Origin of the sequence: Mesorhizobium sp. ES1-1 (genome assembly GCF_020164785.1) — a bacterium.
Lineage (GTDB): Bacteria > Pseudomonadota > Alphaproteobacteria > Rhizobiales > Rhizobiaceae > Mesorhizobium.
The window spans coordinates 1-57,280 of the sequence record NZ_JAIUGX010000013.1 but is presented as its reverse complement, the minus strand read 5'-3'; the positions used below and the strand labels follow the sequence as shown (position 1 = coordinate 57,280).

55 protein-coding genes (1 of these 55 cut by a window edge) are annotated in these 57,280 nt (G+C 60.9%); 13 read left to right on the top strand and 42 right to left on the bottom strand.

Annotated elements, in window-relative coordinates; translation table 11 throughout:
* The 5 genes from LB513_RS21140 to LB513_RS21120 all read right to left on the bottom strand — a co-directional run.
* Positions 1-1,029: the 5' portion of an HlyD family type I secretion periplasmic adaptor subunit gene (locus tag LB513_RS21140; protein ID WP_224665467.1), read on the bottom strand. It extends 417 nt beyond the left edge of the window; 1,029 of the gene's 1,446 nt are visible here — the first part of the coding sequence; it begins with the start codon at positions 1,027-1,029; its stop codon lies beyond the left edge, outside the window.
* A 3-nt stretch (positions 1,030-1,032) separates the two neighbouring features.
* Complete coding sequence (locus tag LB513_RS21135; protein WP_224665466.1) at positions 1,033-3,219, bottom strand: type I secretion system permease/ATPase; 2,187 nt, start codon at positions 3,217-3,219, stop codon at positions 1,033-1,035.
* A gap of 564 nt (positions 3,220-3,783) precedes the next feature.
* Complete coding sequence (locus LB513_RS21130) at positions 3,784-4,890, bottom strand: mandelate racemase/muconate lactonizing enzyme family protein (protein WP_224665596.1); 1,107 nt, start codon at positions 4,888-4,890, stop codon at positions 3,784-3,786.
* The gene (locus tag LB513_RS21125) at positions 4,887-6,380 is read right to left on the bottom strand and encodes an aldehyde dehydrogenase family protein (RefSeq protein ID WP_224665465.1); all 1,494 of its coding nucleotides are present in this window, start codon (positions 6,378-6,380) and stop codon (positions 4,887-4,889) included. The genes LB513_RS21130 and LB513_RS21125 overlap by 4 nt, the downstream gene beginning before the upstream one ends.
* Positions 6,373-8,058 carry a GMC family oxidoreductase gene (locus tag LB513_RS21120; RefSeq protein ID WP_224665464.1) on the bottom strand — a complete coding sequence of 562 codons (1,686 nt, stop codon included), beginning with the start codon at positions 8,056-8,058 and terminating at the stop codon, positions 6,373-6,375. The genes LB513_RS21125 and LB513_RS21120 overlap by 8 nt, the downstream gene beginning before the upstream one ends.
* Before the next feature lie 162 nt (positions 8,059-8,220).
* Here LB513_RS21120 and LB513_RS21115 point away from each other — a divergent pair, with 162 nt between their 5' ends.
* Complete coding sequence (locus tag LB513_RS21115) at positions 8,221-9,162, top strand: LysR substrate-binding domain-containing protein (protein WP_224665463.1); 942 nt, start codon at positions 8,221-8,223, stop codon at positions 9,160-9,162.
* Between the two features lie 23 nt (positions 9,163-9,185).
* Here the strand turns inward: LB513_RS21115 and LB513_RS21110 are convergent, their stop codons facing one another.
* The 7 genes from LB513_RS21110 to LB513_RS21080 form a co-directional block, all read right to left on the bottom strand.
* Complete coding sequence (locus LB513_RS21110; RefSeq protein WP_224665462.1) at positions 9,186-10,175, bottom strand: ornithine cyclodeaminase family protein; 990 nt, start codon at positions 10,173-10,175, stop codon at positions 9,186-9,188.
* A gap of 73 nt (positions 10,176-10,248) precedes the next feature.
* Positions 10,249-11,367 carry an ABC transporter substrate-binding protein gene (locus tag LB513_RS21105; protein WP_224665461.1) on the bottom strand — a complete coding sequence of 373 codons (1,119 nt, stop codon included), beginning with the start codon at positions 11,365-11,367 and terminating at the stop codon, positions 10,249-10,251.
* Positions 11,368-12,058: 691 nt separating this feature from the next.
* Positions 12,059-12,934 carry a nucleotidyltransferase gene (locus LB513_RS21100; protein WP_224665460.1) on the bottom strand — a complete coding sequence of 292 codons (876 nt, stop codon included), beginning with the start codon at positions 12,932-12,934 and terminating at the stop codon, positions 12,059-12,061.
* A gap of 18 nt (positions 12,935-12,952) precedes the next feature.
* Positions 12,953-13,891, bottom strand: coding sequence for a patatin-like phospholipase family protein (locus LB513_RS21095; protein WP_224665459.1), 939 nt, complete (start codon positions 13,889-13,891; stop codon positions 12,953-12,955).
* Positions 13,891-15,294: a helicase HerA-like domain-containing protein gene (locus LB513_RS21090; RefSeq protein WP_224665458.1), complete on the bottom strand. Its 1,404-nt coding sequence runs from the start codon at positions 15,292-15,294 to the stop codon at positions 13,891-13,893. Before LB513_RS21090 ends, LB513_RS21095 begins: the two co-directional genes overlap by 1 nt.
* Before the next feature lie 512 nt (positions 15,295-15,806).
* Entirely contained in the window at positions 15,807-16,274 is a 468-nt protein-coding gene (locus tag LB513_RS21085; RefSeq protein ID WP_224665457.1) for a hypothetical protein, read from the bottom strand.
* A 145-nt stretch (positions 16,275-16,419) separates the two neighbouring features.
* Entirely contained in the window at positions 16,420-17,370 is a 951-nt protein-coding gene (locus LB513_RS21080) for a DUF932 domain-containing protein (RefSeq protein ID WP_224665456.1), read from the bottom strand.
* A gap of 1,031 nt (positions 17,371-18,401) precedes the next feature.
* Between LB513_RS21080 and LB513_RS21075 the strand changes: the two genes are divergently transcribed.
* Complete coding sequence (locus tag LB513_RS21075) at positions 18,402-18,935, top strand: hypothetical protein (protein WP_224665455.1); 534 nt, start codon at positions 18,402-18,404, stop codon at positions 18,933-18,935.
* A 211-nt stretch (positions 18,936-19,146) separates the two neighbouring features.
* Here LB513_RS21075 and LB513_RS21070 read toward each other — a convergent pair whose 3' ends face one another.
* A complete protein-coding gene (locus LB513_RS21070; protein ID WP_224665454.1) occupies positions 19,147-19,740 on the bottom strand; it encodes a hypothetical protein in 594 nt (197 codons plus the stop codon).
* 117 nt (positions 19,741-19,857) lie between these two features.
* Between LB513_RS21070 and LB513_RS21065 the strand changes: the two genes are divergently transcribed.
* Positions 19,858-21,978 (top strand): hypothetical protein, encoded by a 2,121-nt coding sequence (locus LB513_RS21065; protein ID WP_224665453.1) that lies wholly within the window; start codon positions 19,858-19,860, stop codon positions 21,976-21,978.
* A 48-nt stretch (positions 21,979-22,026) separates the two neighbouring features.
* On the opposite strand, the gene LB513_RS21060 is transcribed toward LB513_RS21065, so the two are convergent.
* Positions 22,027-23,103 carry a DUF3800 domain-containing protein gene (locus tag LB513_RS21060; RefSeq protein ID WP_224665452.1) on the bottom strand — a complete coding sequence of 359 codons (1,077 nt, stop codon included), beginning with the start codon at positions 23,101-23,103 and terminating at the stop codon, positions 22,027-22,029.
* A gap of 81 nt (positions 23,104-23,184) precedes the next feature.
* Complete coding sequence (locus LB513_RS21055; RefSeq protein WP_224665451.1) at positions 23,185-23,595, bottom strand: hypothetical protein; 411 nt, start codon at positions 23,593-23,595, stop codon at positions 23,185-23,187.
* An 83-nt stretch (positions 23,596-23,678) separates the two neighbouring features.
* Between LB513_RS21055 and LB513_RS25325 the strand changes: the two genes are divergently transcribed.
* The 3 genes from LB513_RS25325 (at position 23,679) to LB513_RS21040 (ending at position 25,258) form a co-directional block, all read left to right on the top strand.
* Positions 23,679-23,972: a helix-turn-helix domain-containing protein gene (locus tag LB513_RS25325; RefSeq protein ID WP_411962733.1), complete on the top strand. Its 294-nt coding sequence runs from the start codon at positions 23,679-23,681 to the stop codon at positions 23,970-23,972.
* A complete protein-coding gene (locus LB513_RS21045; protein ID WP_224665450.1) occupies positions 23,969-24,799 on the top strand; it encodes a DUF2971 domain-containing protein in 831 nt (276 codons plus the stop codon). The genes LB513_RS25325 and LB513_RS21045 overlap by 4 nt, the downstream gene beginning before the upstream one ends.
* A gap of 180 nt (positions 24,800-24,979) precedes the next feature.
* Entirely contained in the window at positions 24,980-25,258 is a 279-nt protein-coding gene (locus LB513_RS21040) for a hypothetical protein (protein ID WP_224665449.1), read from the top strand.
* Positions 25,259-25,292: 34 nt separating this feature from the next.
* Here LB513_RS21040 and LB513_RS21035 read toward each other — a convergent pair whose 3' ends face one another.
* The 5 genes from LB513_RS21035 to LB513_RS21015 all read right to left on the bottom strand — a co-directional run bounded on the left by LB513_RS21035 (position 25,293) and on the right by LB513_RS21015 (position 28,942).
* Entirely contained in the window at positions 25,293-25,829 is a 537-nt protein-coding gene (locus LB513_RS21035) for a hypothetical protein (RefSeq protein ID WP_224665448.1), read from the bottom strand.
* Between the two features lie 219 nt (positions 25,830-26,048).
* The gene (locus LB513_RS21030; RefSeq protein WP_224665447.1) at positions 26,049-26,591 is read right to left on the bottom strand and encodes a hypothetical protein; all 543 of its coding nucleotides are present in this window, start codon (positions 26,589-26,591) and stop codon (positions 26,049-26,051) included.
* Entirely contained in the window at positions 26,588-26,950 is a 363-nt protein-coding gene (locus LB513_RS25320; RefSeq protein ID WP_224665446.1) for a DUF6074 family protein, read from the bottom strand. The genes LB513_RS21030 and LB513_RS25320 overlap by 4 nt, the downstream gene beginning before the upstream one ends.
* Position 26,951: 1 nt before the next feature.
* A complete protein-coding gene (locus tag LB513_RS21020; RefSeq protein ID WP_224665445.1) occupies positions 26,952-28,259 on the bottom strand; it encodes an AAA family ATPase in 1,308 nt (435 codons plus the stop codon).
* Positions 28,260-28,753: 494 nt separating this feature from the next.
* Entirely contained in the window at positions 28,754-28,942 is a 189-nt protein-coding gene (locus LB513_RS21015; RefSeq protein WP_224665444.1) for a hypothetical protein, read from the bottom strand.
* Positions 28,943-29,023: 81 nt separating this feature from the next.
* Here LB513_RS21015 and LB513_RS21010 point away from each other — a divergent pair, with 81 nt between their 5' ends.
* From LB513_RS21010 to LB513_RS21000, 3 genes are all read left to right on the top strand, one after another.
* Positions 29,024-29,584 (top strand): Arc family DNA-binding protein, encoded by a 561-nt coding sequence (locus LB513_RS21010; RefSeq protein WP_318011205.1) that lies wholly within the window; start codon positions 29,024-29,026, stop codon positions 29,582-29,584.
* A complete protein-coding gene (locus LB513_RS21005; RefSeq protein WP_224665443.1) occupies positions 29,581-30,819 on the top strand; it encodes a tyrosine-type recombinase/integrase in 1,239 nt (412 codons plus the stop codon). The genes LB513_RS21010 and LB513_RS21005 overlap by 4 nt, the downstream gene beginning before the upstream one ends.
* Before the next feature lie 374 nt (positions 30,820-31,193).
* On the top strand, positions 31,194-31,361 hold the full coding sequence (locus LB513_RS21000; protein ID WP_224665442.1) for a hypothetical protein: 168 nt from the start codon (positions 31,194-31,196) through the stop codon (positions 31,359-31,361).
* A 126-nt stretch (positions 31,362-31,487) separates the two neighbouring features.
* On the opposite strand, the gene LB513_RS20995 is transcribed toward LB513_RS21000, so the two are convergent.
* From LB513_RS20995 to LB513_RS20955, 9 genes are all read right to left on the bottom strand, one after another.
* Complete coding sequence (locus LB513_RS20995) at positions 31,488-33,272, bottom strand: thiamine pyrophosphate-requiring protein (RefSeq protein ID WP_224665441.1); 1,785 nt, start codon at positions 33,270-33,272, stop codon at positions 31,488-31,490.
* A gap of 472 nt (positions 33,273-33,744) precedes the next feature.
* Positions 33,745-34,899 (bottom strand): FMNH2-dependent alkanesulfonate monooxygenase, encoded by a 1,155-nt coding sequence (ssuD, locus tag LB513_RS20990; protein WP_224665440.1) that lies wholly within the window; start codon positions 34,897-34,899, stop codon positions 33,745-33,747.
* Between the two features lie 41 nt (positions 34,900-34,940).
* On the bottom strand, positions 34,941-35,789 hold the full coding sequence (locus tag LB513_RS20985; RefSeq protein ID WP_224665439.1) for an ABC transporter permease subunit: 849 nt from the start codon (positions 35,787-35,789) through the stop codon (positions 34,941-34,943).
* Positions 35,786-36,598, bottom strand: coding sequence for a taurine ABC transporter ATP-binding protein (locus tag LB513_RS20980; RefSeq protein ID WP_224665438.1), 813 nt, complete (start codon positions 36,596-36,598; stop codon positions 35,786-35,788). The genes LB513_RS20985 and LB513_RS20980 overlap by 4 nt, the downstream gene beginning before the upstream one ends.
* Positions 36,599-36,663: 65 nt before the next feature.
* The gene (tauA, locus tag LB513_RS20975) at positions 36,664-37,671 is read right to left on the bottom strand and encodes a taurine ABC transporter substrate-binding protein (RefSeq protein ID WP_224665437.1); all 1,008 of its coding nucleotides are present in this window, start codon (positions 37,669-37,671) and stop codon (positions 36,664-36,666) included.
* 324 nt (positions 37,672-37,995) lie between these two features.
* On the bottom strand, positions 37,996-38,880 hold the full coding sequence (locus LB513_RS20970) for an MBL fold metallo-hydrolase (protein ID WP_224665436.1): 885 nt from the start codon (positions 38,878-38,880) through the stop codon (positions 37,996-37,998).
* A gap of 70 nt (positions 38,881-38,950) precedes the next feature.
* Complete coding sequence (locus LB513_RS20965) at positions 38,951-39,442, bottom strand: hypothetical protein (RefSeq protein WP_224665435.1); 492 nt, start codon at positions 39,440-39,442, stop codon at positions 38,951-38,953.
* Positions 39,443-39,665: 223 nt separating this feature from the next.
* Positions 39,666-40,019, bottom strand: coding sequence for a cupin domain-containing protein (locus LB513_RS20960; RefSeq protein WP_224665434.1), 354 nt, complete (start codon positions 40,017-40,019; stop codon positions 39,666-39,668).
* A gap of 91 nt (positions 40,020-40,110) precedes the next feature.
* A complete protein-coding gene (locus tag LB513_RS20955) occupies positions 40,111-41,130 on the bottom strand; it encodes a sugar-binding transcriptional regulator (protein WP_224665433.1) in 1,020 nt (339 codons plus the stop codon).
* Positions 41,131-41,283: 153 nt separating this feature from the next.
* Here LB513_RS20955 and LB513_RS20950 point away from each other — a divergent pair, with 153 nt between their 5' ends.
* Positions 41,284-42,087, top strand: a complete 804-nt coding sequence (locus tag LB513_RS20950) for a hypothetical protein (RefSeq protein WP_224665432.1) — start codon at positions 41,284-41,286, stop codon at positions 42,085-42,087.
* 7 nt (positions 42,088-42,094) lie between these two features.
* Here LB513_RS20950 and ptsP read toward each other — a convergent pair whose 3' ends face one another.
* The 5 genes from ptsP to LB513_RS20925 all read right to left on the bottom strand — a co-directional run bounded on the left by ptsP (position 42,095) and on the right by LB513_RS20925 (position 46,905).
* Positions 42,095-44,065 carry a phosphoenolpyruvate--protein phosphotransferase gene (gene ptsP / locus LB513_RS20945; RefSeq protein ID WP_224665431.1) on the bottom strand — a complete coding sequence of 657 codons (1,971 nt, stop codon included), beginning with the start codon at positions 44,063-44,065 and terminating at the stop codon, positions 42,095-42,097.
* Between the two features lie 56 nt (positions 44,066-44,121).
* Positions 44,122-44,502, bottom strand: a complete 381-nt coding sequence (locus tag LB513_RS20940) for a PTS glucitol/sorbitol transporter subunit IIA (RefSeq protein ID WP_224665430.1) — start codon at positions 44,500-44,502, stop codon at positions 44,122-44,124.
* A gap of 26 nt (positions 44,503-44,528) precedes the next feature.
* Complete coding sequence (locus LB513_RS20935) at positions 44,529-45,527, bottom strand: PTS glucitol/sorbitol transporter subunit IIB (protein WP_224665429.1); 999 nt, start codon at positions 45,525-45,527, stop codon at positions 44,529-44,531.
* A 16-nt stretch (positions 45,528-45,543) separates the two neighbouring features.
* The gene (locus tag LB513_RS20930) at positions 45,544-46,305 is read right to left on the bottom strand and encodes a PTS glucitol/sorbitol transporter subunit IIC (RefSeq protein WP_224665428.1); all 762 of its coding nucleotides are present in this window, start codon (positions 46,303-46,305) and stop codon (positions 45,544-45,546) included.
* A gap of 162 nt (positions 46,306-46,467) precedes the next feature.
* On the bottom strand, positions 46,468-46,905 hold the full coding sequence (locus LB513_RS20925; protein WP_224665427.1) for a transcriptional regulator GutM: 438 nt from the start codon (positions 46,903-46,905) through the stop codon (positions 46,468-46,470).
* A 187-nt stretch (positions 46,906-47,092) separates the two neighbouring features.
* Here LB513_RS20925 and LB513_RS20920 point away from each other — a divergent pair, with 187 nt between their 5' ends.
* On the top strand, positions 47,093-47,734 hold the full coding sequence (locus LB513_RS20920; RefSeq protein ID WP_224665426.1) for a hypothetical protein: 642 nt from the start codon (positions 47,093-47,095) through the stop codon (positions 47,732-47,734).
* A gap of 94 nt (positions 47,735-47,828) precedes the next feature.
* Complete coding sequence (locus LB513_RS20915) at positions 47,829-48,503, top strand: HAD family hydrolase (RefSeq protein WP_224665425.1); 675 nt, start codon at positions 47,829-47,831, stop codon at positions 48,501-48,503.
* Here the strand turns inward: LB513_RS20915 and LB513_RS20910 are convergent.
* The 6 genes from LB513_RS20910 to LB513_RS20885 form a co-directional block, all read right to left on the bottom strand.
* On the bottom strand, positions 48,500-49,606 hold the full coding sequence (locus tag LB513_RS20910) for a DUF930 domain-containing protein (RefSeq protein WP_224665424.1): 1,107 nt from the start codon (positions 49,604-49,606) through the stop codon (positions 48,500-48,502). The genes LB513_RS20915 and LB513_RS20910 overlap by 4 nt on opposite strands.
* A gap of 121 nt (positions 49,607-49,727) precedes the next feature.
* On the bottom strand, positions 49,728-50,486 hold the full coding sequence (locus LB513_RS20905) for a 5'/3'-nucleotidase SurE (protein ID WP_224665423.1): 759 nt from the start codon (positions 50,484-50,486) through the stop codon (positions 49,728-49,730).
* Positions 50,486-51,649 (bottom strand): MBL fold metallo-hydrolase, encoded by a 1,164-nt coding sequence (locus LB513_RS20900; RefSeq protein WP_224665422.1) that lies wholly within the window; start codon positions 51,647-51,649, stop codon positions 50,486-50,488. The genes LB513_RS20905 and LB513_RS20900 overlap by 1 nt, the downstream gene beginning before the upstream one ends.
* A complete protein-coding gene (locus tag LB513_RS20895) occupies positions 51,646-52,725 on the bottom strand; it encodes an ABC transporter ATP-binding protein (RefSeq protein ID WP_224665421.1) in 1,080 nt (359 codons plus the stop codon). Before LB513_RS20895 ends, LB513_RS20900 begins: the two co-directional genes overlap by 4 nt.
* Positions 52,713-54,416 (bottom strand): ABC transporter permease, encoded by a 1,704-nt coding sequence (locus tag LB513_RS20890; protein WP_224665420.1) that lies wholly within the window; start codon positions 54,414-54,416, stop codon positions 52,713-52,715. Before LB513_RS20890 ends, LB513_RS20895 begins: the two co-directional genes overlap by 13 nt.
* A 56-nt stretch (positions 54,417-54,472) precedes the next feature.
* A complete protein-coding gene (locus LB513_RS20885; protein WP_224665419.1) occupies positions 54,473-55,459 on the bottom strand; it encodes an ABC transporter substrate-binding protein in 987 nt (328 codons plus the stop codon).
* Positions 55,460-55,718: 259 nt separating this feature from the next.
* Between LB513_RS20885 and LB513_RS20880 the strand changes: the two genes are divergently transcribed.
* Complete coding sequence (locus LB513_RS20880; RefSeq protein ID WP_224665418.1) at positions 55,719-56,696, top strand: sugar-binding transcriptional regulator; 978 nt, start codon at positions 55,719-55,721, stop codon at positions 56,694-56,696.
* Between the two features lie 17 nt (positions 56,697-56,713).
* Here the strand turns inward: LB513_RS20880 and LB513_RS20875 are convergent, their stop codons facing one another.
* Positions 56,714-57,082 carry a hypothetical protein gene (locus LB513_RS20875; RefSeq protein WP_224665417.1) on the bottom strand — a complete coding sequence of 123 codons (369 nt, stop codon included), beginning with the start codon at positions 57,080-57,082 and terminating at the stop codon, positions 56,714-56,716.
* 107 nt (positions 57,083-57,189) lie between these two features.
* A partial coding sequence (locus LB513_RS20870; protein ID WP_224665593.1) for a 2-oxo acid dehydrogenase subunit E2 occupies positions 57,190-57,280 on the bottom strand: 91 nt, incomplete at its 5' end.

Here is a 57,280-nt window from a genome sequence, read left to right as displayed (position 1 = left end):
CAGCTTCTGGCCGGTCTGCACAACCTCCCCCAGCGTGTTGACTTCCAGCTGCTGGACGCGGCCGGCGACGGGGGATTTGAGTAGGCTCGCCCGCTCAAAGAGTTCGGCCTTTGCGAGATCCTGCTGCATAACGCGAACCGAACGGTCGACCTCAATCAGCTCCGTAGCGACCTTGTCGAGATAAGCATCACGACGCGCACGCTTTTGCGCCGCAAGCGTCTGCACTGTTGCCTCCAGTTCGGCGACGTGGCCTTCGTCTGACACGGTTGCCATCAACTGATCCTGCTCGCTCTGGCGCGCATCGATGGTACTGGTCTTAATGCCAACCTGACGCTTCTCGAGTTGCTCATAGATATCTCGCCGGTCGCCGGCGAGGAGCACGAGCTTGTGGCGCTCAACCAAGGTCTTGCCGGCGCGGTCAATTTCAGTCCGCTTTTGAGCGAGTTCGGCTTCCAGACTGTCTTGATCTGATTGATAGGCAGCGAGCGATTGCCGCATCTGCAGCCGTTGCAGGCCGACAATGGCTGCTGGAGCATTCGCTGGGACCACGAACTGTTGGTCCGCGGAGGATGCGCCAGCTTCCACGGCATCGATTAGCGCCTTGAGCCGAGCCTTCGAAACTTCTGCGGCAGCGAGATTTCCTGCATTCTTCTGGCGCTCGGCCGCATATTCCGCAGGCTCTAACTCCACCAAGAGTTCGCCAGCTGCCACATGATCCCCGGCTTTGACGTGCAGAGCCTTGACCGTGCCTGTGATCAAGGGCTCGATGACCTGCACTTTGCCGATGGGGATCAGCTTGCCCTGGATCGTGGCATAAGTGTCGATACGGCCGAACCAGGACCAAGTTAGCGCACCCACTGCAAACAGCATGATCAAGGCTGAGAAGATGCGCGCGGCCGGCGAGACCGGCGTTTCGAGGATCTCGATCGCGGCCGCTTGGAAGGCACGTTCATCGCGGTTGAGTTTGGGCCGTTTGGCATCCCTCTCCCGCGCCACGCCTTCCCGGATTGCTTGCCAATAGCGTCCCATCGCCTACTCCGCCGCCTGGGGTTGGGCCGACGGGCGCTGCTCCGCCTGCAATCGGTAAAGCTGGGCATACCGACCATTAAGCTTCAGAAGCTGATCATGCGTACCCTGTTCGGTGATACGGCCCGCTTCAATGGTGATGATGCGGGTGGCGTCCCGAAGTGCCGCCAGTCGGTGAGCGATAATGAACACGGTGCGGCCTTTAGCCATGAGGCGCATGTTCTGCTGGATGACGTACTCAGACTCGTAATCAAGCGCGCTGGTGGCCTCATCAAATAACAAGATGCGTGGATTGGTAACTAAGGCGCGTGCTATCGCAATCCGCTGGCGCTGGCCGCCGGAGAGATTTGAACCCCGCTCTTCCAGGACCGTGTCGTAGCCTGACTTCAGCTGGACGATAAAGTCGTGAGCGCCGGACAGCTTGGCCGCCTCTATGACCCGCTCCAATGGCAGTGCGGGATCCGCGAGCGCGATGTTCTCGCGCACCGTTCGGCGGAACAGGATGTTCTCCTGCAGCACCACGCCGATCTGACGACGCAGACTTCTGGGATCGATCAACGCTAGGTCGACGCCGTCGATAAGGACCCGGCCACGTTCGGGAACATGCAACCTCTGCAGCAGCTTGGCGACAGTGCTCTTGCCCGATCCCGATGGACCGACAATGCCGATGATTTCGCCCGGCTCGGTCTGGAACGAGACGTCACTGAGGATCTCGCGCTCGCCTTGGCGGTACCGGAACGTGACGTGATCAAAGGCGGCATGGCCCGAGATTTTGCGTAGAGAGCCCTGTCCTCCGCCGCCCGAGATCTCGACGGGTGCATTGAGGATATCTCCCAACCGGTCGACGGAGATACGCACCTGCTGTAAATCCTGCCAGAGCTGCGCCAACCGCAGCACCGGGCCAGAAACTCGCCCGGCCATGATGTTGAAGGCAACCAGTTGGCCAACCGTCATGTCGCCGGCGACCACCGCTTTGGCGCCAAACCACATGGTGGCGACAATAACCGCCTTCGAAATGAGCTGGGCGGTATTGGAAGCGAAGTTCGCTAGCCGGGCCGTGCGGAAGCTGGCGCCTACATAGCCGGCAAGCTGGTCCTCCCAGCGACGCTGCATCTGCGGCTCAACCGCCATCGCCTTCAGCGTTTCGACACCGACGATCGATTCGACCAGGAAGGTCTGGTTCTCTGCGCCGCGGTTGAACTTTTCCTCGATACGGCGGCGAAACTCCGGCGTGACCGCCATCGACAGGATAACATAGGCTGGAATCGAGCAAATGACGATCACGGTCAGCCAGGGGCTGTAAAGATACATCACGGCCAGGAAGACAAATAAGAAAAGCACGTCGAGAAGGACCGTGAGCGCCGATCCGGTGAGGAAGGCGCGGATGTTCTCCAGTTCATGCACGCGGGCCACAGTCTGGCCGGTCTGCCGTGCCTCGAAATAGGCGATCGGCAGGCCGAGCAGGTGATGAAACAGCTTGGCGCCGAGCGCCACATCGATCCTGCTGGTGGTGTGAATGGTGGTGTAGGTGCGAAGGCCGGTGAGCAGCACCTCGAACATGGAAACGGCCGACAACCCGATGACCAGGACCTCGAGCGTGGTCAGGCCGTTGTGAACCAGCACCTTGTCGATGATCAGCTGGAAGAAAATCGGCGAGATCAGCCCGAGCAGCTGCACAAAGAATGAGGCGAGCAGTACCTCGGCGAAGATCCAGCGGTAGCGGATGATCTCGGGGATGAACCAGGAGAAATCGAAGCGGCGCGAGAAGCCCTGCGCGAAGGCCCGGCTAGTGACCAGGACGACATAGCCGCTCCAAAGCGCGTCGAAATCGGCGCGTGAAAGCTCCTGAGGGGCTGCTGTCTGCGGGTCCTGTAGCAAGACCTTGCCGGAGGAAACCGCCGCCAACAGCGCAAAACTTCCATCTCTCTTTTCAATAATAACCGGCAATGGCAGGCGATACAGTCGCTTCGGCGCCGGCATACCAATCTTGGCTTTGAGCTTCAGCCGCTTGGCTGCCCGCACAATGTCGACCCGATCCGCGAGCCCCTCGCCAAGACCCAGGTCATGGCGAATGGCGTCGGCATTGGCCGGCTGGCGGAGATACTGGGTCATCAACGTCAAGCAGATGACGCCGCTGTCCAAGCGCGCGACTATGGGTGTAGAAATTCCCACTTGCCCCCCGGCAAACAACATTAAGTTGTATTTTGATTTATCCGCTACGCGGCAGCCCAGAAGCAATCAGCAAAAGTTGAAAAGCGGCAAAATGCAGAACAACTTTTTGTGATTAACTATTAGGAAAATCTAATTTGAGATTTGCTTCGTCCTACATGGTCGAAGTGGCTTTTAGTACGCCGAAAAAAGGCAGCAGGATGGTTGGTTAGCCGGCAGATCCCCTCAACGCGGTGGCTTGATGAATCAGGCGTGGACGTTGAGCGACACGTCCCGACAGATGGATAGAGCTCCAATACGCTAATAGCAGGTCCAATCGGTTGCGATCGTGGAATTCGTTAAGCTCGATGAGCGGTGGCTATCATGCGGCGGGGCTGCCCCGGGGCGCGTTTCTGCCACTCAACCCAGCCTGCCCCCGCCAAATCGGGCCCGGTGGAGTGTAATGGTGGCAAAAGACATTAGCTGCGCCCCAATAGCTCAGACCCAGTCATCGAAAGCCACGCGGCTGAGATTGCGCGGCTCTCTGGCCGAGCTGAACGCCCCTTATAATCAGTTGGGTATGTCAGTTGCCAGTCAAGGCGGTCAAAACTACGCAACCACCCTGTATCGCTCAATTGCCTCCCAATCAGGCTCGATACCAAGCCCAGGGCCCATTGGCACAAGTATGTCGCCGTCACTTACAGCAAGCGGGGAAATGATGAGATCATCTGTCATGAGGTAGTTGGCAGTATAGAAATCGCTGCCGTATTTGATCGCAGGCGATGAGCACGCAAAATGCAGACTGGCGGCCAGGCCAATGCCGGACTCCCACATCGCGCCAGCGTAGCATGGGATTCCGGCCGCCTCGCACATGCCGGCCACCTTCTTAGAACGCACCAAGCCACCCATCTTGGCGATCTTAATCGAGATGATGTCTGCAGCTTGACGCTTGGCAACCTGAAAACCTTGGTCCCAGCTCAGTACACTTTCGTCCGCCATAACGGGCGTATCAAGAACCGCGCAAAGCGCCGCCATTGCATCGAGGTCGAAGCCCTTGAACGGTTGCTCGATGAATGTAGGCTTGAAGGCCTCCAACTGCCTGCACAGCCGCGTCATCTGCTCGCGACGACCGCCTTGGTTGAAGTCGATCCGCAGGTCGAACTCATCGCCGACAAGCTTGCGCAAGGCTTCCACCCGGCTGAGTTCCTCGCGCTCGGGTAGAACTCCGGTCTTGATCTTGAGAACCTTGAAGCCCTGGTCCAGCAGCCAGCGGCTCTCGTCCAGATCGGCCTGGACTTCCTGGTTAGTGACTGAATAGCTGAGGCTGATCCTGTCCCGCACAAGACCGCCTAGGAGCTGGTTGACGGGACAATTCAATGCCTTGCCGACGATGTCGAGCAGCGCCATTTCGACCCCGGTCTTGGCGAAGGACGAGCCGTAATGCGCGGCGTCCATCTTGAGCAGGAGCGCTTCGATATTGAACGGGGTTTCGCCGATGAGGGCCGGCGCCAGATAGTTGTCGATCGTTGCCTTGATCGCAAACGCATTTTCGGCAAACACCGCCCAAGGCGAGCATTCACCCACGCCCGAAAAATCAGCATCGGTTTCGATACTCACGATCACTGCGTCTACGGCGACAAGATCACCGACGCCGAGTTTTCCCGGATGCCGGATCGGCGGACGGGTGATGATCGTCTTGATTGAGGTTATTCTCATGCTCGGTCTCTCCGCACTTTGCCGCCTTCGGCCCAATTCGAGGCTGGCTGCGCAATCTTGATGCCGACATTTCGCGTCTGTACGTAGCCGTCCAAGGCTTCCTGGCCCTTCTCACGGCCGTAGCCGGATTGCTTTACGCCGCCGAACGGCGTCTCGACGCCGCCAACGAACCAGCCGTTGACGTAGACCTGTCCCGCCCAATGCCGTTCAGCCGTCCACAAAGCGAGATCGAGGTCCTTCGTGAACACGCCGGCGGCTAAGCCCTGTTCCGTGCCGTTCGCAAGCTCGACTGCCATCAGAGGATCGTCAAACGTCGTGACCGCGAGGACCGGGCCAAACGTCTCGGTCTGGAAGAGATGGCTGCTAGGCTCGACATCGGAAAACAGTGTCCCGGCCATGAAGTAACCGCTGCGGTCCCTCAGCGCGGATCCACCCGTCACCAGCCGCGCGCCTTGGGAAACTGCCGTGTGGCAGGCATGTTCGACGCCATCCTGCTGTCTTTTCGAAATCAGCGGGGTGATGTCGCAATTGTCACGGCCCGGCCCGACGGACAGCCCTTGCACGCACGATTTCACGCGCTCCAGGACTTCGTCCGCGATCCTCTTGTCGACCAGCAGACGGGAAAAAGCATTGCAGTTCTGGCCGGCATTAAGGAATGATCCGCTGCGCACTGCATCAATCACGCAGTCGATGTCGGCATCGGCATAGACGATGCCGGCCGATTTTCCACCGAGTTCCATGATGCAGGGTATGATGCGCTCGGCCGCGGTCTTGAGCACCGTTCTGCCGGTCGCCATGGAGCCGGTGAACACAATATGGCGAACGTCGGGATGTTCTATCAGCGCCTGTCCCGCCTTGTGGCCGTAGCCGGTCAGGATATTGACCGCGCCGGCAGGCAAACCTGCCGCCTCGCAGGCGCGGGCGACCTCAATCCCGGATAGTGGCGCGAGGTCCGGCGACTTGACGACGACCGAATTGCCGGTCGCGATGGCGCATGCCAGCGAGCGCGCCGTCAACTCAAGTGGGAAATTCCACGGCACGATCTGAGCGGAAACGCCGAACGGGCTTCTGACGGTATAGTCGACGATGTTGGCGCCGCGCGGGATCGATCGGCCTTCGAGCTTATCCGCCAGGCCAGCGTAATATCTTACATAGCGTACGGCCGTGCCAACTTCCTCACGCGCTACATCAATAGCCTTGCCGGTATCCATGCAGACCGTCGTTGCGATCTGATCGGCACGCAACTCCAGCGCATCGGCAATGCGGAAGAGCAAGCGCCCACGATCGTAGGGGTGCATATCGACGAGCGTACGTTCACGAAACACCCTCTGGGCGGCAGTAACGGCCAGGTCGATGTCTGACACGTCGGCTTCGGCGACCAGCGCTATGACTTCGCCGGTGGACGGGTCATCTACCTCGATACGCCCGCCTGACGACGAATCCATCCATTGGCCGTCGATAAAACTCTTCAACACCGCGCCGTCAGTCATGCACGTGCTCTTTCAAAATGATGTCCGCCATTTTCTCGGCCACCATGATGGTGGGAATGTTGGTATTTGCCCGTGGGCAGAACGGCATCACAGACGCATCGGCAATGCGCAGGCCGGAAACGTTGCGGACACGTCCGGAGGCGTCCGTAACTGCGAAAGGATCAGTCTTTGCGCCCATACGGCACGTCGATGTAGGGTGCCAGTTGCCGGTCACGTTACGGCGAATGAACGACTCCAGCAGATCGTCGTCACCGACCATATCTGCGATGGTAACGCCGTCTGTTATGAGGCGCTTGATGAGGCTGCGGCGCAAACCCGTGGAACTGTCCATGAGCATCGCCAAGGCAGACGTCAGCCCGTAATTGAGGCGATTGATCTTGCTGACCTGCTTGGCGCGCCGGTTCCAGGCCGATGGGAACGGATCGAGGGCGACTGCGGAGAGTGTTTCCTGCTTCAGCAATTTTGCCAGGAAACGGAAGCCACCTTTCAGCCGATCGATGTCACGGCGGTCGCTTAGCCAGTTAAAGTCGACTTCGGGCTCGGAGGTATAGCAACGATCCTTGAGCATAACCGCACCCGTAGAATAAGCGCGGTTCACCCAAAGTTGGAGGGAACCTAGGCGTTTGCCGAGCGGATGCCAGGCGGACTTTGCGACGGCCGATATCGCCATGTCCGTTTCAGGACAGCCATCGACACCGGACGAATAGCGCGCATGCATCTGGATGTGGCCGCTGACATGAGGCGCCATGCGGTTGACCGGCGCGAGATATGCCGACACGGCGATCGAGGGATGTTCCTGCAGATTCTGCCCCACCCCGGGAAGGTCGGCGATCAGAGGTATACCGAGCTTGGCTAGTTGTTCAGCGGGGCCGACCCCGGAACGCATCAGAATTGCCGGCGAGTGGATGGTGCCCGCGCACAGGATGACGGTCGACGCCTGATAGGATTGGCGGCCAGAGCGGCCCTGGGTTTCCACGCCGGTGACGGCTCGCCCAGAAAAGGTCAATCCTTCGACGGTGGTGTCGGGCAGGATCGTGAGGTTTTTTCGGGTGCGAACCTGGGGTGTCAGGTAGGCGATAGCGGTCGACACGCGACGCCCGTCGCGATTGGTAAGCGGCACGACCGAATATCCGTCGCCGAACGCGCCGTTGAAGTCCGACCTAAATGGGAGGCCGGCTGTTTCGTATGCTTCCGATACCGCTGTGATGAAACCGGACCACTCGGATCTTTTGACCCGTGTTATTGGGAGCGGTCCGTCTTTGCCGTGAAACTCGCCATCAAAGTCCTGATCGGACTCCAGCTTGCGGAAATAAGGGAGGACATCCGTCCAGGCCCATCCCGACGCGCCACTCGATGCCCATCCATCATAGTCCTCAGGTCCGCCGCGATTGGCGACCTGCGCGTTGATACTCGAGCCGCCGCCCATGACGCGCGCTTGCTCATAGTGGCTCGGCTCACGGCCATCGCGAACCGGAACCGAGTTCAGCGACGGCCATTGATAGTCTGGATTGAAATAGGCGCGCGTCGGATTGCCGTCGAGAATGTCGTCGGGAATGGCGTCAGGCGGCGTGTCCTCCCCAGCCTCGATCAGCAGAACGCGGCTGCCACCTTCGGAAAGCCGGTTAGCCATGACGCAGCCCGAAGAGCCGCCACCAACAATGATATAGTCGAATACCAAATGCTCACTCGCGCGTCTTAGGATTTTCCGCCGAGAACAACCTAAGCGCGGCCCGACCTTTAAACCATGTCAAACCAACGGCCGTGCGCTATGAGTTTTTCTCATATCGCGGGCCATTTCGTTTTGTTAGGTTCGGCATGGAGTTCCCAGGAAGTGTCTACGATGCCGCGCAATGACCATCGCAGCGAATTGCTCGTGCAGATTCCATCGCTGCGTTCTCTCCATATCTTTGAAGTTTCGGCACGCCACCTGAACCTTGTTCGAGCTGCAGGGGAACTCGGGTTGACACAGGGCGCTCTCAGTCGGCAGATCAAATCGCTCGAACAGTTTATCGGCGCACCGCTTTTTTTCCGGACGCCGCGCGGTTTGCAGTTTACCGAGGCCGGCGATGCGCTCTGGGTTCATTGCCAACGCGCTTTTGCTGAACTTCAAAGCGGTCTGCTGGCTGTCACCAATGTTCGCGCACGGCAGACTTTGCTGGTCGCCATGGCGCGCTCTTACGGCTCGCGCGTGCTCAGCAAGAGAATTGGTGAGTTCGCGCTCTCACATCCCTGGATGGATGTGACGATCGACGGGCATCGCCATCTAGCGGATCTCACAAAGGGAGAGGCAGATATCGCAATCCGGGTCGGCGACGGAAAATGGCCAGACGTGATCGCGGAAAAGCTGGCTGAAGAACCGCTTTTTCCGGTAATCGCGCCCAAATTGGCTGACGAGCTCAGTTCCTCCCGGTTCGAGGATGTCGCCGACAAAGTCGCCTTCCTTCATTTTTCCGAGAAGAACTACTGGGAGGATTGGGCGAACGCAGCCGGCGTCACCCTGCCTCAACGCCGCTCAAACATCCGCTTTTCGGAATCCGCGATGATGATAGAGGCGGCCGAAGCTGGGCAGGGCATAGCCATGGGCCGGAATTCGTTGATTTCAGCCGCTTTGGACCGGGGCCAACTGGTCAAGATGTCGGACGTGGAACTCCGCGATGGCATTGCGTACTTCCTCTGCTATACTTCGAGCAAGGCACGCCGCGCGACGGTGACGGCTTTCAGGAAGTGGCTCTTGCAAACCGGCCTGCTCGAAAGACCCGGCGAATCTGAAGCCTTTTCCTAGAAGTTTGCCGGCTTTCCGAGCAGTTAAAGCTCAAGCACCTGACCAAGCTTCATTGCTCGCGCCGCTTCGTAAATGGCCTTGGCGGTGCCGACATCCTCGACCGCGACACCCATGTTCATCACCGCGACGGAATCGTCAGGCTTTTTCCTGCCTTCGAGCAGACCGGCGGCAACACTGCCCAACTCTCCTTTGAATTTCGGGCTGTCGACGAAGTAGCCATACGGCTTGATATGTTCGATTTGGCCCAAATCATCCGTCAGCAAATGGTCGATCGCAAGTAGGCCTGAAGGTTTCCAGTAGCAGTCGTAGTCGATGGCTACTGTGGTGAGACCGGGACGAACCCAATCGGCATCGGCAAGACGGTCCATATCGGCCTGGATGCGGCCGCAGGTGATGATGACGGATGTCTGGTCAAACACGGCGCGCGGCGTGTTGACGATCTTCGGCGTGAGGCCAGCTGCTTGCACGACTTCGGCAAATCGCCGCGATGCATCGGGATTGATGTCGTAGATGAATACCGTTTCTAGGGCTGGCATCACATGGCCGAGCGCTTCGAGGTGGCTTCGCGCCTGAACACCGGCGCCGACAACGCCAAAACTCTCTTCGCCGGGATTGGCGAGATGCTTTATTGCGACCGCAGAAGCGGCGGCAGTCCGCTGCTGGGTAATCCATGTCGAATCCATGACGGATGCGACCAGACCGTCTTCGATCGAATTTAGGAAGAGCAGGCCGGTGAGATAGGGAATACCCTTGGCGGCGTTCTCATCGGAACCGGACTGCCATTTCATGGCCGCATATCCGAACTTCGGCACTAGGCTCGACATCCCGCCAAACCATCGCGAGTTGTCACGATCCATCCCGCGCTCCATCCAGTGCTTTGCCGGCATCTGAACCCTATTATGCGCCTTCTCGATCAAGGCCTCCTCGACGATATCGATGATCTTTTTCATGTCGAGGTTCACCGCCTCGACCGCATCGCGATTGAGGAACAAGGTGGAATGATTCAGGCCCATTGAAGAATTGCTCACGATCTGGATGAGAATGGGCCGGCGCCACTGGCGCCGGCGGCTGGCACTTGCGGTTGTGCTATTCGATTTCGGTCGGCGTGCCCGACACGAAATGGTAGACGACGTAGCCTGGCTTGGTGTTGTCGCCCTTTGCGTCGAACGAAACGTCGCCCAGAACCGTGGTCACCGGTTTCGACCTAAGAGCTTCGGAGACTTTCGCCGCGTCCTGGCCGCCGGCGCGGGCAACGCCTTCCGCCAAAGCTTCGATGATTGCGTAGGAGTAGATGGTCCAGCCGCTGGCGCTCAAGTTCTTCGCCCGCATCCGGGTAGCAATTTCCTTGCCTGCGGCCGTCTTTGTGGCGTCTGGCGGAAAGGTGAAGAATACGTTCTCAGCAGCGGCGCCGGCAATGGCGCCCAGTTCCGAGGTATTCAATCCATCGCCACCCACGATGGACAGCTTATAGCCGGAATCCAATGCTTGGCGCGCCATCAGACCGGCTTCGGTGTGGTAGCCGCCGAAATAGACTGCCTCGACATCGGCCTCTTTGAGTTTCAGGACAACAGTTGAGTAATCCTTTTCGCCCGGATTGATGCCGTCATCGATCGCAATAACCGCGTTGGCTGCCTTAAACGCCGCGCGGGCGCCATCCACCAGACCGACCCCATAAGTCGACTTGTCGTTGAGCAAAGCGACCTTTTTTCCGGCGAACTTTTTCAAGATGAACTCGGCGCCGGCCGGCCCTTGCTGGTCATCGCGCCCGCCAAACCGAAAGATGTTCTGATAGCCTCGTTCGGTTATCTTGGGATTTGAGGAAACCGTCATCGCGGTGATGCCAGACTCGTTATAGATGTCAGACGCCGGCATTGTGGAGCCGGAACAGAAGTGTCCGTCGACCAGCTTGATGCCGGCGGCCACGATGGCGTTCGCGACAGACACGGCCTGCTTCGGATCACAAGCATCGTCCTGGATGGAAAGGATGATTTTCTCACCGTTGATCCCACCCTTAGCGTTGATATCCTCGGCGGCTTGTTTGGCTCCGTTAAATATTTCTGAGCCCGGGGCTGCCAAAGGTCCTGTCACAGGGCCGGCTACCGCGATCAAGATATCGGCCCTTGCGGCTGGTACCAATGAAGCAGACATCATGAGCGCGAGCACTCCTGACCGCGCCCGCGAATAGTTTTTTGCACTTGCAACCATTGGTAGCCCCTCTGTTTGTTTGTTGTTTGCACTCCGCCATTATTTTGCATGCCGGACCGACAGCCGACCAATGACGATTAGGGCTCGTCGATATGACGGTTGAGCATATCAGAACGGCTATACCACCTCTCCGCACAGCGGCGACAGAGATAGCCATGCGAGGAATAACGATGCGTTCCTAGCAGCAAGCGCTTCTTGAGTGCCAACCAATGCGGCAGCACAGGACGGTGAAGGCGCCGGGAAGAGTAAAGGGTGCGCTTCCGAAGACCTGGCTTTTTCCGCCGTTCCTGCCCCTTGGAGATCGAACGACAACTGATCGTAGGCCTCGTTCAGACGTTCTGGGCGCTGACACACCATCAATCTTGCCATCGAAACATCGTTCGCCTTCCTCGGCCCGTCCTATGATCCCCGGGAACTGTCGGCGTCTGCCATTGGCGCCGACAAGAAGCGTGCCGATATCCTTCGCAGACCACGATTTCCCCGAGGTCGACGCGCATTGACGGTTGTCTAGACGGCTTCCCAGCGATATTCGGCTTCTGCGTGATAGGCGGCCATCACTATTTCCGTCGCTCACGTCCCGGCTCACTGGGGAACGCCGGGCCAGGCCTATGCGACGTCCGCAGGCGCCGGGACGATGCCGCGAAGGCGATTGCCTCGCGGCTCAATGAACATGGTGTCAAGCTCTGGTGAGCTAGTGGTTTCTCCAAAAAGCATCGGCGGCGTTCATATAGGCCACGAAATTCGCGTCCGACCAACTCGTGTCGTAGCCGTCGCGGACCAAATAATGGATATTGTTTGCGCACATCAGTTGATCTCGGTGCGCTGTAAGAAGGTAGGCCATCGATAATTCGTACGTGTTCTGAAAGCTTGCTCCAAAACAAGAATTTGGCGCATTATAGAGAAGCCCTTCGAGGTAGTATGATGGCGCCACTCCGTCAGCCAAATACCTGTCGGATTTCATCTTGTTTCGCATATTCTTCAGCACACGCACCATAGGCTTGAACCGGCCGTCGGTTGCCTGGTGCTTGGCCGTGCAATTTTCTGAATGCTGCTTCGGATAGTTGACGATACGCCGACCAGATCCAGCTTCGAAGACGATGCCCTCCACATATCCCGGCCAGCCGGTATACAGGCGGTGTTCCGCCGCAACGAGGACGTCCGCGTCACGCCGGCTGCCGTTTCCTGGGACGAATATCGCCTTGTTGCCGACCTTTACACCATTGCCAAACTTATAGGTAAGCCAGGCAGCGACATCCCGTTTGAACTCACTTAGTTCATAAGACGCTGGGGTCCAATCACGATCGTATTGCGCCTTCTCCGCTGAATTCAAGCGGGACGTATCTGGATAGTATGTTGAGGTCAGCTTGATGACGACATCGACGTCGCTGTCGGCATAGATGTTGGTGGCGTTGCCATAAGATCCTTGTAGGAAAATCTCAAATATCTTCGCATAATAGGGCGACCCAGTGTCATTGAGTACTCCCCGAATGGCCTGGTAGGTCGTCGCCGACTGCGTGATTGAACCTTGCGCTGACCAAGTAGCCAACTGCGCTTCTGAAATTGCCATATCCGCCCCCTCATTTCGTCAAACAAGGAGGGCCCGAATCCTCCCCTCATGTTCTTCAAACGATTCACGACCCCGCTGGCGAAGAATGTTCAATTTGGCCAGATCGTGTTCCAGCAGGTCCGTAGCCATCTCCGGCTGATGATAAGTATTGCTTATTCGGACTGTCCCAACGTCTTCAAATAGCACTTTTCGAAGCTGTTCCATCGACTGCGTGTTGATTTCCAACGTTTTTTGCAGAAGTTGAATCGAAGGCAGCTTATTTGCTAACCAGGCGGGGCCAAGTGGAGCCCGTTTCGGCGATGGGTAGACGCCGACACCTATGCTGATCAAGGCGATTGCTGAGCGGCGGACCCCCAGCGCCTCAACAGCGTCGGCTATGGCGTAGAGGGACGGGTTGTTGGCGCAGAAGCCGCCATCACCAAGTTCGATCGTATCTCCATCCGATGTCGTGATGGTCTTCCGCAGAAAGAATGGATAGGCCGAGCACGAGGCTTGGACGGCGTCAGCCAAGCGCACACCCCAGCCGGGAACGAACGAAGCCACTCTGCCATGCGCTTGGGTGGGTTCCGCTTTGAAGATCATCGGCCTTTCCTTGGCCCAATTGGTGGCCACGATGCCGATGCCTGTGCGAACAGCGTCGAACTGCATGTCGCCGAAAATCTCGTTCGCCAAAGCTGCCAGCTTTTCCGTCTTGGCCGAGGGCAGCCATGGCTTCATGACCGTCGGCACATACTTGGCATACAGGTCATGGATCTCAGTGACCGATTTCCCGACCGCGAGAAGCGTCCCTATGATGGCACCCGTGCTTGTGCCGTAGATTAGGTTGAAGCGCTCGCATAGTGGACCGCCACCGAGCATTGCCTCAAGTTCATGTAATACGCCGAGTGAGTAGAATCCCTTCGCGCCGCCGCCGTCCAACGAAAGGATGCGGAATTTCTCGCTGCCCTTGTCACTCATCAAAGCACCCCAGCCATCTTAAGCCCTATCGCCGCCACCGCGGCCCATCCGGCGATTTCGGCCAGCCCGCGCCGCACGCCTTTCCCCGAATCCACATCTTCATTGATCGTCGGGACGTGCCTCAGATAGAGGTTGGGCTCGGGCGCGATCGCCTCGCCCTCCGGACCCGGATCAATCCCCCTCGCCTCTTTCATGCGCCGGACGAACGCCCGGGCCGCGACATGATCGGCCAGTCCAGCATGGTATTTCTTCCGCAAGAGGGTCTGCTCGAGCACGACTTGGCGCTCTTCATCTGAAATCGCTCCGACCTGCGCGGCGGGATAGATCACCTTCACTTTCTCGACCTCGCTCGGCACATTGTCCTCGCCGATGACCGACACCAACGCCTCGCCGATCTTGAGCGTCGGCAATTCCTCTTTCGTCTTGAAGCCCTTGCGCGGCCGGATCGTGTCGGCGGCCGCGCGGATCTTCTTCAACGATTCCGCAGTGTGAGCGCGCATTGCATGCAGCACGCGCGTGCCAAGCTGCTCGAGGATCGCCGCCGGAACATCGGTCGGCGATTGGGTGACGAAGAACACGCCGACGCCTTTCGATCGCACCAAGCGCACGAGCCGTTCAATCTTCTGCACCAGGTGCTTCGGCGCATCGGTGAACAGCAGGTGCGCCTCGTCGAAGAAGAACACCAGCTTCGGCTTGGCCAGGTCGCCGGCCTCGGGCAATTTGCGGAACAGCTCAGACAGCAGCCACAGCAGGAACGTGGCGTAGAGCTTCGGCGCCTCCATCAATTGATCGGCATGCAGTAGGTTGATTGTGCCCCTGCCCCCGCCGTCTAGCGCCATCAGATCCATGATGTCGAATGGCGGCTCGCCGAACAGGCGATCGCCGCCTTGCGCCTCGAGGGCCAGCAAATTGCGCTGGATGGCTGCGATCGAGGCGGCGGTGACATTGCCGTATTGCCGGCACACGTCCTCGCGCTCTTCCATCATGTCATTCAGAGACCAGCGCAGATCGTCCAGGGTGAGCATGTAGGATTGGTCGTCCTCCGCCTTGCGGAAGGCGATCTCCATCGCGCCCTCTTGCGCCTGGTTGAGGCCGAGCATGCGCGACAGCAGGCCAGCGCCCATTTCTTGCACGCTGGTGCGGACCGGCAACCCATGGCGGCCGAAGATGTCCCAGAGAGCCACAGGGAAGCGGCCGCCGGCTGCAACTCCCGACAGATCGCCCTTGATGTCGGCCGCAAACACCGGGACGCCGGCGGCGCTGAATTGCTCGGCGAGGCGCTGCAGGGTGACGGTCTTGCCCGTTCCCGTCGCGCCGGTCACGAGGCCGTGACGATTGGCCAGGCGGAGGGGTAGCGCCACGATTCCGCCCGTCGAGGTGGTGCCGATTTCAATCCACACCATAACTAACCTCATCCTCCGTTTCTTGATCACGAATTCGCGAGCGATGTCATGGTTCATGACCCCGGCATTGCGGCTGTCTGCACATTAGGTGATGCTAACGGGCATTACATCAGGGAGGTGGAAATGCTTGCTCGCCTTGTCATGATTTCTGTCGCTTCTATGGTCTGTACAATCTCTTCACTCAGTGCGGGAACACATCCCACAAGTCAGCCAGTTTCGTTCTCCGTGGTAAAGCCCCACAAGCCGCAGAGTCTGCTTCAATCAGTCGGAGCTTCATGCGGTAAGACGCCAGACGGGATTGAATGCTATAGAAATTGCGTCGGGAGCGGTTGTACTCAGTTCGAATGTGCTAATGGGACATTGCGAAGCGTTGGCCCCTGCTTTCACTCGAATGTTGGGAATACCTGCAACGGAAGCACGTGCGATTGATCTGAACGCGTTGCCACTAGCGATGCCTAGAACTGATTCAATCAGATTTAGTCCTCGTCATCGCCATCGGCCTCCGTGTCGTTCTACTGAGCAATTTCCTCGCCGGCGTCGCCGGCATCGAACGCCCAATGCGGCAGCTCGATTGTGTGAAAAACGGTGTAGGTATGAGCGGCGCCACGCCGCCAACCCTTCGATTCCGGCGTGTAGAATTTGAAGTGCACAAAGCGCGGCCGCCGGCCGGCGGCGCAGAAATCCCAGGCAATGCGGGTCGACCAGGCCATATCAGCGGGAATTGCGCTCGCGTGCGGCGTCTCCCACATCCTGCCGCGCTCGCGGTGCTTTGTCGGCGGGAATTGCAGATTGTGGGCGGTGCGCGCGGCGTCGGCGAGCGCTTCAATGTCGACACCATCGCGCTTGAGGAGCCAAAGCGCGTATTCCAGCGCTTTGGAATCGGCCTCCGGGCCAGGCTTGGCCGTCGACCGCATTGGCTTTGACATGTAGCGCGCGTGGGCGGTGCGCGCGGCGACATACCATTTGCTTTCGTACTTCATTGGCTTGTGCTTCACAGGGTTGAGCATTGGAAATCCTTTCAGACAGGCAGCGGCACGGGGGCGGCTGCGATTGCGAGGAGGGTGATTGCCGCCACCACGGCGGCAATCACGAACGCTTCGACGCCAGCGCGGGCGATCTCTCGGATCATGCCGCCGCGCGAATTCCCTTGAGCTCGGCCATCTTGGCGCCAATCAGCCACAAAGCCTTGTTCAGCTTCACGTCTTGATCGATCCCGTTGACTTCGCGCGTGGTGACGCGCCGCCGACGATTGTTGGCGTCGCGACCGACACCGCGCAGACCGCCACGGATGACGTTCTCCTGCACGACATTGAATTGCGTCCACAGATCGGGCGAGCGGTCATCGTAGCGGCGAGGAATGAGGAGCTGTGCCGGCTTGATCGGCGTTTCAATGTTGCCCTCGGCGTCGGCAAAGCGCAGCAGGTGCGCCGCTTCGGCCAGGATTGCGGACTCGTCATTGTTGAGCCGCACGGTCGACCAGTCTTGAGGCGCGGCAAGCGTTTTCTGTGCCGCGTCGAGAACGGTATAGGTGCCCTCGATCACCTTGCCCGCGACGTCGCCGGAATGGCGCACCTTGAGCGAGTCAAGCGTTGCCGTTTGCGACACCATCGAATTGAGGCAACGAATGCGGAAAAGGCCTGCCATCAGATCGTAAGCGCTTGAGCCGTCGTTCGCGTTCTTGAGCAGGATTTCGCAAACCGTGTCGCCGACCGAATAGGCGGTCGCATTGTCCAGCCGGCGCAGGCGCAGCAGGTGCTTAGTGAAGTCGCGCCGCGTCTCGTCGCGCGTGCCGGACTGCTTTGCGCCTACGACGTGAAAGCCTTCCTTTGCCAGCGCCCGCACGATCTCAATCGTCGGGATTGGCTGGAAACGTTCGGAGCGGCTTTCGTGCGCGGCGAGTGCAAAGACCGACGGCGCACGCGCGCGCAGCTCATCCTCGGTCAAGGCGCGGCCGGTGTCGAAACGTGCGGTGGCTTGGCCGGCGAACCGCTGAGCTCCAACGCGCGCGAAATCCGTGCGCGATGCGAAAACCGGGTGATTTTCAGATGCAAAAAGGGTATGGGCTGAGACAGCCATGCGATGTTCCTTCCATGAACTTCGTTTCGGTGAGGCCCTGCCTAGAGTTGGCGCTCTTGGCAGGGCCGTTTTGCATGGAAATAGTCGCACAAATGGCTGTTTTGTGCAAGCAAAAAGCGCGAAAAATCTTGTTAAATCAGATAGTTGCTAGTTCACTCCTTCCGCCACAGCTCGCAGCGAACCCGTTGGTGAGCCACCGTTTGGTAATAGCTGTCCTGAGCTACCAAGCGGTATCCTTTTGCCTTCACCGACGCCCGGTGCGCCTGACTTAAAGGAGAGTCGCCAACTATAGCGGTCCAATCCGGATACGGCGTGGGCGCCTTCGCCCAACGATGCGTAACCAAATAGCCGGTCGGCGACTTTGCGGCAGGGCCTGATCGAGGCATTCTGCATGAGATCGAAACCGGGATGAGGCCCGCCTCGCCCAAACGCTTCATCTTCAGCATCCCGCCGTTGGAGCCAGCGTAGGGCATACCATCAACCGAGAAGACTGGTTGAGCAACGCACCCCGAGAGCACGCCTGCAAACACACACGCGAATACTGCCTTCAACATGCTGATCCCCACAACCGCCTCGGTGATAGAAGTGCAACAGACCCGGTACGCGCGCAATAGCGCACTCTGGCGATGACCGCCGGCCAGCCGCTCCTTGCCCCGCGCGCTGCTTGGCATGCCCACACCCTGCCCACCATGTGCGAGCACGCGCGCTTGATGCGCGCTCACCCTGCAGCACATGCCCTTGCCCACGCGCTGTCATAGCGCCACACCAGGCCACGCCCCACGCTGCCCGCCCGCGCCCTCGGCCCACATGCGCGGCCCTCACGCACGCCCTCGCCTGCCCGCGCTCGAGCTCAGCAAAACACGTCTAGGGACCGTATGAGGGGGGCAGGCGGAGCGGAGCGCAGCCCCTCGGATATTCGCCGACCTTATCTTTCAACCGGGGCCTTCGTGCTTCGTGAAGTGCAAGGCGCGTTGACGACGATTCCGTGAAGTGATTCAAGGGTATCTGGCGCCCGTGTTTGGAGTTGTTCCGTGGCATCAAGTGCGATCTCGGCAGCCCCGCTGCCCCGCTTTCCCGATACTTGTTCGAAGTCCGAACTCGCCGGCTTTCTCGGCATGAGCGGAAGGTCCATTGATACGTGGGTGCAAAGGGGCGTAGTCGTTCGCGCTGAGCGCGGGAGATATCGTCTGCTCGAGTCCAGCCGGCGGTATTGCGAGGCGCTGCGGGAGCGGGCCGCGTCGAGCCCGACCAATGGCACCCTGTCGGAGGAGCGTCTGAAGACGCTGCGGGTCACCAACCAGATCAAGCAAGCCGAGCTTGCCAAGCTACAACTCGAAACAATCACTCATGACGAGCTGAAAGAACCATGGACAATCTTTGCCTCCGCAGTGCGAGCGGCTGTGGAGGGCATCCCACATCGGGCACGAATTGCCGTTCCATCTCTAACGGATCATGACCAGCGCCACCTTCAGGCAATCTGTCGCGACATCCTTCTCGACATCGCGGAAGAAGCCAAAGGTCTGCTTGGCGATGTAGACCATAAGGAGTTCGGGAACGAGCCGTGAAGGTGCACTCTAAAGCCCAGCGGTGTCGCAGGACAAACTCGTTGAACGACGCCTGGTCACGACTGCGGCCGCGCAGCTAAAGACGCAACACTCACGCGAGGCTCGACATGCACCGTGGTGGCGCCGGCGGCGACCTTTATATCGGCCATCATCGTAGTGGGGACGCAGCCCGTTGGCGGGGATAAGGCAAGCAACCAATTGGGGCGCGGCCTTAACCAGCAGGCGCCTTCTTCGGCTTCGGATCGAAACGATCGTCGACTACAGCTTGGTAGAGATCGTCATCCAGCACACATACGATGATCCTGCGAAGGAACTCGTCAGGCGCGATGCCGACCTTTTTGGCGCGCTGGGAAAGCTTATTTCGGGGGCCTGACGCAAGCGCCACTGGCATGACGGCCACACGCTGCCCGTTTTGCTCGGGCAGCGGAAGGCCCCACCGCCGCCACTGTCCGCGCACAGTGTCTTTGCTTGTCCCATCGTTCAGGATTCTCTCTATCTCCCGCGACGTGTAGCCCCTGCCGGTAAGGTATCCGACGAGCGCGCACTTCGCGTTTGACCAGCTCAAGATGGCCCGCGGGACCTGATACCGATCGGTGTGGACTCGCTTTCCTTTTCCAAGCGGTTTGGCGGCTGGGGCATCGTGATAGTGCCGGTACTCGATTGGACCGCCAGCGAGCTGCTGCATTGACGGCTCGATGGGAGGCGCGTCGACCTGACGACGAGTAGGAATTGGCTCATCCGCCGCCTTGGAGGTGCCACCCTGGCGCGCCTTCCTGCGTTCTTTGATCCTGCTGGCGAAGCTCATACGTCCGGCCACAATCAAACTCCCTGATTGGTACTTTTGTCCCGCATATTGAGTGAAAATTGGGACAATTGTTGATAGCATGTAGTTCGGTTTGTTTCGAGTTCCGGAGCGTTGAAAATGGCACGTACTCTCGTTGGTCGTCTGCAGCTGGTGGTCGAGGCCATGGGTCTCGGCGAGGCCAAGAAGGTCGAAGGCTCAATGGCCTCGATCGAGAGGACGGCCAAGCGCCTGTCCTCGGCACCGTGGGGGCAGAGCTTTGAACGCCAGCTTCACAAGATGGCGGCTGGCGCCAGAGAGATTGAAGTCGTCCGCCGGTCGTGGAACAGCCTTCTGAAAGACATTGCCGGCCGCGGCCTGGCCGCCGCGCTGAAGAAATCTGAGATCTCCGCTTGGAAGACAGCAACGCTCGGCGAGATGGCGGCCGTGCGGTCGAGCATGCGTCAAACGGAGAAGGAAGCGCTTCGGATCGGCCGCGCGCTGAAAGGCGCCCTACGCCCAGCCTATGTCATGGCCGGCGGCTACACCGGCGCCTACATGGCCGGCACGTGGGGCCGCGAGGCGCTGAACGCAGCGTCCGAAGCGCAACGCGTGCGAGCCGAGGCGAAGTTCTCTGGCCTTTCCGGATCCGAGCAAACGCAGATCACTACCCGGGCGGAGGAGCTTTCGGGAAAGTACCGCCTGGCACTGGCCGATGTGCTCGGCATGTTGAAGGAAACGACGCTGTCAATGCCGAGCGTTGACGCCGCTCTGAAAGTGTCCGACGCCAACGCGCGCGCGCAGCTCATTCTCGACACAGCTTTCGGAAGCGGCGCCGGCGCACAAGGCATTCGCGCCTTTGCCAAGTCGATGGATCTCCTCGAGCGGCTCGACCCGGATCGCTACACCTCGATGCTCAACGGCTTCGTCAAGATGCAGCAGATCCTGGGGAAAGACCTTGATCCCGAGGGCTACTATCAGGCGGTCAAATACAGCCGGACGGGCGGCAAGGTTGGATCCGACGAATTCATGTCGATCTATCTGCCGATGATGATTTCTGAGGTAGGCGGATCAAACGCTGGCAACACCATCCGCGCCGGATTCGATCAGTTCGTTGTCGGACGGGCCTCGAAAAAGGCGCTCGGCGCCCAAGAGCGCTACGGACTGCGCAGCGAGGACGGCAAGCTACTCGGCCAGGACGAGTTCGGTACCAATCCGATCAAGTGGATCTACGATGTGCTCCTGCCACAGCTCGAGAAGAAAGGCGTCAACACGCAAGACAAGATTGAGCTTGCCCGGGTAGTCGGCGAGCTCTCATCCAACCGCCTGTCGAGCGACGAGGTGATCGGAGCCATCCTCAACAAGCAGCAGGTGTTTCGGTATCTCGACAAGCGGGTGCCGAACGCGGCCGGCCTGTCGGCCGCCGACGACGTCCAGAACGTCAACCCATTCGCAGCGTATTCCGGCTTCAAAGATAGCCTGGCCAACCTGTCTGACGCGGTCCTGCCGATGGAGTCGATCGGCGCCGGGCTAAACCGGTTCGCCGACTACATCAACGCCTTCACGAAGAAGGTACGCGAGGGGGACCCGGCTGTCATTGGCGGGGCGGGCATCGCAGGTGCAGCTATCGCGGCATTCGGGGCTTGGAAGGTGACGACTGGTATCTACGCCCTCGCCACGGCCGGCCCTGCCCTCAACGAGGCAGCAGCGGCGCTCACGGCGGCGGCAGTCGCACAGCGCGGTGGCGTGCCAGGCGCCGGGGGCTCGCCTGCGGGTGGCGGCGCTGGATGGCTTTCCGCACTTGGCCTCACCGGAACGACCGGCCTATGGGCGATGCTGGTCAACGGCCTCGGCGACACTCCGGGCGGCACGTTCGATGAGCAGGTGAACAACCAGAAGCTCGCGCGCCAAGGTCTACGTCGCATGCTTGGCTTGGGCAGTGGCAGGCCGACCCATTTCCAGGAGCACGAGCGCGACGACAGTCTCTACGGCAAGATGTTCGTGTCTCCGCAGCGCCCGGGCGGCATCGCAAGCATGCTCAACCCCCCTGACCCGATGCAGCCCATCTTGGACGGGATGGACAAGGTCAATTCGACCACGGCCGCGCCCAAGATAGACCCCTCATCGATTGACGAGGCCGCAGCCAAGGCGAACGCCCTTTTGGCCACGCTTCGCCAGATCGGCGCGGCGGCGTCGGCCGCCGTCAGCGCCGTCGATGCGCAGATGCGGCGCGCACACACCGACTTCGGCGTGGTACCTTAATCGGAAGCAAGGTAGCCTGCCCCGATTTGCACCTGGTAGGCTGGTCGATCACTTAAACGGCCGGCCCGTGGCAGCTATACTCATCCTGATGCGATCAATGGCGTCAGGTCCATCGGCAATAGACGGAGGACCGTTGACAATGCCTTTCCCTGCATCGACGGGGTAGATACTCATCTCGCCTATACCGGCCTTTACAGCGTCTGGCACAAAAGCCTGAAATTCAGCGTTTGACGATGCGTGAATACGGGAAACAAAGCCTGCCACAAGGTCACACAACTGGAGCGACGGACACTGGTGACTGAGTGCGCTCGTTGTTGAAACGACAGAGATTGGCAGCGTGAGCGTTTTCTCACCGACATGAATAACTTGCGGCGGGTGATTTGGATCGGTCATCGCCGCCCACCGTTCGCTTCGCGAGAAAAAATGCATGCTCTCATCGTGGACGACCGCGAACGCCCCTCCATGGCGACTTTGCCAATGGCCCATGCTCGACACGAGACTGGTCACATGAATATCGTTTGTATCCGCAAGCGACTTGAGATCGGTACCGTCGAGGCGTGCAGTTCCCTCTATCATGGGCTCCAAAAAGATCTTGGCACCCTCATGCGCGTTCATTTCAACATTCTTCAGCGTAGTTCGAAGCGCATTTAGCAGGTTGGCCTCAGGAAACCGCGCAAAGTCGTTGAATGCGGTTAGAACCGCGGTTACCGCGTCCTGGTCCAGAAAATTTGTAAACGCAAAGTAGGCAGTGTTTGCATACCGCGCAGCATAGTCACCCTTGTAGAAATCGTATCCTTTTGCATACCATAGCGGTTCGACAAGATGGTCAACCATCTTGCACAAAACGGTGAAGCGCTTGTTGATTTTCGTTGCGACAAAGCGCTCGGGTCGCTGGCCCACCTCTTTCGCGAAAGCGAGGAATGCCTGACGCCCTTGACGTCGCTTGAAGATTTCTTTGGACTTGAGCTCCGGGCCTTTATGCCGCGGAAAGCACCGCTTGATGATATCGGCGGCCTCGTCCTCCGGAATGTCGGTGCTGCCGGTTGTAAAGTATGGCTGCTGCACGTCCAGCAATTCTGTCCCAGTATTGCCGCTCTCATCGAAGTAAATAGTTGTCAAGGTCACTCTGCTCTCCCATAGCGGGAGGCTGGCAGATCTCAGCCAACACGCCGCTTCCTAGATAGCCATTGGGAAAAACAAGTCAATTCAGGATGGCGAGCATGAGGTCCCGCGAACCAACGACCGGGCGAAGCGCACCACGATCTCTTCGACGCCATCGAACGCCGGAGTGTCCAGCATCCATCGGACCTTCAAGCTGACCTCGCCCATATCGGCCGGCGGATGGTCGATGATCCCGTCTTCTATCGCCAACATCACCTTGCCGATTTCGTAGACAAGGCCCCATGCCTCGTCGATAGCGGCCTTCTCTCCGTGGCGCCGGGCCTCCTCGAGGGCCAAATCTGCCCCGGTATATTCGTTCATGGCGTCGGCGTGTGCCGCCAGAAGGCCTGGGAGGGGCGACAAAGGCACAGGCGCGACCCCGGCCGCGGCCGGCGCCGCCACAGCGGTGGCCGACAGGCCAGCCAGGATCATCGATCGACGGGAAATGCTGGTCACGGGCGTGCTCCTCTGTTCGGGCAAGCTTCGGCGGCTGCCCGGGCTATAGCGCTTGGCATTGTAATTCCCTTCCGGGTCGGTTATTGATACGGAAAGTATTGGTTGGATGCTTAAAATTGTCAATACCAAAAGTATCAATACGTCAGATCAAGGCTGCTCGTGCTCTCTTGGCTTGGTCACAGTCGCACCTCGCTGAAAAATCCGGAGTGTCCGAACCGACGATTAAGCGACTTGAATCTGCCGATGGCGATCTGGGCGGGCGGGTCGGGACGGCCGGCGCCATCACTGCCGCTCTCGAGGCGGCCGGCGTTGAATTCATTCCGGAGAATGGCGGTGGTGCGGGCGTGAGGCTGGTGAAGAAGGTGTCACCGAAATGACCACCAAGCGAATTCTTGTCACCATTAAAGTGCCTAGCGAGTTGACGCATTTCACAACGCTCAGCGGCCTTATGGGTATCGTCGAGCGCAGGTGTCTGTGGGCTTCAAATGTTGCGTTCCTCAACGATCGACGAGAATTGCAGCACGGGATCGCGGCGGCCGAGAAGGTGCTCCGGGACCTTGCTACGCTTCAAAAAAAGAACGTTTTTTCACAGATCATTGACGAGGTTATCGTCGATCTGAAAGCGACAAAGCTTCCCGATACCTACGCAACCTGCTTCTGCAAGTCGCATGATCTCCTAAGCCAGTGGCGAGGATACGGGGGACGCGTTCAGGGCGTGAGCGTCACCTTTGCAGGAGCGAATTTGCATTCCTTGTTCCGTTCTCACGGGGGGATGGCGATGGAAGTAATTTACGACAAGGAGCGCACCGTTGAGCGCATGCGCAGGAGCATTGTTACGTTCTCGGGTTTGGCGGATCTTCTCAGAGAAAAAGAGGTCGATAAGATTCGCACCGAGCTGAGGAAAAGACTTCCAAAATTGGTCCCACGATTCAAAGACGATGGATTTAGTGAGGAGAACGAGTGGCGTTTCGTCATTCAAAAAGAAAACGATTTTGAGCGGGTAAAATTCAGAGACGCTGACGGGGTCCTGGTGCCCTATCTTGAAGTTACAGCTCCCACTGGGAAGAAGTTGCCAATTAAAAGAGTGACGGTAGGTCCTGGCAAAAACCAGGAACTCACGATGCGCAGCGTGCAACTCTTCCTGGAGGCAAAAGGCTACGAAGAAGTGCAGGTGGAACCATCAGCGGTGCCCTACAGAAGCTAGTCACTCCCATTCAATCCTAAGCTTCCCGCCCAGCGCTATCGCCGCCCGATCGGCGATCGATAAAATTGCGCCGCGCGCATTGACCTGCCTGAAAGGGAGGCTGTGGCAGCAAGGCGTGTTCCAGGGGGGTTTGCATTGGTGATTGCCCGGACCCAACAGTATCGGACGGCGAAGTCGCGGGTGTCGCCGCTCGCCCTCCCCATTGCGCTGTTGCTCGCCGGCGCAGCCGGCACCGGCTATTACGCTACCGATCTATCGGCCGCGTCGTTCATGGCCGCGCTACCGAGCTCCGGCTGCAATATCAAGGGCAACATCTCGATCAACACGGGCGAGCACATCTATCATGTGCCCGGCCAGGAGCATTACTCCGAGACCAACATCCGTCCAGAGTTCGGCGAACGGTGGTTCTGTTCGGAAACCGAGGCGCGAAACGCTGGTTGGCGAAGGTCGCGCAGATAGTGCTCAAGCTGGCTGCAAAACGCCGCGAAGCCTATCAGGGATAGATTAAGTTCAGGAGCCAGCCGACGAAAGCCACTCCTCCCAGAAATAGGCCCTTGAGCGCAGCTTCGGTCGCTCGATTGAACAAAAGGCTGTTCAACTCCATTGTCGCTCGGTTTTTGACGATCAAATCGTCGTAGTGATGGCATTGCTCCGCGAGCGACGTCTCCCAACGCTTCTTGCCTGACACGTCCTCAACCCAGTTTTCGGGCTGACTGCCCGGAAAACCAAAGTCGACGGAGCGGGCGGAATCGACGGCCCACCAAGCGGCACCGATAAGCACCGCGGCGACGGCCGACGCTACCAAGGCCATGGACGCGGTTGGCGGCTTCATCGTAGCGAGACTGTATGCTCCACCGATCAGGACGACCGCAGCGGCCGAAGCCAGTCCGGCGAATGTGTATGCCCGCTGGTCTGCAGCAATAGCCGATGACAACTGTGCATCGAGATATGCTTCAGCTTGACGCAGAATTTCCTTTAGGTTGTTCTCGTTCGCTGTTTGCAGTTTTTGCGAGAGGGGAAGTTCATCCATGCATACGCACCATGAAGTCTATTTGCAGCCGAGGAAAACAGAAACCGGCAAAAAAAGCGATGGCCCTTCTCCTGGCACGCAGAAGCAAGGAAACGTCGGGGACGGGAAGGCCAATAAGTCGGACCAGTCTCGGCCCGATAAGCGTCCAACTCCAAAGCCTACGAAAAAGAAATAGAGGGGCCGCACGAGGATTGACCCTCATCCAAGGTGCGCATGAGATCAGTCCGCAGGAAACCCGTATCCGACCGGATCCCCCAGCCGGACCGGCTTCGCTTCGGGCCCCTTCATCCCGCCGGTCGCTACTTCGCGCGCACGACGCCCTGCGAGGCTGTCTGCACGCATGGCCACACTGGCGTCGATCGCCAGCGCTGCCGCCGGCGGAGGCACGCGGTGCACTTCGTTGCGGCGGCACAAGCGCTCGGCGCCATCCTGGTCGATGAAGCTGAACGTGTGCGAGGCAAACACCTCCAAGGGCTCGCCCACGGCGGCCGCAAGGGCCGCGCGCTGCTCGGCAAGCCCCGTCTGCCATTCGGCGATGTCCTCCTTGGCTGCCTCAACGCCATTGTTGGCCGCTTCGATCTGGTATCGTAGCACCGCCGGTAGCGCCTCGCCTGGGTGCACAATGTGGAAAGCTTCGCGCTCCTGAATGTAGCCTGCGAGGTGGTCGGCGTGCAGATCGAGTTCGCGTCGGCGGCAGTCTATCAGAGCAACCAACTCGTAATTAAGGCGCCGCAGCTCGGCTATCTGTTCGTCTAGCGTCACGCCGCCCCCCCGGTCGGCCGGCCGCTCTGCGGACCGGCCCCTAACCCGTCGAGTTCCGCTTGAACTGCTGCCCGAAACGATTTGAGATGACGCAGGGCCGCATCAACCGGCTGTCCCATAAGTTCCTGGTGGAGCAGCGAGATCGTTCGATCCCAGAACTGCTCAGCTTCCTCCGTTCCCATCCTGTCCAGTTCCCACGCAACCGATCGAACAAGCGCCGTTCTGCTCTCCGGCGGAAACGGGATGATGGCTCCCCCGTCTACTATCCGCGACCGCGCGCCCGTTGGGCGCGATCGATGTCCGGGAAACCGAAGGACACCCGGCACTGCGTCAAAATCGAGATCGAGTTGCCGTTCCATCTCAGCCCCCTGTTCCGGTGCGGACCGGACGAATCGACTTCCTCGGAATCCCTACTCTTTCGGTCATCTCGATGGACGGCGGCTGCTTTGTCAGAGTCGCCCCCTCTTTAAGAGAGGGGGGCGCTGACGCTGACGCTGACAAATCGGCATTAGACGCTGGTGTCGTCAGCAAGTTTTCAGCTGAATTTTCGCTGACAAGAACGCTGACAAATTTTCCTTTTTCCTTGATCTTTCCGAGTCTTGAGAGCTTCACTCTTGCACTCGAAAAGGCAGTCGTCTTCGCTGATGCAGACTTGTCCATCCACTCTCGGAAAAGTGCATCCTTCCATGTGTCGATCAGAACCGACGCTGACGACGAAATCTGACAAAGCACATCGTAGGCGTGCTCGTGATCTTTCCGCTTCCGTTTTGGCTCCAGTGTAACGGCGGGGCCGGCTATGGCCGGCCCGATCGCCCGCAAATTCGTGACAATCTGCATCGAGATGGTTTCGTCACAGATCCCCAAATCATATGACCCGATGTCGAAAATAAACTGTGGCCGACCCGGAGCATTCTTGATCTTCTTCACTGTGAGTTTGGTCGACCCTCCAATAGCCTCGGCGTGGATAACTGCGTCGGCTCTATCGAAGAACACCTGAGAGCCCCGCATGCCTTCACCGGATTTACCCGTGTGATGGACAGCTATGACAGCGCACTGGAACCGCTGACTAATGCGGTCAAATACGCCCATGGCCTTCGTCGCTGGTCTCGCGTCGTCCTGGGACTCATCTCCGAAACAAGCGCCAAGGGTGTCAACCACAACCATTGCCAATTCTTGGCCCGTCAGCTTCACCAGGTCCTCGGCATGTCGGATTGTTTCCGCTTCAAATGCCGACCCGGTCACGCCTCCCGCCGCTGGTTCGACGACAGCCAGGGGAAGATCCTTCGTGTCGACACCGTAAAATCGCGCCGCAGCGACAAGTCGAGCCTCGACGTTCCAATAGTCCTCGCCACCGACAAACAGCACGGCGCCCTTCGAAACGGGTCGTCCGGCCCAGGCCAAGCCGGCAGCCAAAATTACTGAGGTCAGGATGGCAATGCCGGTCTTTCCGGATCCGCTGCCTCCGTAAAGGATAATCGGTCCTGCAGGTATGACGCCCGGAACAATGAATCGTCGCCGGGGCGCCCCGGTCATCAGATCATTTTCAATCTCTTCGATGGTCCTGAGGACTGCACTCACGGAATAACCCTTTGGCAAGCGGTGCAGCGCATTGGTAACTTGAGCTGATGGATGGGGATCGTCACGCTCGCCGTCCGGCCGCAGCGACAAGTCACGCACCGAGTGATTGAGCCAGCATCCCTTACTGCTGCCTGGGCTTCGGCACGGAGTGACCCTTTTGATGGTTGTTTTTTGGGTGGGCCATACCGAACGCCATCACCATCGATCGACTCCGCGCCCTGGCGAGCGACGCGCGAGCGGTCGCGCTGGCGATCCCAATCTCGACGGCTCATGGAAAGGCCCTCGCGCAGAGTGTCGAATGCGCGCCGACTTCTACCGCTGGTCGACGATGGTTGCGCGCGGTCTCGGATGCCTCGGTCATCGCCTTAGGGTCCGACCTACTCTTGTGTGGTACGGGATCGCTCATGTTGCCCTCGCCAATCGAAGGTTATTCTCGCGAACAACCGCAACTGCTGCCTTCAGGCTGAGGCCGAAGCGGCGTTGCAGCTCGGGGATCGCAGCGCCGCCGCGCTCAGCCCGCGTCGTCGACGCGAGCCAGGCGGCGGCTTTCGCGACCGTTGCGTCAGATTGGGAGGGGGGCGGCATCAGGCCGCGTCCTCCATGAAGAAAGCGACAAGCCTGGCGCGGCTGGCGACGTACCGATCGCCCATTCGCTTTACCATCGGAAGCTTGCCCGTCCTGACCATATGATAGGTCTGCTGATAGCTTCGGCCGATAAGCTTGCCGATGTCTTCGATGCCCCAGATGAGATCGAGGGATTTAGCGTCTTCCATCAAATCAACTCCGTGATATCCATTGGATTTGTATCGGTCTTATCCAATGGATATCATTGACAGTCAAGAGGGTCATATCCAATGGATATGATTCACAACGGAGAGTGGATTTTGGCTGAGAACCGTACAAAGTCGGATCAGTTTCTGCTGAGGTTCCCGCCGGGCCTTCGCGACCGGGTTCGGGCCTACGCCGAATACCAGGGTCGATCGATGAACGAGGAAATCATCCGCATTCTTGAGCGCGAATTTCCTGCGCCAGTCACAGTAAGCGGCTCGGTTCATGGCCTTCTGCAAATGGCCAAGATCATTGCCGCCGGCGGACCATTTGATGAGAACGTCGGCAAGCTGACCAGCGGCATCGAGGCGCTGATCGAAGGCATCTACAGCGGCAGCGTGGAAGGTGTAGACCCCGCCGCGCGGAAGGAGATCGAAGACATGTGGACGAGGCACCAAGAAGAATTGGCCAAAGATGGCGATGGCGTCGAATACGATGACGTTGAAATTCGTTCGCTCGAATTAACCGGAAAAACCTCAAAATTCGTCTGGCCTGACGGCCGGGTTGGACCTGACGTTCCTGAGCCGCGATCCTGGGGCGATGCTGGACCGAGTGACGTCGAACATCCATCCGAGGACGAAAAGTGAGCATTCGGAAGCGAACGTGGACGACGTCAAAGGGTGAGGCCAAGACCTCATGGGTGGTCGACTACGTAGATGGCAAGGGCACGCGCCGGCTGAAGACGTTCGCCAAGAAAAAGGAAGCTGACCAGTTCGCGGCAACCGCCAAGGTCGAGGTCCGCGAGGGCGTGCATGTGGCCGACAGCGCCAGCGCAACGGTTACAAAGGCGGCTGAGGGATGGCTGACGCACTGCGCCGACAAAGGTCTTGAGCGCGGCACCCTGGTCCAGTACCGCCAGCTGAAGGCCCTGCATGTCGATCCGTATATAGGGGCCGAAAAACTAACATCGCTCACGGTGGCGCGGATCAGGTCTTTCGAAACCGATCTTCGCGAGGCCGGACGATCTGCATCGATGATCCGCAAGGTGCTTGTCGCGTTAAGCTCGATCCTGGCCGACGCGCAAGAAAGCGGCTTGGTTGGCAGGAACGTTGCCCGGGACATGAAGGCCCGGCGCAGCAAGGGCGGGGAGCGTAGGCAGGAACGGCGCCACAGGGGCCGCTTGACGGTCGGCGCGGATATTCCGGCGCCCGAGGAGATCAAGGCGATCGTCGGCGCGCTGGCGGGCCGTTGGCGGCCGCTTTTGCTGACGGCAATCTTCACCGGACTGCGGGCATCGGAACTGCGCGGGCTGCGGTGGGTCGACGTGGATCTCGACAGGCGCTCGGTCCACGTTCGGCAGCGCGCCGACCGCTTCAACGAGATTGGCCCGCCGAAGTCGGAAGCTGGTGAGCGGGAGGTGCCGTTGCCACCGATCGTGGTCAATACCTTGCGGGAATGGAAGCTGGTCTGCCCGCGGCGAGATACCGGCAAGGTCGATGTCGCTGGCGAGCCAATCACGGCGCTGGACCTGGTGTTCCCGAACTTGCGAGGCAATGTCGAAGCTGTCGGCAATATCGTGCGGCGGGGATTGCAGCCCGCCCAGGTCAAGGCAGGCGTCACGATCGACACTGGCAAGGTGAACGACAAGGGCGAACCCATCCTCGCCGCCAAGTATCCGGGCCTGCATGCCCTACGGCATTTCTATGCAAGCTGGTGCATCAACCGGCCGGCCGATGGCGGGCTGGGCTTGCCCATCAAGGTCGTGCAGGAGCGGCTTGGCCACTCGTCGATCATCCTGACGTCAGACCGATACGGGCACTTATTCCCGCGCGGCGACGATGAGGCTGAAATGGCAGCGGCCGAGCGCTCGCTTCTCAGCTAGACGCGACATGGGCGCGACATGGAAGACGTGAAGCCTTATGGCACAAGGTCACGACGCATATTCCTAATCTGTAGGTCACAGGTTCGATTCCTGTCGGGATCACCATTTAACTGGCTGGAACCATAGAAGCTCGCGGGCATAGCCTGAAATGATCTGCGTAGGGTTTTGACGCGGGGCGTCACGAGAGCGCCGCCGGACCCCAGTGCCCCCTTGACCTCCGAGCAGTACGCGCGGAGTCGTTGTGAAAGCCATTCGCCTTTTTACCGCGTACAGAGACTATGGCAGAGCCTCCATCTCCCCTGCGGATGGGCTTCGAATGGGGAGGGAACCATCAGCTGTCCGTGTTGTTTCCGCTCAAGAACAAGGAACGACACATGGCACCGAAAGCACCGCACGATCTACCCGGTTCAGACATCCCTAAAGTCTCTGATGAAGATAGTGAAGAAGCTTCCGACAAGACAAACGATCAAGACCGTGACGCTATACACGGTGATGGAGACACCATTGGGATGAAGCCCAATGAGGGCGTCGAGGCGAAATAGCCCATCGTTAAACAGGCCAAGCGGCTACCGAACCGCCATCGGCCTCCCTTATAGACGCCAGGACGAAATCAGAATCTGCCCTCATTCAAGCACTGCCAGTCGCGCTCATTGAGCATTGCTCAGACTTCAATCCTTGCCGGGCAAGATCGCACTGAGGACCTGATTGACTGTCCCGCGGATGACGCCGGCCTCATCCGGGTCACCCTTCACTAGCGCCGATGTCAGATTTTTGACTTGCGCAAATGTGAGATGCGGTGGCAGGGGCGGCACCTCTGGGTCTGTCTTGACTTCGAGCACGACGGGACTGACTGAGGCGAGTGCCTCGTCCCACGCAGCTGCAAGATCTTCAGGGCGATCGACAAATAGCCCCTTGAGCCCGATCAATTCCGCAAACCGATGATACGGCACGTACGGAATATCCTGCGAGGCTATGAATTTCGGATCGCCTTCCATCACACGTTGTTCCCACGTGACCTGGTTGAGGTCTTGGTTGCTGTAGACGCAGATCACGAAGCGGCCGTCAGCCCAGCCCTTCCAGTATTTCGCCACAGTAATGAGTTCGGCCATGTTGTTCATTTGCATGGCGCCATCGCCAACCAGTCCAACCACTGGCCGATCCGGATGGGCGAACTTCGCAGCGATCGCGTAGGGAACCGCTGCTCCCATCGATGCAAGCCCGCCTGAAAGAGAGCCCATCATGCCGGGTTTCATCTTGATATCGCGTGCATACCAGTTGGCGCAGGATCCGGAGTCGCAGGTCAGGATGACATCGTCGGGCAGCCTGGATGAGAGTTCCCAAGCAACCAGTTGCGGATTGACGGGGTTGGCTTTTGCATGCGCCCGCTTGTCGAGAAGCTGCCACCAGTCGCCTACACCCTTTTCGACCTGTTCGCGCCATTTCCCCTTCTTTTGCTTCAAGAGCGGCAGCAAGGCAGAGAGGGTCTGGGCGGCGTCGCCGATCAGGTTGAGCTCCATGGGATAGCGCAGCGACATCATGCCGGCGTCGATGTCGATCTGAACCCCTCGGGCCTGCCCTTCCTTCGGAAGGAATTCCGAATATGGAAATCCTGACCCGATCATCAGCAGCGTGTCACACTCCTGCATGAGGTTCCAGGACGGCTCCGTGCCAAGCAACCCGATCGATCCCGTAACCCACGGGAGCGTATCCGACAAAACGGCTTTGCCGAGAAGCGCTTTGGCGGCGCCGGCGTCCAGACGATCGGCAACAGCAGCAACTTGCGCCGTCGCGCCAAGCGCGCCAGCACCAACCAGGATCGCCACCCGTTCGCCCTCATTGAGAATGTTAGCAGCCGCCTCTAGATCATCCTGATTTGGCACGATCAGTGGCGGCCGGTAACCGATGCCGGAATGCACGGTGCCGTGGGCTCTGGCTGGTTCTTCATACGCCATCTCCTGCAGATCGTTCGGGAGAATGAGCGCTGTAACCGTACGATTTGCGAGTGCAATTCGAACAGCGCGATCGATGAGATGGCGCACTTGCGCGGGAACGGCAGCCTGATGGACAAAATCGCCTGCAACGTCCTTGAGCAGGGCCGCGAGGTCGACCTCCTGCTGGTAGTGTCCGCCGAGTGCCGCACGCGCCTGCTGGCCGACAATGGCCAGCACGGGCTGATGGTCCATCCGCGCGTCATAGAGCCCGGTCACAAGATGCGTCGCGCCGGGACCGGAGGTGGCAATGCAGACGCCGAGCTCGCCGGAGAACTTCGCATAGGCGCACGCCATGAACGCAGCCATTTCCTCATGCCGCGCCTGGATGAACTCGATTGCACCTTCCGCCCGGTTGAGCGCGCCGAACACGCCGTTGATGCCATCGCCCGGGTAGCCGAACATTTTGCGTACGCCCCAGGCGTGAAGGCGGGAGACAAGAAAGTCGCCGACGGTCTCAGACATGGTGGACACCTTTGCAACAGCCATCGAATGCGGGAGCCGGTCATTGAGATTGCTTCGTCCGCGATTGGCTGCGGCTCTCGCCAACATTCGAACGCACCGGCTGGCGCGCTGTTCCGTCTTTTCGATTGGCCTGTTCCGCGCCTTGAGGTTCCGCTACCGCTTGTGCCATTTGCGCTGACAGCGGTTCCACACATCCTGTTACAACTCGGGAAGATTTCGCTGGTACTCAAGGACGAAAGATTTGTCCGACTTCAGATATTATTTTATGCCAGTTGGGCGCATCATCCGGGACACGCGCCACATCATGGCGCAAGCCAATTCAATCGCTTCTGGCGATGCGCAACGCTTGCGTGCGAGCTGACCGGGCAGAGCGGCTAAGCGTACTCGCGTTCATGAAGTGTGACGGTGGGCGAGAGCGATCGGAGCGTCCGAAATGGCTCCTCCACAAGCCAGGCGTCAGCCCTGCAATGCCTCAGGAAGCGGAAGCCGCCCGGGGAGGTGATCCGCGGCCAAACTCAACATCCCAGCTGCGTTCGGCGGGCGCTACCTCGCCGCTCAGACCGAGTTTGGGAAAAAGCAGTTCAGCGACATTGAACGCTTCTTCCAGATGCGGATAGGCGGAGGCGATGATCGTCTCGATGCCGATCTCCTGATATTCCCGAATACGCGCTGCCACATTGTCGGGATTGCCGACCAGGGCCGTTCCCGCGCCGCCGCGCACCAGCCCGGGCCCGGCCCACAAATTGGGGCCGACGACCAGTTTGTCGCGCCGTCCCTGATGTAGCGCCGACATGCGCTTTTGGCCGACGGACTCCGAGATGTGCACGAATCCCTTCTGGGCCTCCGCGATCAGGTCGTCGGTGACATGGCTGATCAGCCGGTCGGCGGCGGCCCAGGCTTCATCCTCCGTCTCGCGCACGATCAGATGAATGCGAAGGCCGAAGCGCATCGTCCGGCCCTTCGCCGCGGCGGCCTTTCTGACGCGATCGAGCTTTTCGGCAAGCTGGTCCACCGGCTCGCCCCAGCTCAGATAGGCGTCCACATGCTTGGCGGCGATTTCTATGCCGGCATCGGACGAACCGCCGAACCAGAGCGGCGGATGCGGCTGCTGCACCGGCGGGAAGGAAATGTCGGTTCCATGGGCGGACAGGTACTTGCCTTCGAAATCGGCCGGTTCGCCCGAAAGGATGCGCCGCCAGATCGTCAGAAACTCGTCGGTCTGCGCATAGCGCTCGCCATGGCTGAGCTTGTTTCCGTCGCCGGCAAGATCGGCCGGATCCGCGCCGGTGACGACATTGAGCAGGACGCGGCCGCCGGAAATGCGGTCCAGCGTTGCGGCATGGCGCGCAAACAGCGCCGGCGTTCCGCTGCCTGGCCGAAGCGCCACGAGAAACTTGAGCTTTTCCGTGAGTGGAATAAGGCCGGCCGCTACGATCCAGGCATCCTCGCACCGCGTTCCGGTGGGCAGCAACACGCCTTTGAAGCCGAGGCGGTCGGCGGCCTGCGCGATCTCCTTGAGATAGCCGAAAGTTGCCGGACGGTGCCTCTCGTCCGTGCCGAGATACGGTCCGTCGCCATGGGTTGGGAGATACCAGTAGAGGTCGAGCGGTCGGGTGTTGTTGGACATCGGATTGTTCCTTCGGTGATGCGGACTATGTTGGGCAAGCGTCAAAGCTTGCCTTTCCAGGGGATGAGGCGGTGTTCGAGCCAGCGCATGCCGCAGGTGAAGGCGAAAGCGAGGATGGCGATCACGATGAGGCCGACGAACACGACATCGGTTGCGAGGAAATTGGCCGCCGACATGATCATGTAGCCAAGGCCGGACTGGGCCGCGATCAGCTCGGCGGCGACAAGTGTCGACAGGCCGGCGCCGATGGCGATCTTCAGGCCGGTCATGATTTCCGGCAAAGCGGATGGCAGGATGATGCTGGTGAACAGTTGCAGGCGGCTGGCGCCGAGCGACAGCGCGGCATTGATGCGCTCATCGGGCACGGAGCGGACGCCCGCCTGCGCGGCAAAGCAGATCGGCGCGAAGGTCGACAGTGACAAAAGCACGATCTTGGAGGTCTCGCCGATGCCCAGCCAGATGATCAGCAGCGGCAGGTAGGCCAGTGGCGGCAGGCCCCAGTAGAGATCGATGGGCACGCTGAAGATGCCCTTGACCCAGCGATTGAGCCCCATCAGCAAGCCGAGCGGAACGCCCAGCCCGATACCGACGCCAAGCGCGGCGGCAATCCGCCCAAGGCTGGCCAGCGTGTGGTCGAGCAGCGTGCCATTGGCATAGCCATCGGCCCAGACCGCGCCGAGCTGGGTCAGCACCTCGGTCGGAGAAGGGAGGAACAGCGGCGACGCCCATTCGAAATGCGCGGCCAGGAACCACAGCGCAATCAGCGACCCCAGCGTCGCAAGGCTGATGCCGAGCGTGCTTGTCGCAGCGGAACGGCGCGGCTTGCGAGACGGCGCGCGCGGAGCTGTCGAAGGCGAGAATGACGTTTCGGAATTGGCGGCAAGGGTCATTGCAGAGTTCCTGTGCGGTGCGGGGTTCGCGTGCGGGCGCCTTCCGGCCGGTGGATGAGAGAGCGGATCTCCTCGCGCAATTCGATGAAGCGGGGGTCAGACTGGATCGGCCCGATGTCGCCGCTTTCGGCGAACTCGCGGATGAAGCCGGCGTCGAACCGGGCCACGATCCGGCCCGGCCGGGGTGACATCACGACAATGGTCGTGCCGAGCGTAAGGGCTTCTTCGATCGAATGGGTGATGAACAGGATTTGTTTTCTGGTCTTGGCCCAGATCGAGGCCAGAAGCTGCTGCATCGTCTCGCGCGTCAGGCTGTCCAGGGCGCCGAACGGCTCGTCCATGAGCAGGACCTTGGGGTCGGTGGCCAGGGCTCGAGCAATGCCGACGCGTTGGCGCATGCCGCCTGAGAGTTCATAAGGTGGCTTCTCGGCGAAATCGGCGAGGCCCACCAGTTCCAGCAAGCGCCTCGAGTGCTCATGGCGCTCGCCGCGCCCCATACCACGATATTTCAGGCCAAGACCGACATTGTCGAGCACATTGGCCCATGGCAGCAGCGTATCCTTCTGGAAGACGACGCCACGATCGCCGCCGGGCGCGACTATTTCGCGTCCGTCCAGCGTGATCGACCCTTCGCTGAGCGGCAGGAAGCCGGCGATCGCATTGAGCAAGGTCGACTTGCCGCATCCGGAAGCACCAACGGCGACGACGATGGAGTCTGGAGCGATGTCGAGCGAGACATGATCGAGTGCATGCACGTCCTGGCCGTTGGAACCCGGAAAAGTGACGCTGGCATCGCGGATTCTGAGCATGATTGGGCTCCGGGAAGCCTGGCTGGCCTTGTGTCGGCCAGCCAGGCGAATGTCCTTCAGGGATTTCAGTTCGAGGCTTTGGCGGCCGCCGCATATTGCGGATCGGCGGCGGCGGCGTAGCTGTCCTTGATGGCAGTGATCTTCTTCTGGTCCTTCAGGAAGCCCGCGGTGTCCTTGAGGATTTTGGCAACGGCGCTCTTGTCGCCGCCGCCCAGCCATTTGTCGGAAACCTGCTCGTCGAGCGGCGGGACCACCGTTGTCTTCAACTGCTCCGAATTTTCAGCCGCCGTGCCACCCTGCAGTTTGGCGATGGCCTTGGCGTTTTCAGACTCCGGCCCCCAGGCGGCCGGGTTGGTTAGATAAGACGTGGTGTAGCCGTCGATCAGCCGGACATACTGGCCGAGGAAGTCGGGATTGGCCTTGGCGAAATCGCCGGTCACCACCAATGCGCTGAAGGTCGGCGCGCCACGATCGGCAACCTGGCCGGCGGTAAGCAGGACCTTGCCATGCTTCTTGAGTTCGGAGAGTGCTGGATCCCAAACAAACGCCCCGTCGATGTCCCCGCGCTTCCAGGCGGCGACGATCTCGGGCTGGGGAATGGCGATGACCTGGGTGTCCTTCTCGGAAATTCCTTCCTGTTTCAGCACGGCGAGAAGCTGGTAATGATCGGTCGAGACGGGTGCCGCGGCAAGCTTCTTGCCCCGCAGGTCGGCCGGCGTCTTGATCTCGGGCCGGACGACCAGGGCTTCGCCGTCACGTGAGACGGACGAGATGTAGAACGCCTTCACGTCGATGCCCTTGCTGACGGCGGCAGCGAACGGGCTCGATCCGACATCGCCGATCTGAACGTCGCCCGATGCGATGGCGGCGAATATATCGGCACCGGAATTGAAGCGGCGGAACTCGATGTCCCAGCCCGTCTTCTTGGCAAGATCGCCATTGGCGATGCCGAGATTATAGGGGTTGGCGCCCGTCTGGTAGGCGATGACGACTTTCTTGTCCGCGGCGTGTGCCGAGGCGGACAGGGCTGCCAGGGCAAGGGCGGCAAGGGTGGCGGAAATCAGTTTTCGCATGGCATTAATCCTTCTGAACAGAGGGCAAACCCCTCGATTGCCCGCCCTGGCCAGGAGCGTCGGATTAAAGTCCACTGATCTTATAGACTTAGACAGAAATGAAATTCTTAAATGCGGCTTGCCGTTGAAAAGAAACCGGCACGGATGATCCGTTTTGGCCTGTCGGGCAATCGCCTGCCAAAATTTGGTCCCTCCGACTTCGGCGTCGGGGCTGGCCCGCTATGTCTCTACTGGTGCCACGACGAGTTGGAACCCGCCGGATTGCGCCGACGGATTCTAACAAGCTTCCCACACCGATGAGGAGAGCCCGGCTGGAACGAAAGCCTAACGCGGCTGGTCGCTCGGCACCCATTTGAAATGGTCGCCATCGGCCTCGATATGCCCGACGCCCGGGAACGGGAAATGCGGCGCGAAGATCAACTCGTGGTCCTTGGCCAACATGCCGAGCGTCTTGGCCCGGTTCTCTTCCCCTTGCGGCTTGTCGGCGTCGAAAGCCATGCCCCAATCCGGCCTGGCCAGCGATATGATCGAGCTGTGCGCCGTGTCGCCAATATCGAACAGCCGCTCGTTGCCGGATTTGATCTGGTAGCCGACATGGCCGGGCGTGTGTCCGGCCAGCCCCACGGACGTGATGCCTGGCGCGACTTCCGAACCGGCCTCGAACGGTTTCACCTGATCGGCGATCACCTTGACGATGTCGGCTGCGTCCTTGTTGGCTTGGGCGAAATCCCATTCCGCCTCAGACATGCGGATCGATGCGTTGCGGAACGCCAGTTTGCCGTCCTTGACCAATCCACCGATATGATCGGGATGTGAATGAGTGATGAGGATTTCGGTGACATCGTCGGGCTTGACGCCTGCCTTGGCGAGGCTGTCCTGCAACGCGCCGCCAACGCCGGTGTCGATCAGGACCACGCGCTTGTCCGATTTCACCAGCAGGGCGTCGACGCTGAGCGTGATCGTGTCGGTGGGCGCCCCTGCCGCCTTCAGCAGATCGGCGACTTCGGCCGGACTATGACCGAGCCCGAACATCTTGCCGTCATTCGGTTTAACGAACTGGGCGTCGTGCAGGACGACGATGTCGAGCTTGCCGAGCTTGAATGACTTGGCATCCGGTTGCTGCGCCGGCATCTGCGCCATTGCCAGGCCCTGATGGCCGACCATGAGCGCCGTCATTGCCATCATTGCCGCGTAATTGATCCTGGTCATGCTGGACACCCTCTGCTGCGGAGATCGACCAGCCCGGGACGGCCGTTTGGCTGCTCCCTTGTTCGACCGGTCAAGAATTCACAAGCGGATATAGGGGCGCGGCCCGATGCGGCAACGGCGACGTACCGTTAATCCGCGCCAACCGGGTCGTCCCCGCGGACTGACAGAGCGCGTAGGCCTTGGAAAGCGCGGCTTCGGCGTCCTTGCGCGCTTGCGTCTTCATGATCGCCTCCGCCTTGCCGATGACACAGTCGAAATAGGCATCGTCATCCGCGCGTGCCATCACGGTCATGACTATCGTTGCGACCACGCCGATCGCAACGACCGTTGACACGCCAATGTGCCGGCTGGCCGCGGAAGGGCTCCCGCGCCCCCCTCCTTCCGTCGAGCCCGGCGCGTAGACCATCTTCACCAATAGCGCGAAATAGCCGACCTGCAGCATCGTTGCGCCGAGCGCGGTCCATGCCAGCGTCATCCAGGCCGAGCCGGTCGCCGCATAGGCCCATGCCGCAACGGCGGCCGACGCCATGACCATGCCAAGAAAGAACCGAGGAAAATCCATCGCAGCCCACCTGTCAAAGGCCACCGCTGCATCCATGCGACGAACCGGTGGGATCAAGCCGGCCTGTGCAGGCCTCACCTCACTGCAGCAAATGTCGTGCCAGCAATGCTGCCCCATTGTGGCGCACCCGGCGCGGCGCCGTGCCAGCGCAACCGAAAGCGGAAAATGACAGACCCGCCAGGGCGAACCATGGCGGGTTTCACGCTGATGCGATGGTCAGGCTTCAGCCGACACGAACGACGAAATGCTTGATCACCGGCTCGATGATCTTCCAGGTTCCCTTGAAGTCGGCTTCCACCACGAAGGCGTCGCCGGGACCGACCTCGACCGGGCTCCCGCCGTCCGGGGTGATGATGATACGGCCGGCGATCATGTGCACGAATTCATAGTCGGTATAGGTCGCGTGATAAGTGCCCGGCGTGGCCTGCCAGGTGCCCGACAACACCTTGCCGTCCGCGGTCGTGTGCTGGACGGCTGTCTTCATGGTCGGCTGGCCTTCGACCACGACCCAGCCGGCCAGGTCGTCGGTGTCCGCGTTCTCGACAGGGCCGAATTTGAGGATCGTTTGGTCTGTCATGTCAGAGGCTCCGTTTGCTGACCGGTATTTCAGGCGTCACTTGCCTGGGCGGTCAGTATCCGATGCCCCCCGTCACGGCAACCGGCGCGGCCTATAGCGAAGCTTGCGCGGCATGCAGTTCCAGCATGCGCCTGGCGCTGTCCTCGTCGGTGATCAGGATCGTCGGCGCGATCAGGGTCATGGCGCCGAGCAAGGCTTCCACTTTCTCCTCGCCCCCGGATGTCAGGATGCGGATCGGCGCCTTGCGCAACCGGTCGACGTCCACCGACATCACCAGGCTGTTGATCGGATGGTCGACCAAATCGCCTTTGCGATCGAAGAAATGAAACAGAAGATCGCCCACCGCCCCACGCGAAACGAGCGCTTCGCGCTCGGTTTCCTTGAGGAAGCCACCGCGATAGAAAGTGGTCGCAGAAGCGATGCCGCCGATGCTGAGCAGCACGGCGTCGAGCGTATCGGCCATCTCGAATATCTCCTGCAGGCCGCAGCGTTCGACAAGAGCGATCTTGGTCTGGACGCTGTCGACCACGGCCGGTGTCGGGATGAGATAGCCGTCGCCCTGAAAAATCTGGGCGAACCGCCAGGCGAATTCCGCCGGGTTGAACCTGCGCGCCACGCCGACGCCGCCGAGCAGGGAGATGACCTTGAAGTCGGTGAGGGACTTGGCGCTGATGAATGGCAGGCTCGAGAACAGCGTCCGTCCCCAGCCGACGCCGACCCGCATCCCGGATTTCATCGTGTCAGACAGGAAGCTGCCGGTCCGGGCGCTGATCGCCGGTATCGGGTCCGCGCCGGGCGTCGAAAGCGGCGCGACCAGAGCCTGCCGTAGCCCAAACGTCTTTTCCAGCGCGCGTTCCAGCCGCACGATCTCCGACAACTCGCTTTCGATGCTGATCTTGACCTCGTTGCGGGCGCGGGCCTCCGCCAGCATGCGCACGATCGTGACGCGGCCGACGCCGAGCACGTCGGCGATCTCGTTCTGCGTCATCTGTTCGACGAAATACATCCAGGCGGCGCGGATCCGCAACCGATCCGTCCGGCTCTCATTGGCGAGCTGTTCGGTAACCTCGCCCTGGCCATCGTCGCTTTCGCCCACTCGCCGCCTGCCCACGCCTGTCTCTCCCCGCGGCGACGGACGAGCGCGCCGTCGCCGATTATGCACGCTGGTCTACTATCGCCTATTGATCTACCAATCGATAGGAACAATGTAGAATTGCTGGCTGCCGGCTTGCGTCAAGCCATGCAAATTTCGAGGCGATCCGCGATGCTCCGACAAATCTCCGAAGATGTCCGCGTCAACCTGAAGGACCGCTTGCGGGAAGTGCGCGATATCATCCGCCAAAGCCGCCATGACGGCACCGGCGAAGCAAGCGCCGTTCGCGAGGCGACCAGCCTCCTGCCGACCTTTCCGGGCAAAGGCATTGAAGGCCTGCTCAGCCATGCCGCGAGCGCGGTCGACGAAGCTCTGTCGATCGCCGAATCCTTCGTTCCGCACGAACGCCCGATAAGGGTGGACGGCACGACCGTGAAAGGTCTCGGCACCTATTTTCCGGCCGGGAACGAGGATCGGCAATTGAGCGCGGAGCGCCTGTTCCGGCGCGATATGTACTATCTGACCAAGGCCGTGCTTGCCGGCCTGAAGATCGACAATGCCCGCATCCACGAAGCGGATTTTGCCGCTGTCCATGTCGCGATGCGCAAGCGGCATGGCGGTCTGCTGGCGACTTTGGCCACGCCCGACGCCGGATTGCGGCCGATCGCGGCGGCCTGTGCCGCGCTGCTGGTCGAGTGCCTCAATCATCACCCTGTGCGCTTTGGCGAATCCGCGCCGGGAACGCCGGCCGCCGCGCCCGACCGCACCCTCGACATCAGTTGCCTGGCTCCGCTGGCCTTGGCCTGCGGCCTGGCGACGGCCGGCAGGGACGGATCGCCGGAGCCGGATATGCTCGAGATCGCCATACTGGCCGCCGACATTCGTCATGACCGCATCGTGCAGGCCTGTGCCAAGGCCAGGCCGATCGATGAGCTGACCCCAATCTTCGTTACCTTGCTCGCCCATTTGCCGTGAAGTCCGGCTAGCCCGCGGCCGCAAAATCCATGATCGTCTTCTTGGCGCGCTGAATCGACGCCGGGCTCATCGAAAGTTCCGTCAGCCCCATCTTGACGAAGGTCGCGATAAGGTCGGGACGGCCGGCGGCCTCCCCGCACATGCCGACCATGATGCCGGCGGCGACCCCGGCTTTCGCCGTCAGCTCGATCGCCGCCATGACGGCTGGATTGGCGACGTCGTTGAGCTTTGCCACTGTCGGGTTGAGGCGATCGGCGGCCATTATGTACTGGGTCAGATCATTGGTGCCGATCGAGAAGAACGCCACTTCCCTGGCCAGCGCCGGGGCGATCAGCACGGCGGCCGGCGTCTCGATCATCACGCCGAGATCGAACGCCGCGTGCGGCACGCCTTCGGCGTCGAGCTCGGCCTTGCATTCGGCGACAAGAACCTTCGTCCGCCTGACCTCGTCGATGTCCGCCACCATTGGCAGCATCACCTTGATGTTGCCCTGCACGGCCGCGCGCAACAGCGCCCGCAATTGCCGCTTGAAGATGTCGGGACGGTCGAGGCACATGCGGATGCCGCGCCAGCCGAGGAAGGGGTTCTCCTCGTCGGGAAATTCGATCCCGGCGATGGGCTTGTCGCCGCCTATATCGAGCGTGCGGACAATGACCGGGTATGGTGCGAACGCCTTTGCCAGTGCGGTGTATGTCTCGGCCTGCATGTCCTCAGAGGGCAGATGCATGTGACGCATGAACAGCAGTTCCGTCCGGAACAGGCCAACGCCCATGGCGCCCGCCTCCTGCGCAGCCCCGATCTCCTCGAGCGAGCCGATATTGGCCGCGACTTCGATGACCCTGCCATCGGCGAGCGTGGGGGTCACGGTCTTGAAGACGGTCAGCCCGGCGCGCTCCTTGGCGGCGGCTTCGACGCGGGTGCCGAATTCGGCGCTGGTCGCTGGGTCCGGGTCGATGATGACGCGTCCGCTGTTGCCATCGAGCGCCACCTCGCGCGCGGTGCGAAGCGCATTGATCTGGTCGCCGAGGCCCAGCACCGCTGGGATGCCGTGTGAGCGGGCGATGATCGCGATGTGTGAGGTGGCCCCGCCATGCCCGCACACGACCCCGCCGATTCGCTTCAGCGGCGCCCGCGCCAGGTCCCAGGCGCCGATGTCGTCGGCGATCAGAATGGCGCCTTCAGGGATGTTTTCGAGGCTGACATCATCCTGCCCCAGGAGCACCAGGCAGATCTGCCGCCCCACGGCATGGAAGTCGTCAGCCCGAGCGTTGAGATAGTGGTCGTCGACAGCGCTGAAGTCGGCGGCGATGGTGGAAGCGGCGGTGATGACCGCCGAAATCGCATCGTTACCGCCCTTGATCAGGCGCTCGGCCTCACCCGTGAGACTGTCATCGGCGGCGATATCCCTGAGCGCGGCGACGATGCCACGATCACCGGCCGAGAGGTTGTCCTGCGTCAGCGCACGATCCATCCGCGCCTGGACGGCGCCCACGGCAGCCCGGAACCTTTCGATCTCACCGGCGATTTCTTCGGCCTGCAAGGTGCGGCCTTGTCCGGCGATATCGGGCGGGAAATGCGCAAAGGCCGGCCCTATGGCGAACCCTTCGCTTGCCGCCACGCCGCGCAGGCCGGTGGTCGCTTCGGGCGCGGATTGCGCAGCAGGCGCGGCCACGGACGGTGGCGCCTGCTCGGCGGCCGGCTGGCCATCCTCGTCATCGAGGCCGGCCCTCGGATTCTCGAGATAGCCGATCAGCGCCTCGATCGCTTCGATGGCGTCGGCGCCGTTCGCCCGCACGGTGACTTCCTGGTTTTCCTTGACGGCCAGAAGCATCAGCTTGACCGAACTCTTGGCGCTGACCGCCTTGCCGTCCTTGACCAGTTCGACATCGGATTCGAAACCCTTGGCGAGCTTGACGAAGCGCGTGGCGGGACGGGCGTGCAGACCTTCATGCACTCTGACGATGGTCGAGCGTTCCATGGCAAATACTCTGGTTTTGGGCGCCGCCTCCTGATGAGGATCGCGGCGCGGATGCTTCAGGCGGCGATGGTGATGATCGTGCCTGTCTTCAGGGCGGCCACGAGCGCTTGCGTATCGACCGGCGATGCGCAGATCTCGCCCGGCCTCTCGGCCTCCGGGGCGCCGTTGAATGAAATGACCACATGGCCCATTTCGAGGACCTTGCTCCAGGCGCTGGAGCCGACGGCGGTTATGACGGCGGAAACGGGACCGAGCGTGATCGACGCGCCTTTCTGAGGCGCGCCGTCACTAGGCCCTTGCTCCGTCTTGTGGAGCACGGAAACCTCGGCAAGCTCCGGCGGCGAGCCATCCGCGAACAGGATGACCACGCCCCCTTCGGCAAGGTCCGCCACTTCGGGTCCGATGGCAGTGACCCGCGTTCTCAACAGAACAGTCATGTGGCGAACCTCATTTCTCACTTAACTCAGAACACGATCAGGCTGACGACCCATGCGATCAGCACGGATACCGGGCCCATGATCTGGCGGCTGATAAGCACCGCCGGAACGCCGATCTCGATCGTCTTCGGCTTGGCTTCACCGAGCGCCAGGCCGACCGGGACGAAGTCGCAGCCCACCTGGGTGTTGTAGGCAAACAGCGCCGGCAGCGCCATTGCCGGCGAGATCGTGCCGTTGGCGATCTGCGGACCGATGATGGCGACACCGATGACCTGGGCGATGACCGCGCCTGGCCCAAGGATCGGCGACAGGAAGGGCAAGCCGCAAATGGCCGAGATGACCAGGAGGCCAACGATGTTGTTGGCCAGCGGACCCATCGGCTGGGCCAGTACGTCGCCGACGCCGGTGTACAGGATCAGGCCGATGAGCATGGTCACGAAGGCCATGAACGGCAGGACGTTGCGGATCACCTGGTCGATGGTGCGGCGCCCGGCATTGAAGAAGATGCCGACGACGCGACCCATGACGCGGCCTATCGTGCTGATGAAGCCGACAAGGCCGCCCTCGCTCGGCAGCGGTGTCGGCGCTGCAGGCGTGCTCCTTGAACTCATCGATGCTGTTCCCCCTGCGGTCGTAACGGCTTCGGACCCGTCCGCCATTGTTACGTCGGCCGGCTTCACGCCCGAAACATAGATATCCTCGGTGATGAACTGGGCGAGCGGCCCGGACTGTCCGACCGGCGTCAAGTTGACGGTCGGGATACGCTTGCGTGGGTAGACGCCGCATCGTGCGGTGCCGCCGCAATCGACGACGACCACCGCCATCTCGCTCTCGATCGGCGGCGCCTTGAAGCCGTCGACGGCCTCGGCGCCGGTCATGTCGGCAATAAGCTGCGCCACCGGATGAATGCCGCCACCGGTGACGGAAACAACCTTGTTGCGCTGTTCTGTCGGCTCGATCACGAGCGGACCACCCCAACCGGTCTTGCCCCGGGAGATGCGTACGGCTTTGTATGTCTTGGCCATGATGTCCTCCCCGCCCTTAAAGCTCTACGCCCTGACGGCGCGCCATGATGGCGGTGATGCGCTCGGTCAGCATGCCCTTGAGCAGGATGACCACGAGGCCGACGATCGCGTACCAGATCGCCACCTTGACGTGGTAACCGGCGACGACGACGCCCTTCTTTTCCAGCTCCAGCAGCGCGACGAGAATGCCGCCCCATACGAAATATTCGCCGGGATTGATGTGCGGGAACAGGCCGAGCGGCGGATGCACGTAAGACACAGCCGCGTCATAGAAGGCCGGCTTGTGCTTTTCTTCCAGGAAAGATCCGAACGTGTAGGCCATCGGATTGGTCAGGAAGAAAACGGCCAGCAGCGGCAGCAGCGTATAGCGCGTCAGCGCGATCCTGCCGGCGCCGCGGGCAAGGCCGTGCACGCGCTCTTCGCCGACCAGCTCGGTGACGGCGTAGAAGGCGGTCATCAGCACCACCAGCGTCGGGATGATGCCGGTTACGAAACCGGCGAAGACCTCGCCGCCCTTCTGGAAGATACCGATGAAATACTTGCCGATGGCGGTCAGCCAGCCGAGTTGCTCCTCCTGCTGGACGTCCTTCAGTTTTTCCTTGAACTGGTCGACGGTGATTGGCCCGCTGTCCGCCTGCGCGAGGACAACGAGATGGTCAGAGGCATGCTCGACGGCGAGCTTGCCATGCAAGGCAGCATCCGAGACCATGGCACCCGCGACATGCAGATGGTTCACGGCCATGTCGGCATGCTGCGCCAACAACGAAAATATTGACATTTCTCCTCCTTATGCCGCCTGCCGGTAATCCCAGCCTGCTTGCGGCGTCCTCTAGCTCATGATGCCGAAAAGCGCGACGCGGTCTTCGGATGACATCATGCACTATCCCTTTTTAGAGCCGGATTCAGATTTCAGGTCGCTTCAACCTGGAATCATCCGGTTCTAGGCCCTTGCTACGTTCAAACCGGATAGACCCGGTTTCTTCCCCGGCTCCGACCGCGCTTTGTCGATCTGTTCGATCGCCCGCTTCACGGCCTCGGCCACACCGGGTTCCCCCTCTCCCAGGATCGCGGGATTGGACCGGATACGATCGAGGGAAACTCCCTCGAATTCTTCATGTCTTTTGAACTTGGTGAACACGGAGCGGCCGCTCATCACCATCAGGCGGCGCACGATCATGTCGGGCGTCACCACGACAAGCGCGATGGTGCCCTTGGCAAATCGACCGCGAAAATTGCCGGCTCCGACGAAGCCATCCTTGTACTGGTTGGTGACGCCCCTGAAGACATCGGAATAGTGCCGCATCTGCAGCCAGACGCCGAGCGACTGCAGCGCCCACACAATAACCAGCAGAAGCAGTCCCCACTGCCAGATCGCCATTCGGTCTCCTCCCGAAGCCTGTGTCGCCCGCATTTTGCACCGATGCGTGACAACAGCAAAGGGAGAACATTTGTTTCCGAGAATGTCAATATGTATGATATTGGGCTCGACGACGGTCATCCACAGGCGTCGGCGATTTCGGTGGCGCCATGGCTGTGCTAGCCTGTCGGCAAATGGGATGGATGAAATGGACCTGCCCTTCAGGGACGAACTGGCCCTCATGCCTGATCTGCGGCACCGGCTGAGGCAATTGCGTTGGTTCCGCGCCACGTTCCGCGGCAGCGCCAAGATGATGTCCGACACGTTCGGCGTGCGCTTTGAAATCGACGAGGCCAAGCTGACCCGCGCCTTTCTCGACTGGGTCGAGATCATGGAAGCGCAGAAGCGTTTCGCGGCGGTTGACCGTGCGGACTTCATCGTCTTCGCCGCAGGCCTCGTGCTGCGCGAACTGATAAAGCAGGCGCCGGTCCGCGAAATCTCCGGCCTTAGCCAGCTGATCGAGACGGATCGAAACGCCGGCACGCTGGAGATCGTGCGCTTCTGGCCCGAGGGTTTTCTCTACACCAACTATTGCGTCTCAGTCATTTCGGCTGTTCACGAACAGGAATTCGGCAGCGCGCCGAGCATCGACAAATGCGCCGATGATCTGCGCACATGGTGGTCCTACCGTGAGAACGTGACCGAGATGCCCGCCTATGCGGTGGCTTTTCTCGACCGCTTCCTCGGCGCCGAACCGAACTGGATCACACCCGATCGCGCCCAGTCCCGGCAGGCCATGCAGCGGGCGCTTAAATTCGCCCGAACGCCGGAGGCGCTTCGCCAGCTCTAGCTCCGCCGAGGTCGCATGCCAAAAACACCGCACTATTGAACATTTGATTTTTTGCCGATAGCGGTGTGCGGAAATCGTTACCCGGGAGATGCGCGTGGCGCGATCAAGGCTGATCATTTTCGATTGCGACGGCGTTCTCGTCGACAGCGAGCCGCTGGCTGCGCGCGCCTATGAGCGCGTCTACGAAAAGCATGGCATGCCCGGCGTCCATGGCGGCATCATCGCCCAGTGCGTCGGCATGAAACAGTCCGACATCATCGTCAGGATCAGGGAACTGACCGGCCACCAGTTTCCAGAATCCGCCGATGGCGATATCTGGGCCGAGACCAAGATCCTGTTCTCGCAGGACCTGATGCCGACACCGGGAATTACTGAATTTTTGGAACATCTCGCCGGCGACCGCTGTGTCGCCTCGTCGTCATCGGTCGAGCGCATCAACCACAGCCTGGCCGTGACCGGCCTGGCACGCTTCTTCGGCGACGCGATCTACAGCTCGTCAATGGTCAGGAACGGCAAGCCGGCCCCCGATATTTTCCTGTTCGCCGCCACCAAGATGGGGGCCAATCCGGCAGACTGCGTCGTCATCGAGGATTCGCCCTTCGGCATCCAGGGCGCGGTCGCCGCCGGCATGACGGCGATCGGCTATACCGGAGGCGGCCACACCTATGCCGAGCACGGTGCCCGGCTGACGGCGGCAGGCGCCGACTTCGTTTGCGCCGAGTGGCACGAGGTCAGCCGCCAACTGTCGAGGCTCGGTGTGCCGGCCTAATCTAGCGGGAACTTCGGGGTGAACCCGCGACTTGCCCATTCGCCGGGCGGAATCAAGGCGCCGACGCGGAAGGTGAAGGACACCACCCTCGTTGCATCGGGGTCAACCTCGCACCGGAAACTTAGATTGTACCACTCATGTCGGGTGCTGAAGGCACTTTGCTGGGGGTTGAGTACGTTGCCTTTGTCCAATTCTATGGTTGGCACCCATTTGATGGCGTAGCCGGCTCCTTGCAACTCCGTGCTAAGAATGTTGCCGCAAAGGTTGGCCACGCGCTTACCGCGCGGCACATTGTCCATTGAACTCGTGGCCAGCGCATCACCGGTCGCTCCCTGCGAGTAGAGTTTTCTGACGCCTGGAAGACCGGCAAAGACCGGCGATCCGGCGGCTCCTGTCGTCGCGGAACCCGGCTTCCTCGCATTCCGGATCGGCGCCTTGAAGGCTTGCGCGGATTTGAAGCTCATGGTCTTTGCAGGCTTCGGCTTTGTCTTTTTGGGTGGGGATGAAGGCGCCGGCTTGTTGCCGGCCTTATCCGGCAACGGCTTTGGCGCCGCCGACGCTTGCTCGGCGGGTTGCGGCGGTTTCTCCAGTTGCTGCTTATCAGCCTCGTCCGTCGCCTGCTTCTCCTCGCTTTGCGCGGGCTTGAGGTCCGGCGGGGTGGTTGCCGGCTTCTCGTCGGCATTGCTAGCATCCGGCTGTTTGGGAGCCGCGGTCGGCGCGGGCTTGGGCTCGACAGGCGTCGCATCCTTCGCCGGCGATTGCGCATTGCCTTGCGCACTGCTTCCATCCGGCGATTTCTCGGGCCCGCTGTCCTTGTCGCCATATTGGAACACACGTTTCAGAACCGGAATATCAACCGGCTCGGGCGGTTTGGGTTCTGGCGGCTTTTCGGCTTTGACGACAGGCGGCGGGGCAACAGGTTTCGGTTTCGGTTGGTCGGGCGGCGGCACGAGCGAAACATTGACGGGTTCCTCCTCGCGTGTCTGCTGGGGAGGCCTCGAAAGGCCGTACACCAGCAGCGTCAAGAGCAGCGCATGCACGATCAATGATGCGGGCACGCCCCACAGCAAATTCCGGCGCCGTTCTCGTGCCTCGTCGGTCATCCCCAGCGATGTGGAATGAAATAGCGGCGGCTTCAAGCTTCGGCAGCGAATTGGCGCGCCTTGACCGCTGACAGTCTGGTGATGCCGCCGCCAGCGTGGCCTCTTCAGCCAAGTCCTGGGATCAGTCCGCCTGGCGCCTTTCGGAAATGCCGTGCAACAACCGACCGTCCAGCCGGGTCTCGCCAAACCAGTTCAGCCGGTTGATGGTGGCGAAGCCTTCGTCGATCGCCGCGTTCTCGTCACCAGGCTCGCTGGCATGGGCCCGCCCGCGCGGGACGGTGATGACCGTGCGCTCACCATCGCTTTCCACGATTTCTGCCTTTCGGCCGATCTTGTCGCGGCCGATGCGCGGCTGCTTGATTTCAGCCGGCAGCTTGGTGGGCAGATTGATGCTCAACCAGTGCCCCTCGGCTGCCCAGTTGGCGCGCGATTGCCAAAGCGAGGCGATCAGGCCGCCCAGCCACTGGTCGTCGACATCGGTGAATTCCGGATTCTTCACGCGCGAGAACCCGATGGCGGGCACGTTCCAGAACGTCGCTTCCCGGGCAATGCCAAGCGTCCCCGAATAGGCAAGGTCCTCTGCGACATTGCGCCCGTCATTGACGCCCGACAGCACCAGATCAGGCATCTTGGCATCCGCAAAAAGCCAAGTCATCGCACTGACCACGCAATCGGCGGGAGTTCCGGAACAGGAATACCAGCCCGGCTTTGTGCGCCGCATTGTCAACGGCCTGGCAATAGTCAGCGACGAACCGGCGGCGGTGCGCTTGCCGTCCGGCGCGACCACCCAGAGATCGTCGCTCAATGCGCTGGCCGCATTGGCCAGACGCGCGAGCCCCGGCGCCTCGATGCCGTCGTCGTTGCAGATAAGGATACGCATTATATGCTCCTCGCCGGCACCGCAATGCGCTCGCCTGTGCGGCACTGCGCAAGCAGCGGCGGTATGTGGATTTTCAGGTCTGCGAGGGAGCCGGCCGGGCAGGAATGTCCCAATGTTTCGGGCCGTCCAGCCCTCTCCCAAATACCGACATTGCCGGCCAGCGTCGGGTGGGTCGGCATGCGCACCCAGTCCGCCTGCCCGGCCTTGTGCAGGAGATCGCCCGGAGAGCCCGAAGGCAGATGGCCCGTGAGCAACACGGGAAATCCGGCGGCGGCCGCACGGGGCAGCAGCCGAGAGGAAGGACCGGCTTCGCCCATGCCGTCATCGGCCAGCAAAGGCATTGACGGCAAGGGATCAGCGTCGGTCCAGTCGACCGCATCACGCAAGCGGCGTTGCAGCATGTCGGATACGCCTGGCACCAGGGCCGTAGAAGCGCCGATCTGCGTTTCGAGGGAAGCGCGCATGCTGGCATGGATGGCGAAGGGCACAGTCAAAGCCGCGATCAGTTCCAGCGAGCGGCCCGACAGCGGCGTCGGCAAAAGACATCCGTTGGCATGGCTCGCCATCCATTCCGAGATCTCGCGAGCCCGCGCCGCCCCCGATACCGGATCGGCACCATAGGACGCGTCGAGAACCAGGAGGTCGCAGTGCGGGATCGTGTCCATGATGAAGACGTTGCTGTCCGGCACGACGTCGGCCGAATAGGCGACATGGCTTTCACCGTCATCCACGGCAAACCAGACGCCGCCGACAACGTGCCCCGACCGCCCAGTTCTGATAGAGAGATTGCCGCTCTTCAGCGTATCGCCGGGCTCGAATATCTCGATGCGATCCCTGGGAAACGGAAAGCGCCTGAGATCCTCTGCGTCGGCATAGCCGGCAAGCGTCGCCGGTGCCTCGTCGCGGGTCTCTTTGGTCATGAAAATCGGACCGGCATAGCCACGTGACAGCAACCAGCTCAGCGCCCCGACGTGATCCTCATGCGCATGCGAGATAAACAACGCATCGATATCGCCGGCCGCGCCAGCAAGCGCGGGGTAGTAATCAGCACCGCTCGCCCCAACCTTGATGCCGACATCGAGCAGGATACGGTCGTTGCCGCTGTTGACGGCGAGGCTGGTGCGGCCCTTTTCACCAAAGCCACCGAGCAGGTCGAGCATCATCCCTGGGCAACTCCCGCGGGAATGAGCCAGCCGGATTTTATGCGCAGCCGCGCTTGCGATCCGCTTTGCAGCAATACGGGATCGGGCTGCTCGAAATGCAGGGTGAGATCAGGTCCGGCCGAAGGCGCGAATTCGATGCGTGCCCCACCGCCCTGGTAGACCACCCTCTTGACCAGGCCATCGAAGCCGGGACCGTCCGGCGAAACATCGAGATCCGCCGACCGGCAACAGATCTTGGCGCCGGTGCGCGGAACTTCTCCGGCGCGGCAGCGAACAAGCAATTCCTGCCCCAGTACTCGCACCTTGCAATGACCAGCCTGTTCCGCGCTCAGCACGTCGGCAGGCAGCAGGATGCCCTGCGAGATGAAGGACGCCACCATTTCATTTGCCGGCTCATGGTAAAGCTCGTGTGGCGTCGCCAGTTGCGCCAGCCGGCCACGGTCCATCACCGCGATGCGGTCTGCCAGCGCCATCGCCTCGGCCTGGTCGTGGGTGATGTAGACGATCGTGGTGCCGGTGCGCTTGTGGAAGGCTGAGAATTCGTCTTCCATCGACGCTCTCAGATGGACGTCGAGATTGGCAAGAGGCTCATCGAACAGCACCAGCGAGGGCGCGGCCACCAGGCACCGAGCCAGGGCCACGCGTTGGCGCTGGCCACCGGACAGATTGGCCGGCCTGCGGTCACCCAGCCCCTGCAGATTGACCAGGGCCAGGGCTTCTTCCACCTTCTGCCGCGCGACGGCCTTGTCGAGCTTGGCGACCTTGAGCGAATAGCCGATATTTTCGGCAACCGTCATGTGCGGCCACAAGGCATAGTTCTGGAAAACGATGCCGACACGCCGGTTTTCCGGCGCGATATTTCCGCCCTTGCCGGACACGACGTCGTCGCCGATGCGGATCTCGCCCGACGTCACCTTCTCGAACCCGGCCACCAGCCTTAGCAAGGTCGTCTTGCCGCAGCCAGAGGGCCCAAGCACGGCCAGGAACTCGCCGTCGGCTACATCGATCGAAACGTTCTTGACGGCTTCGAAGTCGGCAAAGTTCTTGGTCACATTGTCCAGGGTCAATCGCGCCATGGCAGCACTCCGCTGGGAAGGTAGGGGGCAAGCAGGTTCGTCACCAGCATCAGCGTGAAGGTGACAGCCACCGTGATGACGGACATCGCCGCCGCATAGTTGGAATCGCCGCCTTGCTCGAACGAGAACATCACCACACCGATCGTCTCGGAGCCCGAGGACCACAGCAACGCCGAAACCGTGAGTTCGCTCAGCGCCGTCATGAAGATCAGCAGCCCGCCGGCGATCGCCGCCGGCGCGACGAGCGGAAAGATGATCGTTCGCATGCGCGTGAACAGTCCCGCGCCCGCGACTTGCGCGGCCTCTTCGAGCGCGCGGTCAATCTGATGATAGCCGGCGATGGTCGGCCGCAGGGCCAGCACCAGGAACCGGGCGAGATAGGCGTAGAGGATGATCCAGACGGTGTTGTAGAGTTGGATTCCGGTCAGCGGGATCGGCCGCAGGAACATCAGCAGCGCGGCGATCGCCAGGACCACTCCTGGCAAGGCATAGGGGAGTTCGACCGACAGGTTGAGCAGCCTGACCCAGCGCTGCTTGCCCCAGGCGATCAGATAGCCGATCGGCACGGCGACGATGACGGCGAAGAAGGCGGCCGCGATCGAAAGCCAGAAACTGTTGAAGAAAGCTCGGCTGGCGGCCGCGTGTTCGAAGAGGACAAAGCGATAATTGTCGAGCGTCACCGTCTTGGCGTTGAGCGCGATGCCATAGCCCGGCACCAGCGAGGTCAGCACCAATCCGAACAGCGGCAGGATCAGAACCAGCACGATCAGCAGCCACATGCCCGCCTGAACCCAGGGCCGCCAACGGCCGAGTTCATAGGGATCGGCCGCCAGCGACGTCGAACTGATGCGATAGTCGCGGCGGCGGCTCATCAGTTCCTGGGCGAGGATACCCGCCATGGCGATGACGCCAATCAGAACCGATAGGAAAGCCGCCTCGCCCAGTACCGCGGGGCCGCCGCCGGCGAGCCTTTGATAAATCAAGGTCGGCAATACGAGATAATTGGCCGGGATGCCGAGAAAGGCCGGAATGCCGAAATTGCCGACGCAGGACACGAAGGCAAGGGCGGCTGCGGCCATGATCGAGGGCGTCATCAGCGGTAGCACGATGGTGACCAGGACGGTGAACCAGCCGGCGCCCCCGGCCCGCGCCGCTTCGACCAATTCGCGCGGCAGCTTGCGCAGGCCGGCGCGCACCAGGAGGAACACGAGCGGCCCGTATTGCACGCCGAGCAGCAGGATGATGCCCGACGTGGAATAGAGCGGATTCTTCGTGCCGAGCGGAGGCGCGGCGCCAAAGAGCTTGAGAAATGGACTTGCCGGGCCGAACAGCTGCAGCCAGGCGAGCGCCGTCACCTGCGGCGCGATCATCAGAGGCAAGACGTAGCACAGAACCAGGGCGCCACGAGCGCGGATATCGGTCAGCGTGATCAGCACCGCGACCAGCGTCCCTGACACCACCGCCAGGATCGTACCGCCGATGCCGACGACCAGGGTGTGCCAGGTTGCGATCCAGGTCGACGGGCTGGCGAGACCAGTCTCTATCGCCACGCTGGACAGCGTGCCACCAGGGGCGATGATCTCCTTGATCAGGCGCAGCATCGGCAGCAGAGAGAGCAGCACGATGACGGCGGCCACCGCCGCCGTCAGGGCCGTTTCCTGGCCCCGACTCTCCTTGATGGGTGTCGACATGATTGGGTTTCCTGAGGGGCTGGACGTCGGCCGCACCGGCATCCGCGCGATTCGGCTCAGCCGCCGAACAGTTCCGAGAACTTCGCCTTGTCGGCATCGGTCTTGGCGACAATCGCCTTGGTGTCGAACGGCATCACCTTGACCTTGACGTCTTCCGGCAGCCAGTCGGGACGGCCGACCGAGGCGCGCGCCGGCAGATAACCCATTGAAAGCGCCAGCTTCTGGCCGTCGTCGGAAAGAATGAAGTCGACGAACTTCTTGGCGCCGTCGACATTCTTGGCGGTCTTCATGATGGCAACCGGCTCGGTCACCGCCGGCACGCCTTCACTGGGGAACACGAATTCGACAGGCGAGCCCTTCTTCTTGGCGTTCATCGCCATGAAGTCGACGAGGATGCCATAGGGCTTCTCGCCCGAGGCGACCGACTTCAGCACCGCGCCATTGCCGCGGACGCTGACCGTATTGTTCGTCTTGAGCTTCTGGAAGAAATCCCAGCCGTAATTTGTGTCGCCGACGAAGCCGGAGAGCAGATAGGCGGCCGCGCCGGAATAGAGCGGGCTCGGCATGACGAGGCCATCGGCATAGGCGGGCTTGGCGAGATCGGCCCAATGCTGCGGCTTTTCGGCGGCCGCGGTGTTGTAGACGATGCCGGTGGTGATCAGCTTGCTGCCGAAATAGGTCTTGTCGGCATCGTAGGAACCCGCCTCGATCCCGTCCAGCTTTGCCTCGGGGTAAGGCAGCAGCCGGTCCTCCTTCTTCAACAACTCCATGCTGACCGCATCCGCGATCAGGAGCACGTCCGCCTGCGGGCTGCCGGCTGCGAACTCCGCCGCCATCTTGGTGAGGATGTCGCTCGTACCGGAGCGGTAGATGGTGACATCGATACCAGGCTGCGCCTTCTTGAAGGCATCGACGGTCTTGGCCGCGTCGGCTTCCGGCTGCGACGTGTAGAGCGTCAGAGTTTCAGCGCCGGCCGCTCCGGCGAACAGCGCCGCCGCGAGCACAAGCTGGCTGGCGAGCAATTTGGTGAATAGCGTCTTCATGAGACCTCCTGATCTGTCTGTGCATGACCGGCTCGGCCCTCTTGGCCGGATCCGGTCTCTTCCTCCCTGCACGGCGCGTATGACTGGTGGATGACACAGCGCGTGAACCTACAGAATATGTTCATATGTACAATGTCAATTACAAATGAACAGAGTTGTGTCACAATCGACCGCCTGCAACACGGCACCAGTTGACATCCGGCAGGCGTTGCTCCGATCAGGGCAGGGCCCCGACCCTGGCTCACGAGGACGAGAACCGATGCCTACGGAAAAGCCCAGACCGGTTCGCCCGGGATTGCCGATGGTTTCGTCGGACCTCAACGTCAAGACGGCTTGGCTCTACTATGTCGAGGGCTTCACCCAGGAGCAGATCGCCGAAAAGCTTGGCGTCAGCCGCGTAAAAGTCATGCGCACGCTCGCCGCCTGCACCGCCGAAGGCATCGTCGTCACGATGATCAACGCGCCAACGGCGGATCAGGTTGCGCTCGAACGAGCACTGGAGAAGCGCTGGAACCTCAACGCCGCCGTGGTCATCCCGACGCCGTCGGCTCAGGAGCACCTGGAGAAGGCGATCGGCCACGCCGTCGCGGCCTATCTCGGCGAACAGATGCAGGACGGCATGACGCTGGCGATCGGCGGCGGCGCCACGCTTCACTCCAGTCTCGGCTTCCTCGCGCGCCGGCGCCTGAAGCGCGCCTCGGTGGTGGCCCTTGTTGGCAGCCTGCCGCACTCGCAATGGATCAACCCTTCCATCGTCGCCGCCAAGGTCGCCGATGTCTTCGAGGTCGACAGCTACCAGATCACCGCGCCGGTGACAGTCGATGAGCCTTCGCTTCGCGATCTCCTGTGGGCGCAGCCGGCTCTGCAGGATGTGCGCCGCCGCGCGGCTGCCGCCGACATTGCGCTGCTCACGGTCGGCGACATGTCGCCCGACGCCACGATCTTCCGGTACGGCATCGTGCCTTCATCGCTGATCCCCTCCTTGAAGGCGAAGGGCGCAATCGCCAACATGCTGTGCTATTTCATCGATGCCGACGGCAGGCTTGTCGACCATGAGGTCAACGGCTGCATTATGGCCATCGATCTGGATGTGGTCGGCCGGGTGCCGAATGTGGTTCTGGCGGCCGGCGGCAAGCGCAAGGTTGCGGCTATCCTCGCCGCGCTGAAAGCCGTCGACACCAATGTGCTGATCACCGACAGCGAGACGGCCGCGGCGCTGCTTTCCAAGGGTGCCTAGCTGGCTCCGGAGCCTGACTAGATCAGGCCGCGTTCGCGCAAAAAGTCTTCGACGCCGACATGGGTCATGGCTTCGAATTCGGCGATCGCCTCGGCCACCCGCCTGCGCTGCGCCGCCAGCAAGGTGAACACCTGCTTCATTTCGCCGGAAACGCCGAAACGGCCCCAGCGTTCGGCGATGTGCATGGGCAGGCCGATATCGGCGCAGAACGCATCCAGGCTGTCGTAACCGAGGCTGACGACCAGCTGCTTCGTCTCTTCCGCCGACATGCGCGGTTCGAAGGCGTGGTCATGCAGGCGCTGCGCCACCAGCTTGATATCGGACGGTGACGCACCCATGACCCTGCTGACCAGGGCCTTGACGTCGGATGGGTCGAAAGCGGGCATGCTGGCCTCCCTTGGATCGCAGTCCCCTGGAACATGGGTCAAGGGCCGGCGGCTGACAAGGCGGTTTCATTATAAGCCGGCGAATCTTTGGCGAGAACCCGCAGGCCCTACACCAGCATGGCCATCGGGTTTTCGATCATCCGCTTGAAGGCGACCAGCAGTTCGGCGCCGAGCGCTCCGTCGACGGCGCGATGGTCG

Bases quoted from the DNA above. Each gene is read 5' to 3' on its own strand.
- LB513_RS21125 (WP_224665465.1), bottom strand. From the start codon at position 6,380: ATGACTGACGGCGCGGTGTTGAAGAGTTTTATCGACGGCCAATGGATG.
- LB513_RS21085 (WP_224665457.1), bottom strand. From the start codon at position 16,274: ATGAAGTACGAAAGCAAATGGTATGTCGCCGCGCGCACCGCCCACGCG.
- LB513_RS21135 (WP_224665466.1), bottom strand. From the start codon at position 3,219: ATGTTGTTTGCCGGGGGGCAAGTGGGAATTTCTACACCCATAGTCGCG.
- LB513_RS20885 (WP_224665419.1), bottom strand. From the start codon at position 55,459: ATGAAGACGCTATTCACCAAATTGCTCGCCAGCCAGCTTGTGCTCGCG.
- LB513_RS21110 (WP_224665462.1), bottom strand. From the start codon at position 10,175: ATGGGCCTGAATCATTCCACCTTGTTCCTCAATCGCGATGCGGTCGAG.
- LB513_RS20890 (WP_224665420.1), bottom strand. From the start codon at position 54,416: ATGTCGACACCCATCAAGGAGAGTCGGGGCCAGGAAACGGCCCTGACG.
- LB513_RS20950 (WP_224665432.1), top strand. From the start codon at position 41,284: ATGCTCCGACAAATCTCCGAAGATGTCCGCGTCAACCTGAAGGACCGC.
- LB513_RS20905 (WP_224665423.1), bottom strand. From the start codon at position 50,486: ATGCGTATCCTTATCTGCAACGACGACGGCATCGAGGCGCCGGGGCTC.
- LB513_RS21100 (WP_224665460.1), bottom strand. From the start codon at position 12,934: ATGGCAATTTCAGAAGCGCAGTTGGCTACTTGGTCAGCGCAAGGTTCA.
- LB513_RS21105 (WP_224665461.1), bottom strand. From the start codon at position 11,367: ATGGTTGCAAGTGCAAAAAACTATTCGCGGGCGCGGTCAGGAGTGCTC.
- LB513_RS25320 (WP_224665446.1), bottom strand. From the start codon at position 26,950: ATGGAACGGCAACTCGATCTCGATTTTGACGCAGTGCCGGGTGTCCTT.
- LB513_RS21065 (WP_224665453.1), top strand. From the start codon at position 19,858: ATGGCACGTACTCTCGTTGGTCGTCTGCAGCTGGTGGTCGAGGCCATG.
- ssuD (WP_224665440.1), bottom strand. From the start codon at position 34,899: ATGTCCAACAACACCCGACCGCTCGACCTCTACTGGTATCTCCCAACC.
- LB513_RS20940 (WP_224665430.1), bottom strand. From the start codon at position 44,502: ATGACTGTTCTGTTGAGAACGCGGGTCACTGCCATCGGACCCGAAGTG.
- LB513_RS21130 (WP_224665596.1), bottom strand. From the start codon at position 4,890: ATGAGAATAACCTCAATCAAGACGATCATCACCCGTCCGCCGATCCGG.
- LB513_RS20880 (WP_224665418.1), top strand. From the start codon at position 55,719: ATGCCTACGGAAAAGCCCAGACCGGTTCGCCCGGGATTGCCGATGGTT.
- LB513_RS20970 (WP_224665436.1), bottom strand. From the start codon at position 38,880: ATGACCAGGATCAATTACGCGGCAATGATGGCAATGACGGCGCTCATG.
- LB513_RS21000 (WP_224665442.1), top strand. From the start codon at position 31,194: ATGGCACCGAAAGCACCGCACGATCTACCCGGTTCAGACATCCCTAAA.
- LB513_RS21045 (WP_224665450.1), top strand. From the start codon at position 23,969: ATGACCACCAAGCGAATTCTTGTCACCATTAAAGTGCCTAGCGAGTTG.
- LB513_RS20875 (WP_224665417.1), bottom strand. From the start codon at position 57,082: ATGCCCGCTTTCGACCCATCCGACGTCAAGGCCCTGGTCAGCAGGGTC.
- LB513_RS20930 (WP_224665428.1), bottom strand. From the start codon at position 46,305: ATGTCAATATTTTCGTTGTTGGCGCAGCATGCCGACATGGCCGTGAAC.
- LB513_RS20900 (WP_224665422.1), bottom strand. From the start codon at position 51,649: ATGATGCTCGACCTGCTCGGTGGCTTTGGTGAAAAGGGCCGCACCAGC.
- LB513_RS20920 (WP_224665426.1), top strand. From the start codon at position 47,093: ATGGACCTGCCCTTCAGGGACGAACTGGCCCTCATGCCTGATCTGCGG.
- LB513_RS20980 (WP_224665438.1), bottom strand. From the start codon at position 36,598: ATGCTCAGAATCCGCGATGCCAGCGTCACTTTTCCGGGTTCCAACGGC.
- LB513_RS21070 (WP_224665454.1), bottom strand. From the start codon at position 19,740: ATGAGCTTCGCCAGCAGGATCAAAGAACGCAGGAAGGCGCGCCAGGGT.
- LB513_RS21095 (WP_224665459.1), bottom strand. From the start codon at position 13,891: ATGAGTGACAAGGGCAGCGAGAAATTCCGCATCCTTTCGTTGGACGGC.
- LB513_RS20960 (WP_224665434.1), bottom strand. From the start codon at position 40,019: ATGACAGACCAAACGATCCTCAAATTCGGCCCTGTCGAGAACGCGGAC.
- LB513_RS20925 (WP_224665427.1), bottom strand. From the start codon at position 46,905: ATGGCGATCTGGCAGTGGGGACTGCTTCTGCTGGTTATTGTGTGGGCG.
- LB513_RS21080 (WP_224665456.1), bottom strand. From the start codon at position 17,370: ATGGCTGTCTCAGCCCATACCCTTTTTGCATCTGAAAATCACCCGGTT.
- LB513_RS21090 (WP_224665458.1), bottom strand. From the start codon at position 15,294: ATGGTGTGGATTGAAATCGGCACCACCTCGACGGGCGGAATCGTGGCG.
- LB513_RS20995 (WP_224665441.1), bottom strand. From the start codon at position 33,272: ATGTCTGAGACCGTCGGCGACTTTCTTGTCTCCCGCCTTCACGCCTGG.
- LB513_RS20895 (WP_224665421.1), bottom strand. From the start codon at position 52,725: ATGGCGCGATTGACCCTGGACAATGTGACCAAGAACTTTGCCGACTTC.
- LB513_RS20910 (WP_224665424.1), bottom strand. From the start codon at position 49,606: ATGACCGACGAGGCACGAGAACGGCGCCGGAATTTGCTGTGGGGCGTG.
- LB513_RS21115 (WP_224665463.1), top strand. From the start codon at position 8,221: ATGCCGCGCAATGACCATCGCAGCGAATTGCTCGTGCAGATTCCATCG.
- LB513_RS21010 (WP_318011205.1), top strand. From the start codon at position 29,024: ATGGATATGATTCACAACGGAGAGTGGATTTTGGCTGAGAACCGTACA.
- LB513_RS21035 (WP_224665448.1), bottom strand. From the start codon at position 25,829: ATGGATGAACTTCCCCTCTCGCAAAAACTGCAAACAGCGAACGAGAAC.
- LB513_RS20965 (WP_224665435.1), bottom strand. From the start codon at position 39,442: ATGGATTTTCCTCGGTTCTTTCTTGGCATGGTCATGGCGTCGGCCGCC.
- LB513_RS20985 (WP_224665439.1), bottom strand. From the start codon at position 35,789: ATGACCCTTGCCGCCAATTCCGAAACGTCATTCTCGCCTTCGACAGCT.
- LB513_RS20935 (WP_224665429.1), bottom strand. From the start codon at position 45,527: ATGGCCAAGACATACAAAGCCGTACGCATCTCCCGGGGCAAGACCGGT.
- LB513_RS21015 (WP_224665444.1), bottom strand. From the start codon at position 28,942: ATGGAAGACGCTAAATCCCTCGATCTCATCTGGGGCATCGAAGACATC.
- ptsP (WP_224665431.1), bottom strand. From the start codon at position 44,065: ATGGAACGCTCGACCATCGTCAGAGTGCATGAAGGTCTGCACGCCCGT.
- tauA (WP_224665437.1), bottom strand. From the start codon at position 37,671: ATGCGAAAACTGATTTCCGCCACCCTTGCCGCCCTTGCCCTGGCAGCC.